The sequence below is a fragment of the Amycolatopsis viridis genome (assembly GCF_011758765.1).
In the GTDB taxonomy this organism is placed as follows: domain Bacteria; phylum Actinomycetota; class Actinomycetes; order Mycobacteriales; family Pseudonocardiaceae; genus Amycolatopsis_E; species Amycolatopsis_E viridis.
Map to the genome: position 1 here is coordinate 3,248,051 of NZ_JAANOU010000001.1, position 57,030 is coordinate 3,305,080.

Sequence of the window (57,030 nt, forward strand, 5' to 3'; positions counted from 1 at the left end):
TCGCCGCGTACCAGGGCCCGGGCCCACCCGTCGGCCCGCTCCTGGCTCGAACCGACCGTCAGCAGCAGGGAACCGTCCGGCAGCGCGGCGATGTCCGTGACACACGACGACACCGCGTCGTCCGTGCAGAGCTCCTCGACGGACCCGGACTCGTCCAGCGCGACCAGGCCGGTTCCCTCGACCGCGGCCACGACCCGGCCGCCCACCGCGGTGAGGCTGCCGACGGCACCGCCGAGCTCGGCCACCGTCCGCACCTGCCCGTCCCGCAGGGCGCAGACCCGGTTGCCGCTGGAGAACACGAGCGCTCCCCAGGCGGGCGCCACGTCGTCCGGCTCGTAGGCGCCGTCCGGCAGCAGCACCCTGCTCTCGTCCAGGCGGCTGTTGGGGCGCAGCCCCGCCTCCATCGGCGGCACCGTGCGGTGCCGCGCCCACGCCGGGTTGATCCATTCCTTGATCGCCGCGACCGTCCGGTTCACCGCTCCACCTCCGCCAACGGCCGGGCGGCACCGGCCGTGCCGGGCACCGCGGCCGGGTCGATCGGCCCGACGTCCTCGGGGTCGAGCGTGAGGCGGCCGACCCGGTTGTTGTTGACCCCGCACAGGTACAGCCGGCCGTCGCGTTCGTTGATCGAGGTGACCATCGGGTAGTTCGCCAGCGTCGAGTCCCACAGGACCTTCAGCACCTGTCCGCGCTCGTCGAACTTCAGCACGCACGACACGTTGAGCTGCGGGACCACCCAGCTGTCCAGCGGCACCTCCTGCGTCATCCGGCGCCGGAACGCCGGGTACTTCACCAGCAGGTCCGACATCGGGGTGCGCATCGACACGAAGGCCATCCAGTAGTTGCCGTCGGAGGCCCGGTTGATGTTGTCCGGGTGGCCGGGCAGGTTCTCCAGCACCGGCTCGAGCTGTCCCTGCTTCGGGCCGGCGATCCACAGCCGGTCCACCCGGCACAGCGTGGTGCTGGCGATCAGCACCGACTGTCCGTCGTGGGCGGTGCAGATTCCGTTCGGGAACACCAGGTTGGAGGCGACCACCTCGGTGCCGCCGTCCGGGTCGACGCGCACGACGCGCCCGTTGGGCCGGGACTCCACCAGCTCGACCATGTACTCGGCGGCGTTGTGCCGGGCCGAGAAGTCCGACACGTACAGGGATCCGTCCGGGGCCACGTCGAGGTCGTCGACCGCCCGCAGACCCGAATCGTCGAGCAGCGACAGGCGGCTCCGGCGGACCTTGTTGGCGACCAGTTCCGGCTCGCCGTCCGGGTGGATCCGGTAGACGCCCATCCCGCCGACCGCCACCACGAGGCGGCCTTCGCGGTCCCACGTGTGGCCGAGCGGAAGCCCGCCGGTGCGGGCGAAGATCTCGCCCTCGGCGTGGTCCGGGCCGGAGAACCGCCAGATCCAGCCGCGGCGGTCACCGCAGTACAGGTTGCCGCCGGGGTCCACCGCGCAGTCCTCGGCGCCCTCGATCTTCCCGAGGCCGATGGTCGGCGCGTCCGTGAGGCGGTTGTTGATCGTCCACACCGTGCCCGGCTCGGTGACGTCCACCAGTGGTCCCAGCGTGATCCGTCCCGGGTCGATCTTGAGTTTCTCCGCGGTGCGCTCGCGGTACTTGCCCCACTTCAGGTCGAGGATCGCGAACAGCAGCAGCACCGCCGCGAGGATCGCGGTGTAGTAGGAGCCTTCGAGCCCCAGCGCCACGGTGGCCTGCAGGATGACGCCGACGACGAGGATGCCGACGGTCGCCCGCAGCACCGAGCCGCGGCCGCCCTTGAGGCTGACCCCGCCGAGCACGACCGCGGTCAGCGCCACCAGTTCCCAGCCCTGCCCGACGTCGGCGTCGGTCCGGCCCAGGCGGGCGGCGGTGAGCAGCCCGGCCGTGCCGGCGAGCGCCCCGGACAGGAGGTAGACGCAGAACGTGACCCGGTCCACCGGGATGCCGTTGCGGCGGGCGGAGCGCCGGTCGGAGCCGACCGCCATGACCCACCAGCCCCAGCGCGACCGGGTCAGTCCCACGTGGACGACGACCAGCACGACGAGGAAGATGAACCACCCGGTCGGGATGCCGGCCACCGTGCCCTCGCCCAGGAAGTTCCACACGAGGTCCTCCTTGGGCAGGCCGAGCTCGAAGCTGTAGGAGCTCTGCAGCGCCGCCGCCGCACCCCCGAAGGCCACCAGTGTCACCAGGGTGGTGATGAACGGCCGCATCTTGAGCCGGGCGATCAGGAACCCGTTCACCGCGCCCAGCCCGGCCCCGGCCACGATCGTCGCCGGCACCACCAGCGCCATCGGCCAGTTCCAGGCCCGCGACGCGACCATCGCGCCCAGGGAGGCGAGGCCGACGATCGAGCCGACCGACAGGTCGATCCCGCCGCCCACGAGCACGACGGTGAGCCCGATGGCGAGCAGCCCCTTCTCCGTCGCCTCGTCGAGGATGAGCGGGACGTCCACCCCGCCCACGGGCGTGGTCCCCCACACGATGACGCTGAGCACCACGGCCAGGGTCAGCGGGACCGCACCCTCCATCCAGCGCTTTGCGAACAGGTCGGACAGGGTGCGCAGCGGCGCGAACCGGGCGCCGCGGCCCTGTCCGGTGAGCGCGAACGCGTCCACGCCCGAGCGGGATTTGATCTTCATCCGCCTGGTCCTCGTCCCCGGATCACTGGCCCTTGTAGCAGGCGATGGTCGTGTTGTCGACGTTCGAGCGGTCCACCACCGCGTGCGAGACGTAGGCCACGCTGTGCGTGCTGCCCGGCGCCACACCGGTCTGGATCAGCTGCTGCGCCGTCACGACCGCCGCCGCGCCGACGCCCTGGACGTCGTAGGCGACCGAAGCGGTCACCTTGCCCGCCCGCAGCGCGTCGCACCACAGCGTGTCGGCGGCCATCGTGTAGACGCCGATGGAGTTCGGCCGGATCACGCCGCGGGCCGCCGCCTCGGACACGGCGTCACCGACGGCCACCGAGTTGAGGTCGTAGGTCACCAGGTAGGCGCAGAGGTTGTCCTTCTGCTGCTGCGTGATCGACGCCGCCGCCTGCTGCGCGGCCGCGTTCTGCCACTGGGTGTGGGCGGTGGCGACCACCTCGTAGCCGGCCGGGTCGGCCACGTCGTGCACCCCCTTGGACCACTGCAGCGACGCCGCGTCGTTGCCCGGGCCGTCGATGATCGCCAGGCGCTTGGCACCGCCGTGCTGGCCGCAGTCGGCGATGGCCCGCCTGGTGATGTCCTGCGCCGCGTGCACCACGTCGACGCCGATGAACGCGTCACCGAGCTGGCTGGACATCATGTTGACGACGATGGTGTAGATGCCCGCCTTGCGCGCGTCCTCGATCTGCTTGGTGAGCACGCCGACGTCGGTGTTGTGCAGGATCAGGACGTCGGCTTCCTTCCGCGAGATCAGGTCGTTGACGATCTTGACCATCTTGTCGGGGTCGAAGTTGGCGTCGTAGACCTGGAACTGCGCGCCGAGGTTGTCGAACGCGCGCTGCATCGACGCGCCCCAGTTCTGCGTCAGGTTGTAGCCCTTGTACAGGATCGGCACGAACGCGACCCGCTTGCCCTTCATGACGTCGTGCGCCTTCTGGTTCGCGTCGAAGAGCTGGGCGGTGTCGCCGAAGGCCTGGTTACCGCCGCCCGGCGCGCTCCCGGACGAACCACTGCTGCCGGTGGTGCACGCCGTCATCGCGACGGCCGCGGCGACCGCGGTCAGCAGGGCGGTGATCTTCCTCTTCATCGTTGAAGCTCCTTGATCATCGGTGGTGGTTCACAGTTCGTCGGTCTTCGCGGTCTCCTCGTCCCGCGGGTGCAGCCAGGCGTCGAGCGCGATCGCGGCGATCAGCACGCCGCCGCGGACCAGGTCCTGCATGGCGGTGCTCAGGCCGTGCAGGATCAGCAGGTTGTTGAGCACGCCCACGAACAACGCGCCGGCCAGGACGCCGAGGATCGTGCCCCGCCCGCCGGACAGCGAGACTCCACCGATCACGGTCACGGTGAGCGCGGTGAACAACAGCGGGTCGAACGAGGTGACCGTGGTCTGGACACTGCCCTGGATGGACACCGTCACGTACCCGGCCAGCAGGGCCAGCAGCGCGGAGAGCACGTAGGTGAGCATCTGGAGCGGCCGGACGGGCGCGCCCGTCGAGCGCGCGGTGGCGAAGTTGTCCCCCATCGCGCGGATCAGCCGGCCCGGCGCGGTGAAGGTCACGAACAACCACGCGAGCAGGAAGACGGCCCCGGCGATGAGCACCGGCCGGGGCACGCCCAGGACCGAACCGTTGCTGAGCGCGGAGATCGCCGATCCCGGCGGCAGCGCGTAGAAGTTCTGGTCGAGCAGGAAGATGTCGACGCCGCCGATCGTCAGCAGGCCGGTGGCCAGCGTCGCGAACAGCGCGGGCACCTCGAGGTAGGCGACCAGGAGACCGTTGACGACGCCGATCACCAGCGCGAGCCCGGCGATCAGCAGGATCGCCTGCCATTCGGACATGCCGCCGGACATGAACGCGAGCGTGGCCTGCGCGCACCCGAGTGCGACGCCGGCGACCGACAGGTCGATGCCCTTGCCGAGGATCACGATGGCCAGGCCGATCGCGAGGATCCCGAACGCGGCCGACAACCGCAGCAGGCTCGCGAAGTTGCCGCCGGTGAGGAAACCCTCCGTGGTCACCGCGCCGGCCACGCACAGCACCACCGTGATGACGAGGACGAAGAACCCCTGTTCGGCGCGGGCGAGCCGGTCACGGAGGGACAGGCCGGGCCTCGCGTCCGCCGCAGCCACTGCCATTGTGGACCTGCCAATCGTGTCGCGTGGATTTCCGGGGTGAGGGGACTCGCGGCGCGGTCACCGCTGCCGGATTGCCGGGAAACGTATATGGAAAATATTTTATGGTCAAGAGCGTCGCCGCGACCCCGGCGCAGTGCACCCGAACGTGGGACGCGGCCGCATGGTGTTCCAAAGTGGACACTTCGGAATCCCCTCGATCACGGGATTCCGACGGTGACTGCGCGTCACCGCTCCAGGTGCTCCCGGAGGAAGCCGGCGATGGCGCGCAGCCCGCGACGGTGCCCGGGGTGGGTCGGCAGCTGCAGGAACCCGTGGGGCGCGCCCGGCACCGGGACGAACCGGTGCGGGACGGCGGCCGCGGCCAGCCGGTCCGCGAGCGCGACCGACTCGCCGAAGAGCGGATCGTCTTCCCCGGCCAGCACCAGCGACGGCGGGAAATGCGCGCAGTACCGCTCGGGGTGCAGGCGCGGGTCGTCGGTCAGCCGCCGCGCGTCGGCCGGTTCCAGGTACTGCTGCGTGTCCACCTCGGCACCGCCGAGGAGGTCGGCCAGGACGGGCAGCGCGCGGTGGACGTCGTAGATGCCGTAGCACAGCAGGGCCGCCGCGACCCCTGCCCCGTGCCCGGACGCCAATGCGGCGGCGGCCAGGTTCGCCCCCGCGGAATCGCCCCCGACGAGCACCCGTGCCGGATCGCCGCCGAGACCGGCGGCGTGCTCCCGCACCCAGCCCAGAGCGTGCACGGTGTCCTCGACCGCCGCCGGGAACCGGTGCCGTGGCGCACGCCGGTAGTCGAGGACGACGGTGAGCAGGCCCAGCGCGGCGAGATCCGCCGCGAGCCTGCGGTGGCTGGCCGGCGCACCGAGCACCCACGCGCCGCCGTGCAGGAACAGCAGCGTGGGAAACGGCGGGTCGCCGGCCGGCCGGTACACGTCGGCGGTCACCCGCCAGCCGGCGATCTCCCGCACTGGGACGCCATGCGTGACAGCCGCGACCCGGGGCCCCTCGGCGTTGGTGTAGCCGTCGAAGGACGCCAGCAGGTCACGGACCGTTTCCCCATCGCGCACCTTGAGCGTGCGCTGGAACTCCAGCAGGCGCGCCGGCACGCCGTCCACCGTGGTCACGCGCCCGGCGCGATCATCACGTGCACGGCGTCCTCCCCGGGCACGCGGCCGGCGAGGGTCTCGACGGCCAGCGGCACCTGCTCCAGACCGAACGTGTGCGTGTGCAGCAACTCCAGCGGGTACCGCCGCGACTCGATCAGCCGCAGCGCGGGCTCGAACGCGCGGATGTCCTGTGACCACAGGCCCTTCACGGTCAGCTCCTTCGTCACGATCCGATCCGGGGCCAGCCCGCTCACCGTCGCGCCCGATCCCTTCACCCCGGCCAGCACGACCGTCGCCCCCGGCTTGGCGATCTCGACGGCGTCCACGATCGGCTGGGTCGCCACCGCGGTCACGTCCACGACGACGTCCGCCCCCTCGCCGCCGGTCGCCTCGGCGACCGCGGCGACGGTGTCCTCGGTGTCGGCGACGACGGTGACGTCCGCACCGAGCCTGCGGGCGAGCTCGAGCTTGTGCGCGTCCCGGGCGAGCCCGGTCACGATGATGCGGCCCGCCCCGGCCTCCCGTGCGGCGACCACGCCGGCCAGGCCGCGCTGCCCGCAGCCCAGGACCACGACCGTGTCCCCGGCCCGCAGGCCGGAGTCGAACGCGAACCACCGCAGGCCGGCGGCCATCGGCTGGTAGAGCGCGGCCAGCTCGAGCGGGAGGTCCGGGTCCAGTTTGTGCAGCACGGTCCGCGGGTCGAGGTACAGGTACTCCGCGTAGCCGCCCCACAGGCCCGGTCCGGCGCTCGTCGGCAGGTAGCCGTAGGCGTTGATCGCCGCGCCGTGGCGCGAACTGACGCAGCGGCGGTAGTTCCCGGTCAGGCAGGCGCGGCAGGAACCGCAGCCCAGGACCGGTTCGACCGCGACCCGGTCGCCGACCCGCACCCGCCAGCGCCGCGCCGCCTCGGCCCCGATCTCGGCGATCGTCCCGACCGGTTCGTGGCCGGGGATCAGCGGGTAGGCGACACCGAGCGCGGCGAACCCGCCGTCGTACTGCTCGACGTCGCTGCCGCACATGCCGCAGGCGTCGACCCGCAGCAGCGCCTCGTCCGGGCCGATCCGGGGCAGGGGGAACTCCTGGATCTCGTAGCGGCGATCGGCCACCTGGACCGCGGCCCGCGCCGTGGCCATCAGTAGGCCCGCGGCAGGCCGAGGACCTGCGTCGAGATGTAGTTCAGCACCATCTCCTGCGAGAACGGCGCGTTGCGCAGCAGCCGCACCTCCCGCCACAGCCGTTCGATGTGGTACTCCTTCGCATACCCGAAGCCGCCGTGCGTGGACAGCGCCCGGTCGCACGCCTGCCAGCCCGCCTCCGCGCCGAGGAACTTCGCGGCCGCCGACTCTGGGCCGCAGGGCTGGTGCGCGTCGAACAGCCCGGCCGCCTTCATGCACATCAGCTCGGCCGCCTCCAGCCGAATCCAGGCGTCGGCCAGCGGGTGCGCCACCGCCTGGTTCTTGCCGATCGGCCGGTCGAACACCACGCGGTCGTTGGCGTACTTGGTGGCCAGCTCCAGCGCCGCCCGGCCGAGCCCGATGCCCTCGAGCCCGACCACCGTGCGCTCCGGGTTCAGGCCGTCGAGCAGGTAGTAGAAGCCCTTGTCGACCTCACCGACCACCTCGTCGTCGCCGACCTCGAGGTTGTCGATGAACAGCTCGTTGGAGTCGATCGCGGCGCGGCCCAGCTTCTCGATCTCCCGCACCGTGATCCGCTCGCGGTTCAGGTCGGTGAAGAACAGGGTCATCCCGTGCAGCGGCTTGTCCTCGCGGCGCGGCGAGGTGCGGGCCAGCAGCAGGATCTTGTGCGCGTTCTGCGCGTTGGTGATCCACACCTTCTGGCCGTTGACCACCCAGCCGCCGTCGATCCTGGTGGCCTTGGTCTTGATGCGCGAGGTGTCCACGCCGGCCGTCGGCTCGGTGACACCGAAGGCCATCAGGATCTCGCCCCTGGCGAGCTTCGGCAGCCACTCCCGCTTCATCTCCTCCGAGCCGTGCCGCACGATGGGCGCCGGCGGGAACACGTAGAAGTGGATCGCCGAGCCGCCGCTCATGCCGGCGCCGGACGCGGCGATCTCGGACATCATCACGCCGGCCTCGGTCAGCCCGAGCCCGATCCCGCCGTACTCCTCGGGGATCATCGCGCCCAGCCAGCCGCCCTCGGCGAAGGTCTTGACGAACTCCCACGGGTATTCGTGCTTGCGGTCCTTCTCCAGCCAGTAGTCGTTGTCGAACTTCCGCGCCAGCTCACGCGTGGCCTTCCGGACGATGTCGACGCTGCTCTCTTCCGCGGTCATCGGTGGTCCTCCTGCTCGGCGGAAACGGGGATGTCGGTCAGCGGCGTGGCCGGGTCGAGCGAGGACAGGTCGCCCACCGGCTCGCCCAGGTGCCGGGCCCGGATGGCGCGGCGCATGATCTTGCCGTTCTTGGTCTTCGGCAGCGTCGGCACGACGTGCAGCACGGGCGCGAAGGAGCGGCCCGCGTTGCGCAGCGCGGTCGCCTCCAGATCGGCCTGGTCGACGGCGCGCTCGCGCAGCACCACGAACGCGACGGCGCGCTGGCCGCGCCGCTGGTCCGGCACGCCGATGACCGCCGCCTCCGCGATGCGGCTGTCCTTCAGCAACGCCGTCTCGATCTCCGCCGGGCCGACCCGCCGTCCGGAGAGCTTGATCGTGTCGTCGGAGCGGCCGTGGATGCGCCAGGTGCCGTCACCGTCCACACTGGCCAGATCGCCGTGCAGCCAGACGCCGTCCCAGCGGCTCCAGTACGTCTCCAGGTACCGGTCCCGGTCGCGCCAGAAGGCGTGCGTCATGCCGGGGAACGTGTTGCGCACGGTCAGCTCCCCGACCTCACCCACCACCGGGGCGCCGTCGGCGTCCAGGACGGCCGCGTCGACGCCGGGCAGCGGCCCGTTGAACGAGGCCGGTTTCATCGGCAGGAACGGGTAGCCGACGAGCAGCCCGCCCCCGACCTCGGTACCGCCGCTGTAGTTGATGATCGGGCGGGTGGACAGCCCGACCTCCTTGAACAACCACCACCAGGTCGGCTCGTCCCACGCCTCCCCGGTGGACACGAAGGCGCGCAACGTGCCCAGGTCGGCGAAGGACCCGTCGCTGCTCGCCATGATCGCCCGTGCGGCGGTGGGCGCGATGCCCTGCACGGTGACGCCGTTGCGCTCGACGATGTCCCACATCCGGCCGGGGTGCGGGTGGACCGGCACGCCCTCGATCATCACGATCGTGGCCCCGAGCTGGAGCGGCCCCATGATGAGCAGCGGGCCCACGAGCCACCCCATGTCGGTGATCCAGGAGACCACGTCGTCGTCGTGCACGTCGAAGCCGTAGGCGAAGTCGACCGCGGCCTTCACCGCCAGGCCGGCGTGGGAGTGCACGATCCCCTTCGGCTTGCCGGTGGTGCCGGAGGTGTAGACGATCGCGAGCGGGTCGTCGGACTCGGTGGCGGCCGTGCCGACCGGCTCCGGATCGGCCGCGAGCTCGTCCCAGTAGACGTCGCGCCCGGCACGCATCTCCACGCCGTGCGCGAGGTGGCGGACCACCACCACGTGCCGGACCGAGGGCGCCGATTCCAGCGCCTCGTCGGCGACCTCCTTCAGCGGCACGCGCTTGCCGCGCCGGGTGGTGCCGTCGGCCGTGACCAGGAGAACCGCCTCGGAGTCCTGCAGGCGCGTGGCCAGCGCCTCGGCGCCGTAACCGGTGAAGGCCGGAACGGCCACCGCCCCGATCATCGCGATGCCCAGGAACGCCACCACCGACTCCGGCACGACCGGCACGTACAGCACCACCCGGTCGCCCGCCCGGACGCCGAGACGCGCCAGGTTGGCGGCGAACCGGCGCACCTGCTGGGACAGCTGGGCGTAGGTCAGCGAGCGTCGCTGCCCGCTGTCGCCCTCGTAGACCACGGCGGTCTTGCCGGCCCGCTCACCCACCGCGTGGCGGTGCGCGCAGAGCACCGCGGCGTTGACCCGGCCGCCGGGGAACCAGCGCGGGAAGGGCTTGCCCTCGCTGTCGTCGCGGACCCGCTCGAACGGCTCGTCGAAGGCGACGCCGAGATCCTCGACCACCGCGCGCCAGAACCACTCGGGGTCCTCGACCGACGCCCGGTGCAACTCCTCGACGCTGTCGTGTCCCCAGCGCCGCATCGCCGCCAGGAGGCGGCTGCGCTCGCGTTCCGCCGCGCCGGGCACCCAGGCGTACGCGGTGCCCGTGTCTTCGGTCACTGGCATGGTTCTCCTCGTCGGGCGCCGGTCACGACGCGGCGGTGGCGGCCTGATCCGCGGCCGACCGCTTGAGCATCAGGCCGACGCGGGTGGCGTCGCAGACGATCTCGTCACGCTGGTTGATGCCCAGGTGCCGGAAGACGACGATGCCCGAGTCACCGCGACTCTTGGACTCGCGCTTGCTCACGATCTCGGTGCGCGCGCGGATGGTGTCGCCGTGGAACACCGGGTTCGGGAACTTGACCTCCTGGAAGCCGAGGTTGCCCAGCGTCGTGCCCTGCGTGGTGTCCGGAACCGTGACGCCGGAGACCAGGCCCAGGATGAACAGGCTGTTGACCAGCCGCTGGCCGAAGATGGTGTTCTTGCTGTACTCCGCGTCGAGGTGCAGCGGGGCGAGGTTCAGCGTCAGCGTGCTGAACAGCACGTTGTCCGCCTCGGTGACCGTCCGCCGGGTCGCGTGCTCGATCACCGCGCCGGGCTCGAACTCCTCGAAATACAGGCCGGGCATGGCACCCTCCACTCCTACCGAAAATATATTTTATGTTTACATGGCGGCGCGGCCGGGGTCAACCCCGCCGGCCCGGGAGCCCGCCAGCCGTCCGGCAACCTTGCTCTAACGAAGTATTAAATATAGTATCTCGCCAATCCGGCACGGCTCCCCCCGCGGACGGCCCACTGCACCCGGAAAACCCGTTCACCCACAGGAGGTGCCCGGATGGACTCCGGCCCCACCGTCGCCTCGGTGCTGCGCCGCGGCTACACCGAATTCGCCGACCTGCCCGCCGTCGTGGACGTGTCCGGGACGACGACCACCTACGCGGAGCTGGGCCGCGACGCGCGGCTTCTGGTGACCGGCCTGCGAAACCAGGGTGCCCGCCACGGGGACCGCATCGTCGTCCTGACCAAGAACCGGCCGGAGTGCTTCACCCTGGACCACGCGCTGGCGATCGGCGGGTTCGTCCGCGTCGCGCTCAGCTACCGCCTGCACCCGAAGGAGATCGCCGACATCGTCGCCGACTCCGGGGCGCACATCGTCGTCGTGGACGGCGAGCGCGTCGCCGAAATCGCCGGTGCGGTCGGCGCGGACGTCACGCTGGTGAACTTCGACGGCGACGGGCCGGGCGTCCCCTACGGCTCGCTGTTCGGCGGTGCGGAAGCCGAACCCGCCGAGGTCTCCCCCGCCGACATCGCGTGGATGCCCTACACGTCCGGCACCAGCGGGCGCCCCAAAGGCGTCATCCACACCCACCACAGCCTGCTGTCGATCATCCGGAACGTGCTGGTCGAGCTGCCGGGGCTGGGCGATCGCGACGTCCTCGTGCACACCGCCCCGCTCACGCACCTCAGCGGGTACGCGATGCTGGCCGGCTTCACGCGCGGCGCCCGCCAGATCGCCCTCGGCCGGTTCGAGCCGGCGGAGTACCTCCGCGTCGTCCAGCAGCACCGCGCGACGGTCCTGCCCCTGGTCCCGACGATGATCAACATGCTGCTGCCGGTCCTGGAGGCGGGCGAGGCCGACGTCTCCAGCGTGCACACCGTGCTCTACGGCGGCTCCCCCATCGCACCGGACCGGCTGGCGCGGGCGATCAAGCTGTTCGGCCCGGTCTTCGTCCAGTCCTACGGGCTCACCGAGATGCCGTGGTCGTCCTGGCTGTCCAAACCGGACCACGTGTTCGACCCGGACGGCGAGCTGCCCGCCCGCCTCGGCTCGGCGGGCCGGGTGAGCCCGTTCATCGAGATGCGCCTGGTCACCCCCGGTGGCCGTCTCGCCGAGGACGGCGAGGAGGGCGAGATCCAGCTGCGCGGCGACGCCCGCATGGCCGGGTACTGGAACCTCCCGGACGAGACAGCGGCCGCCATCCGCGACGGCGGGTGGGTGGCCACCGGCGACGTCGGGCGCATGTCCGAGGGCTACCTGCACGTCGTCGACCGCAAGAAGGACATGATCGTTTCCGGCGGCTTCAACGTCTATCCCGCCGAGGTGGAGAACGCCATCTACACGGTGCCCGGCGTGGCGGAGGTCGCCGTGGTCGGCATCCCCGACGAGCGGTGGGGCGAAACCGTGCACGCGGTGGTCGTCCCGCGCGGCGGGGCCACGGTGACCCGGGACGAGATCGACCGGGCCTGCCTCGGCACGATCGCCGCCTACAAGCGCCCGCGCAGCGTCGAGTTCGTCAGCGAACTGCCGAAGACGGGCACCGGCAAGATCATGCGCCGCGCGGTGAAGGAACGGTACTGGCAGGGCCGGGCCCGGCTGGTCAACGGATGAAGGAGCACCGCATGCCCCAGGATGACTTCGCGGACCTGGTCCGGCGAGCCGTCCGCGACGCGAACGTGCCGACGCTGCTGATGGTCCTGGTCCAGCTGACCGGGGACACGCGGTGGCTGGAAAAGCCCTACCGGCCCACGAGGGGCCGCGGGCTGAGCGAGAACGACTCCGGCGGCCTCCCCGGGGACGTGCAGGAGGAGATCCGGCACGCCGCCGCGGACGCGATCATCGCCTGGCACGACGGACGCCCCATGGCGATCCCGGAGCCGGACGAGTCCCTGCTGACCCGGATGCTGTCCGTGGCGATGGGCGAGGAAATCCCCGGCGAATACGGTCCGATGATCGCCGACGACCTGCGCACCGCCCTGAACGCCGCGCCCGCCCCGCCGGACGTGCCGCGGCCCCCGGACGGGTCCTCCGCGATCGTCATCGGCGCGGGCATCTCGGGCATGCTCGCCGCACACCACCTGCGGCAGGCCGGCATCGCCTGCACGATCATCGAGAGCGGCGAACGCGTCGGCGGAACCTGGTGGCACAACCGGTATCCGGGCTGCGGCGTGGACGTGCCGAGCCACCTCTACTCCTTCTCCGGCGTCGTCGCCGACTGGCCGTACTACTACGCCACCCGCGACGAGATCCACGCCTACCTGGAATCGGTCGCCGCCGAATGGGACATCCCCAGCTGTACCCGCTTCTCCACCCGGGCCACCGCGGCCCGGTGGGACGAGGCCGGCCGGCAGTGGTCGGTCGAGATCACCGGCCCGGACGGCACCCGTGAGGTGCTGCGGGCCGACATCCTGATCAGCGGGGTCGGCGCGTTCGGCAAGCGGAAACTGCCGGACGTGCCAGGGCTCGACCGGTTCGCCGGCACGTGGTGCCACACCGCGACCTGGCCCGAGGATCTGGACCTGGCCGGCAAGCGCGTCGGCGTGATCGGCAACGGCGCGAGCGCGATGCAGGTCGTCCCCGCGATCGCCGGTACCGCGGAGTTCCTCACCGTGTTCCAGCGGTCGGCCCACTGGGTGGCGCCGTTCGAGAAGTTCCGGGTGCCGGTCCCGGATCCGGTCCGGTTCCTGCTCCGCGAGGTCCCGCTGTACCGGTCGTGGTACCGGCAGCGGCTGGCCTGGGTGCTCAACGACACCCTCTACCAGGCGTTGCAGAAGGACCCGGACTGGCCGCACCAGGACCGGTCCATCAACGCGATCAACGAGGGCCACCGCCGGTTCTTCACCCGGTACATCTCCGCCGAACTGGCGGGCCGTCCCGACCTGGTCGAGAAGGTCACCCCGTCCTACCCGCCGTTCGGCAAGCGCATCCTGCTGGACAACGGCTGGTACCGCACGCTGAAGCGGGACGACGTCGAGCTGGTGACCGACTCGATCGCCGAGATCACCGAGCACGGCATCCGGCTGGTGTCCGGACGCGAGGTGGAACTGGACGTCATCGTGTTCGCCACCGGGTTCGACGTGGTGCGCTTCCTGTCGTCGGTGGAGCTGACCGGGCGCGGCGGCCGCACCCTCGGCGACGTGTGGCACGGCGACGACGCGCGCGCCTACCTGGGCACGACGGTGCCGGGCTTTCCCAACCTGTTCTGCCTCTACGGCCCCAACACCCAGGCCGGTCACGGCGGCAGCCTGATCTTCTACCTCGAGTGCCAGATGCGGTACGTGCTGAGCCTGCTCGGGCAGATGTTCGACGCGGGCGCCACGGTCGCCGAGGTCCGCGCCGAGGTCAGCGACAAGTACAACGAGGACGTGGACGCCGCGCACGAGCGGATGATCTGGACCCAGCCCGGGTTCACCACCTACTACCGCAACTCCCGCGGCCGCGTGGTGGTGGCCAACCCGTGGCGGGTCATCGACTGGTGGCAGATGACGAAGGAGGCCGTGCTGTCGGACTACCACCTCGACGGCCCCGGAGCGGGAGGTCCGCGATGACGAACCGGTTCACCGGCACGGTCGCGCTGGTCAACGCCGCCGCGGGGGCGGGGATCGGCGCGGCCGTCACCCGGCGCCTGCTGGCCGAGGACGCCACCGTGGTGATCACCGACGTGAGCGAGCGGCGGCTGGCCAAGTTCCAGGCGGAGCTGGCCCAGTCCGGCCACGGCGACCGGGTGCTCGCCCGCGTCGCCGACGCGGCCGACGAGCACGCGGTCGACGCGCTGCTCGCCGAGGTCGCGGCCGTGCACGGGCGGCTGGACGTCCTGGTCAACAGCGTCGGGCTCAACCTGCTGGCGGAGTTCCCCGGCACCGGCCTGGACACCTGGCGCCGGGTCCTGGACACGTCGCTGACCTCGCACTTCCTGCACGCCCGCGCGGCCTGGCCGCTGCTGCGGAAATCGGCCGCCCCGGCCATCGTCAACATTTCCTCGCTCGCGGCCGAAGCCCCGGTGCCCTTCGGTGAGGTCGCCTACGCCGCGGCGAAGGCCGGTGTGCTCGGGCTGACCCGCGCACTGGCGGTGGAGGGCGCCCAGTGGGGGATCCGCTGCAACGCGGTCATCCCGGGCCTGATCTGGAACGAGCGCCTCACCGCCGGGGTCGCCGCCGAGTACGTCGACGCCTACCGTGCGCGGCGGCCGCTGGGCCGGGACGGCGAGCCGGACGAGGTCGCCGACGTGATCCTCTTCCTCGCCTCGGGCGACAGCCGGCACGTCACCGGCCAGGCGCTGCGGGTGGCGTCATGACACTGGAGGGAAAGGTCGCGCTCGTCACCGGGGCCGCCGGCGGTGTCGGCGTGGCGATCTGCCGCGCGCTGCGGGAGGCCGGGGCGCGGGTCGCGCTCACCGACGTCGACGGGTCCGCGCTGGACGAGGTTGCGAGCGGCCTCGGCGACGGCGCGGCCACCTTCGTCACCGATCTCGCCGACGACGACGCCGCGGCGGCGCTGCCGGCGCGCGTGCGGGACGAGTTCGGGTCGCTGGACATCCTGGTCAACAACGCCGGGGTCCGCCAGGTCGCCCCGATGCTCGACCTCACGCCGGCGCAGTGGCGGCGCACGCTGGACGTCGACCTGGTCGCCCCGTTCGTGCTGTGCCGGGCCGCGATCCCGCTGATGGCCGAGCAGGGCCGGGGCAAGATCGTCAACATCGCCTCGATGGCCGGGCTCGCCGCGTTCCGCGACCGCGCGGCCTACAGCGCCGCCAAGGCCGGCCTGATCATGCTCACCAAGAACATCACGGTGGAGTTCGGTGACCGGGGCATCTGGTGCAACGCCGTCGCCCCCGGCGTCGTGGAGACCCCGATGACGAGCTTCTTCTTCGCCAGCCCCGGCATGACCTCCTCGATCCGCGCGAACACGCCGATGCGGCGCTGGTCGCGGCCCGAGGAGATCGCGCGGCCGGTGGTGTTCCTGAGCGGTCCGGAGTCGGACTTCGTCAACGGGACGGTCGTCCCGGTCGACGGCGGCTGGACCGCCGGTTACTACGGGGCGGAGCTGTCCCCCCGGCCCGAGGAGGCATGACGTGATCTCCAACGCGCGACTGGAGGAGCTGTCGGCCAAGCAGGCGATCGCCGACCTGCTGCTGACCTACTGCCGCGGCATCGACCGGTGCGACGCCGCGCTCGTCAAGGAGGCGTTCTGGCCGGACGCCTACGACAACCACGGCGCGGACGCCGGCCCGGCGTGGGAGTTCGCCGACCGGATCGTCGCGGCGAAGCTCGCCACGACCGAGTGGACCACGCACGCGGTCACCAACCACCTCGTCGAGGTCGACGGCGACCGCGCGTTCTCCGAGGCGATCGTGCTGACCTTCCAGAAGCAGACCGGCAGCGACCAGGTCAACGTGTTCTGCGGCCGGTACGTCGACCGCGTCGAGCGGCGCGACGGGACCTGGCGCATCGCCTACCGCCAGATGATCCACGACTGGAGCGGCTCGACCGTGCTCGAACCGTGGGCGCTGTCCGGTGTGGCCAGTGGCGCCTTCGTCCAGGGCGGCCGGCGTGACGGCGACTTCGTCACCGGCGCCGGCCGCGACGCTCTGATGCACGACTGACCCATCGGCGCGGGGAAGGGGCGGAACGGCCGTGGCCGTTCCGCCCCTTCCCCGCGCTCAGGACGCCAGCGCCTCCGCCATCTCCGGCGACACGCCGTAGGACTTGATCTCGACGTAGGCGTCGAAGCCCTCCAGACCGGCCTCACGCCCGATCCCGCTGCACTTGAACCCGCCGATGGGCGCGTGGAACCCGACGACGTTGCCGTTCAGTTCGACCGTCCCGGTGCGGATCCGGCGGGCGAACGCCAGGGCGTGCTCGGGGTCGGCGGTGAACACCGAGCCGTTGAGCCCGTAGGTGGAGTTGTTCGCGATGGCGGCGGCCTCGTCCTCGCTGTCGAAGGACAGCACGGACAGCACCGGGCCGAAGATCTCCTCCTGCGCGATGCGCATGTCCGGGGCGACGTCGGTGAAGATGGTCGGTTCGACGAACCAGCCGCGCTCCAGTCCCGCCGGGCGGCCACCGCCGACCAGCACCTTGGCGCCCTCGCCGCGGCCGATCTCGAAGTATCTCTCCACAGTGGCCCGCTGCCGCGCGCTCACCAGGGGGCCGACCTGGGTGACCGGATCGGCGGGGTCCCCGATCGGCATCTCCGCGACCATCGCGGTCAGCCGCTCCAGCAGCTCCCGCTCCCGGGTGCGCGAGACCACGATCCGGGTCTTGTTGCTGCACGCCTGGCCGGTGTTGCGCAACGACAGCGCCCGGATCTGCTGCACGGCCAGGTCGAGGTCGGCGTCGTCGAGGATGACCGCGGCGGACTTGCCGCCCAGCTCCAGCGTCACCCGCCGCAGGTCCTGCCCGCACAGGGCCGCGATCCGCCGCCCCGCGGCCGTGGAGCCGGTGAAGGACACCTTGTCCACGCCGGGGTGGGTGACGAGGTACTCGCTCACGTCGCGGTGCGCGGGCACGATGTTGACCACCCCGTCCGGCAGCCCGGCCGACTGCAGCATCTCCGCGAACAGGTAGGAGTCCAGCGGCGCCTCCGGCGACGGCTTCAGCACGACCGTGCACCCGGACAGCAGCGCGGGCCCCAGCTTCAGCATCGTCACCAGCAGCGGCGCGTTCCACGGGATCACCGCTCCCACCACGCCGACCGGTTCGCGCGTCACCAGCGCGTTGCCGGTGGCCGAGCGCCGCACCGTGGTCCACTCGTACCGCGGCGCCAGCTCGAGGAAGCTGTCCAGCAGCAGCCGCGCGCCGGCGGACTGCATGGTCCGGGAGAGGCTGATAGGGCAGCCCATCTCGTCGCTGACCAGCGCGGCCACGGTGTCCTGGTGCTCGGCCAGCGCGGCGCTGACCCGCCGGAGCACGTCACTGCGCTCCGCCAGGCTCATGCCGGGCCACGGGCCGCGGTCGAACGCCTCCCGCGCCGCGGCCACCGCGCGGTCCACATCGGACCGCGACCCCGCGGGCACGCGCGCCACGACCTCTTCGGTGAACGGGGAGATCACCTCGATCTTCTCATCGGTCGCCGGATCCACCCACCGGCCGCCGATGAACAGCTTCGCGTAGTTTTCTTGCCAGACCATGTCGTTCTCCTTTGAACGGTGGGGAGTGGGTTCAGCCGTGCCGCGCCACGGCTTCGGCGAGCTCGATGACGCCTTCGGCCGTCTTCACGTGGGCGAGGTCGATGTGCTGGCCTTCGAAGTCCACCGCCGCGCTGCCTCCGGCCTCGGCCTTGCGGAACGCGTCGATCATGCGCCGGTAGAACTCCACCTTCTCCGGCGACGGCGTGAAGACCTCGTTGGCCACCGCGACGTGGGAGGGGTGGATGCAGACCATCCCGCGGTAGCCCAGCCCGCGGTTGTCCTCGCAGAAGCGGCGGAACCCGTCGAGGTCCCGGATGTCCTGCCACACGCCGGCGAGCGGGTGGTGCAGGCCGGCCGCGCGGGCGGCGAGGACGATGCGGCTGCGCAGGTACAGGGTCTCCAGCCCGGCGGGGGTGAACTCGAACCCGAGCTCGCGCCCGACGTCGGCGTTGGGACCGGTCGCGCCGAGCAGGCTGGCCACCCGCGGGCTGGCGGTGGCGATCTCCTCGCAGTGAGCCATCGACACCGCGGTCTCGTAGCTCACGATCAGCCCGACCGAGCCCGGCGCGAGCCCTTCCCGCTCCTCCAGGTGCGACACCACGGCGTCGATCCGCACGATCTCCTGCGCGTCGAACACCTTCGGCAGGAACAGCCCGGCCAGCCCCGGCCGCACCACGGCCTCCAGGTCGGCTCCGAGCAGGCCGCTGACGGAGCTGTTGGGCCGGACCCACAGGTCGGCCCGGGCGGCGTCGGCCAGCCGGTCCAGTGTCTCCACGACCGTCTTGCGGGCGTCCGCCTTGTCCCCGGCCGGCACCGAGTCCTCGAGGTCGAGGATCACCGCGTCGGTACCCGACGCGAGCGCCTTGTCGGCCCAGGTGGGCTTGTGCCCGGGGACGAACAGCAGGGAACGGTAGGGCTTCATCGGGTGTCCTCCTTGACGGGACGGGAGAAGTCGGGCTTGCGGCGCTCGCGGTGGGACGCGAGGCCTTCGCGCACCTCGGGTCCGCCGAAGCCGTAGAACTCCAGCGCGAGCGAGGAGTCGAAGATGGCCCCGGCGATCTGCCGGTACCACGCGTTGAGGGACTGCTTGGTCCAGCGGATCGCGGTGGGCGCCCCGGCGGCCAGCTCGCGGGCGATCTCCCGGGCCGTGGGCAGGAGCTCGGACTCCTCGTCGACGCAGAGCGAGACCAGGCCGATGCGCTCGGCTTCCTGGCCGGTGAGGGGCCGGCAGGTCATGAGGTAGTACTTGGCCTTGGCCATGCCGCACAGCAGCGGCCAGCACACGGCGGCGTGGTCACCGGCGGCGACGCCGAGGCGGGTGTGGCCGTCGACGATCTTCGCGCTCCGGGCGACCACCGACACGTCGGCCAGCACCCCGGCGACCAGCCCGGCTCCCACGGCGGGACCGTGGATGGCCGAGACCGTCGGCTTCGAGCAGTCGATGACGTTGTAGACCAGGTCCCGCGCCTCGCGCATGGTGCGCGTGCGGGTGTCGTAGTCGGTGGACAGCTTTTCGACCAGGTCGAACGAGCCGCCGGCCGAGAACGCCTTGCCCTCGCCGCGGAGCAGGACGGCGGCCACGTCGGGGTCGCGGTCGAACTCGCGCCAGATGTCGGCGAGGTCCGCGTGGGCGGCTTCGCTCACCGCGTTGAGGTTGGGCGCGTCGAGGACCAGCTCGATGACCCCGTGTTCGTCGGGGCCCTCCACCCGCAGGTGGGGGAAACGTGCGTAGCGGCTCATGTGCTTCCTTTCCTGTCGCGGCCGAGGAAGAGCCCCTCCCGGTCGTGGTCGCGCAGCTCGGCGACGTCCTCGGCGGTCACCGGCCGCAGCTCGCGGACGTCCTCGGCCACCTTCAGGTCCCAGCCGCAGCGAGCGCGCACGGCGGCGATCCGCTCGGCGAGCGGCTCCGGCCCGGGGGCGACGTGGGTGAGGACGAGGTCGCCGTCGCGCATGGTCAGCGTGCCGGCGTCGGTGACGACGGCGCGGACGCGGGCGCCGGGGCTGGTGACGTAGTCGCACTGCTCGATGAACCGGCGGGGACTCAGCGTGCCGACGACGAGGGTTTCGTCGGCGTTGGTGACGACGTCGTTCGCGCCGCCGGACCCGACGAGGTGGGGGCCGCCGGCGATCTTGGTGGTGTTGATGTTGCCGTGGCGGTCGATCTCAGCCGCGCCGACGCACGCGATCGAGCGGGTGCGCGGCCCGTTGACCAGGGTGCCCAGCACCTGCTCGGTGTCCAGCAGCATCGAGGCGGTCGGGAAGTTGGCGAAGCTGAAGATGAACGGGTCGCCGGGGGTGGGGGTGTAGTCCCACAGCCCGAGTTCGGCGGCCAGCGCGACCTCGTGACCGGCGGCTTTCGCCCGCGCCACACCGACCCACGCCGCGAGGTTGGCCAGCCCGGCCCCGGCCAGCACGGCGTCCGCGCCGGTGGCCGCGATGCGCTCGCCCAGCAGGTCGGCCAGCCAGACCGCCGCGCGCTCGGCGGGGGTCGGCGGTCCGCCGTGGCCGTCGCCGCGCGGTACCAGCGACGGCCCGCCGGCCGCGCGCACCAGTTCCGCCAGCCGGTCGCCGCCGAGTTTCGCCAGGTAGGACTCGTGATCGGCGGGTTCGAGGATCCACTCGCGGATCCAGTCGTCGAACCGCTCGGAGCGGGTGGCGGTGCGCACGTCGATCCAGAAGGGGACGTCCTCGGCGTAACCCCGCACCGGCAGCGCGGCCCCCGCCGGACCGGCGAACACGCCGCCCGGGTGGGCCCCGAACGGCGCCTCCACGACGGCGAGTACCCGGTGGGCGGGGATCCGCACCAGCGGCGACCAGGCACGCAGATCGTCGACCACCTTCTCCACGGTGGCGAGCACCCCGCGCCGGGCGGCGAACGCACCGATCGAGCCTTCGAACATCGGCGGGGCGATCGCCAGGTTGCCCCGCCGGTCGGCCACCGCGGCGTGCACCACCGCGATGTCGGGGGCCAGGGGCGCGACCAGGCCGAACCGGCCGAACCGGGTGTCCACTTCGTCGTAGGCGTCGTTGGCGGCCATGGACGAGCCGCGCACCGAACCGGTCACCACCGCGGGCACCCCGGTGGCGGCGGCCCGCAGCCGCTGGATGAAGCTCAGGAACGACCAGTTCTCCACCTGCACCGCGCCGCCGCCGTAGGCCTGCTGGAAGACCGGGTTGGGCGTGAACACGGGGAACGAGTCTCCCGAGTAGACGGTGACGACCCGCTCCAGGCAGCCCGCGCGGAAGAGCACGGCCCCGAGCGAAGACAGGCTCGCCATGATCAGGGTGAAGGCCGACGGCCTGCCCCAGTGCTGCCGCGCGATCTCCCGGACGAGGGCGCTCCACCGGGAGTGGCCCATCATCACGTGGATCGCGTCGCCCGGCCGGACGTGGCGGGCCACCGCCTCGTCCAGCCGGCAGAAGTCGGTCGCCAAGCCGGCACCCCCGTTCCTCGCCACGTTCGCCGCCTGACCATATAATATATTTTACCTTTCGACGAGTGCGCTGGGCCACACCACCGCTCACCCGGCCGCGTCGTCCCAGAACCCGCGCTCCTCGAGCAGCGCCACCGCGCGGTTCCCGCCACGCAGGAAGTGGTCCTCGGTGAGCTTGCGGGCCACGTCCCCCGCCCCCGCCCGCACCGCGTCGATGATCTCCCGGTGGTCGGCGTGCGCCGCGGCCGACCACTGGGCGTGCGATTCGTAGAACCCGTGCGGGATCGCGCTGCCCAGCACCTTCAGCTCCGAGACGAGCCGGCGCGAGCGCGAGGCCCGGTTGATCACCCGGTGGAACTCGAAGTTGAGCACGTCCAGCCGCTCGCTCGACACCTCCGTCTCCATCCGCGCGGCGATCTCGTCGAGCGCCTCCAGGCTGGCCGGTGACATCCGCGCCGCCGCCCGCTCGGCCGCCAGGCCGGAGATCACGCCGAGCATCCAGTACTGGTCGCGGACGTCCTCCCGGGACAGCCGGGCGACGAACGCACCGCGGCGTGGCACGACCTCGATGATCCCCTCGACCTCGAGCGCGATCAGCGCCTCCCGGACCGGGAGCTTGCTGATCCCGAGCCGCTCCGCCACCGCGTCCTGGTCGATCCGGACCCCTGGGCGCAGCACCCCGGCGAAGACCTGCCGCCGGATCTCCTGGGCGGCGGCTTCCTTGAGACTGGCCGGGAGAACCACCCGGCGCGACCCCGGGAAGACCGAGTTGTCCAGTGCCATGCCCGCCCTGCCTTCCGTCGACCACCGCGGATACCCATCTTAATATATTTTACTTCATTCTGTAGCTCTCGCGACGTGATAAAATATTTTCCATGACCACTCCCCCGGCCGTGAGCCCCGAGGACTTCCGCCCGATCCTGGAGCTGGTGCGCGACTTCGTCCGGACGAAGGTCGTGCCCCGTGAGCAGGAGATCGCCGACACCGATGCGATACCGGACGACCTGCGCAAACAAGTCGCGGAAATGGGCCTGTTCGGCTACGCCATCCCCCAGGAGTGGGGTGGCCTTGGCCTGGACCTCACCCAGGACGTCGAACTGGCCATGGAATTCGGCTACACGTCGCTGTCACTGCGGTCGATGTTCGGCACCAACAACGGCATCGCCGGGCAGGTGCTGGTGAACTTCGGCACCGCCGGGCAGAAGGCGGAGTGGCTGGAGCGCATCGCGTCCGGCGAGGTGGTGGCCTCCTTCGCCCTGACCGAGCCGGGCGCCGGGTCCAACCCGGCCGGCCTGCGCACCCGGGCCGTCCGCGACGGGGACGACTGGGTGATCGACGGGCAGAAACGCTTCATCACCAACGCGCCGATCGCCGACCTGTTCGTCGTGTTCGCCCGCACCCGGCCGGCCGGCGAGACCGGGCCCGGCATCGCCGTGTTCCTCGTGCCGGCCGGCACGCCGGGGGTCGAGGTCGGTGTCAAGGACCGCAAGATGGGCCAGGAGGGTGCCTGGACGGCGGACGTGGTGTTCTCCGGCGTCCGGGTGCCCGGCTCGGCCCTCGTGGGCGGGGACGAGGCGGCCGGCTACCGCGCGGCGATGACCTCGCTGGCGCGGGGACGCGTGCACATCGCCGCGCTGGCCGTCGGCACCGCCCAGCGCGCCCTCGACGAATCCGTCGCCTACGCCGCCTCGGCCACCCAGGGCGGCACCCCGATCGGCGAGTTCCAGCTGGTCCAGGCGATGCTCGCGGACCAGCAGACTGGCGTGATGGCCGGCCGCGCCCTGGTGCGGGACACCGCGCGGCGTTACGTCTCCGGCGAGGACCGCCGCATCGGCCCCTCCGCCGCGAAGCTGTACTGCACCGAGATGGCGGGCAAGGTGGCCGACCTGGCGGTGCAGATCCACGGCGGCACCGGGTACATGCGCGAGGTGCCGGTCGAGCGGATCTACCGCGACGTGCGCCTGCTCCGCCTCTACGAAGGCACCAGCGAGATCCAGCGCCTCATCATCGGCGGCGCCCTCATCCGGAACGAAAGGACGGGACGATGAAGCTCAACGAGGACGAGGAGCAGATGGTCGCGCTCGTCTCGGAGTTCGTCGACGAGCGGGTGCGCCCGCGGGTGCGCGAGTTCGAGGAGGACGACATCTACCCCGGCGAGTTCATCGACGAGATGAAGAAGCTGGGGTTCTTCGGGCTCCTGGCCCCCGCCGAGTACGGCGGCGTGGACGTCAGCACCGCGTGTTTCGCGCGCGTGACCGAGGAGCTGGCCCGCGGCTGGATGAGCCTGGCCGGCGCCATCGGCGGGCACTCCGTCATCACCTACCTGATCAAGACGTTCGGCACGCCCGAGCAGCGCGAGAAGTACCTGCCCAAGATGGCCGAGGGGACCATCCGCGCGACGATGGCGCTCACCGAACCCGGCGGGGGCAGCGACCTGCAGGCGATGCGCACCCACGCCGTTCCCGTCGACGGCGGGTGGTCGATCACCGGGTCCAAGACGTGGATCTCCAACGCCGCCCACTCCGGCCTGATCGGCCTGCTGTGCATCACCGATCGTGAGGCGGAGCCGGCCCACCGCGGGATGAGCGTGCTGCTGGTCGAGCCGGGCGACGGCCTGACCATCTCGAAGAAGCTGCCCAAGCTGGGCTACCGCGGCGTGGAGGCGTGCGAGCTGGTGTTCGACGGCCGAACGGTGCCGGCGGAGGCGGTCCTGGGCGGCACCCCGCACCAGGGCTGGGCGCAGATGATGCGCGGCCTGGAGGTCGGCCGCATCCAGGTCGCGGCGCGCGCCCTCGGCGTGGGACAGGCGGCGCTCGACGCCGCCGTGCGCTACGCCCAGGAGCGGGAGTCCTTCGGCAAGCCGATCTGGAAGCACCAGTCCGTGGGCAACCTGCTCGCCGACATGGCCACCCGTATGCGCGCGGCCCGGCTGCTGACCCTCGACGCCGCGGAGCGGCTCGACGCGGGCGAGCGGGCCGACATGGAGGCCGGCATGGCGAAGCTGTTCGCCTCGGAAACGGCCATGCAGGTCGCGCTCGACGCCATCCGCGTGCACGGCGGGTACGGCTATTCCAAGGAATACGACGTCGAACGCTACTTCCGCGACGCCCCGCTGATGATCGTCGGCGAAGGCACCAACGAGATCCAGCGCAACGTCATCGCCGCCCAGCTCATCGCCCGCAACCGGATCTGAGGGAGAGACATGTCCTTGCTGACCGACCGGACGGCCGTCGTCACCGGCGCCGCCCAGGGCATCGGGTTCGCCATCGCCGAGCTGTTCGCCACCCACGGGGCCCGCGTGGTGATCGGCGATCTCGACGGCGACGCGGCCGTCCTCGCCGCCAAGCGCCTCGGCGGCCCGGACGTCGCGCGTGGCATCCGTTGCGACGTGACCGTGGCCGACGACGTGGACGCGTTGCTGGCGGCCGCGGAGTCGGCGTTCGCGCCCGTCGACGTCATGGTCAACAACGCCGGCATCACCCGCGACGCGACGATGCGGACCATGACCGAGGAGCAGTTCGACCAGGTGATCAGCGTGCACCTCAAGGGCAGCTGGAACGGCACCCGCAAGGCCGCCGCGATCATGCGGGAACGCAAGCGCGGCGCGATCGTCAACATCTCGTCCCTGTCCGGCAAGGTGGGGATGGCCGGCCAGACCAACTACTCGGCGGCCAAGGCCGGGATCGTCGGCCTGACCAAGGCCGCGGCCAAGGAGCTCGCCCACCACGGGGTCCGCGTCAACGCGATCCAGCCGGGCCTGATCCGCACCGCGATGACCGAGGCCATGCCTCCGAAGGTGTGGGACCAGAAGATGGCCGAGATCCCGATGGGGCGTGCCGGCGAGGTGTCCGAAGTGGCCTCCGTCGCCCTGTTCCTCGCCAGTGACCTGTCGTCCTACATGACCGGCACCGTGCTGGAAGTGACCGGCGGACGGTTCATGTGATGCGCGTGTTCGCCGGGATCGGCGAGGTCAAGGCCGCGCTCGGCGAGGAGCTCGGCCCCAGCGAGCCGCTGGAGATCGGCCAGGACCGGATCGGCGCGTTCGCCGGCGCCACCGGCGACCACCAGTGGATCCACGTCGATCCCGAGCGTGCCGCGAACGGCCCCTTCGGCACCACCATCGCGCACGGGTTCCTCACGCTGTCGCTGCTCCCGTGGTTCGGGCAGCGGCTGTTCCGGCTGGACTTCGGCACCACGCGGATCAACTACGGCCTGAACAAGGTCCGGTTCCCCGCGCCGGTGCCCGTGGGATCGCGCCTGACCGCGACGGCGACGTTCACCGACGTCCGCGAGGGCCCGGCCGGTGCCACCCTCACGGTGCAGTACGCCGTCACCGCCGACGGCGCGGCCAAACCGGCGTGCGTGGCCGAAATGCTCCTGCTGGTCGCCTGAACACGGGAACGGGCCGGGACGCGCGAGGTGTCCCGGCCCGTTCTGCCGCGCCGTCAGTCGTGCCGGATGACACCCCGGATGTTCTTGCCCTCGTGCATGTCCCGGTAGCCCTGGGTCACCTCGTCGAGGGTGTAGGTCCGGGTCACCAGCTCGTCCAGCTTGAGCGCGCCGTCCCGGTACAGCTGCAGCTGGCGCCGGATGTCCCAGGTCGGGTTCGAGTGGCCGAACAGCGTGCCCTGCAGGCGTTTCTGCGACAGGGCGAGATCGCCGAGCGCCACCTGCGCGCCGACCTCGGCCAGCGGGGCCATCGCGGTCACCACGCAGGTGCCGTCCTTGCGGATCGCGGCGAGCCCCTGCCCCACGTGTTCGGCGGTGAGCACGCCCACGGTGAGGATGGCCGAGTCGGCGCCCTGCCCGTTGGTGAACTGGCGGGCCAGCTCGGCCGCCTCGTCCATCGTCTCCACCGCGTGGGTGGCGCCGAAGGTCGGTGCGTTCTCCCGCTTGAAGGGGACCGGGTCCACGGCGATGATCGTCGTCGCGCCCGCGTGCGCCGCGCCCTGCAGGGCGTTGACGCCGATGCCGCCGGCGCCCATCACGATCACCGTGTCGCCCGGCTGCACCGCGGCGGCGTTGACCGCCGACCCCCATCCCGTTCCGACGCCGCAGCCGACCAGGCAGGCCTTGTCGAGCGGGATGTCGTCGTCGATCTTGACCACCGAGTCCAGTGACACCGTGGTCGTGGAGACGAACGTGGAGATGCCGCACATCTGCCCCACCGGCGTGCCGTCCGCGGTCTTCAGCCGGTAGGTGCCGTCCGTCCAGCGCGGGCCGGCGAGGATTCCCGCCCCCAGGTCGCACAGGGCCTGCCGCCCCGAGGCGCAGAACCGGCAGTGCCCGCACACCGGCACCGCGAGGAAGACGACGTGGTCGCCCTCCTTGATCCCCTTGCGGTTCGGGTGCGCCTTGGTCACCACACCAGCGCCCTCGTGGCCGCCGGCGAACGGGTACGTGCCGACGGGGATGTCCCCCGTCGCGATGTGGTCGTCGGAGTGGCAAAGCCCGGACGCCACCACCTTCACCTGGACCTCGTCCGGCTGCGGATCGTCCAGCTCGAGGTCGACGACCTCGTACTCGCCCGGCGCCTCGCGCACGATCGCCCCACGGGTCAGCACAGTCTGGTCTCCTTCGCTCGTCGTTCAGGCGGCGACGAGCGTCGCCGCCAGGCCTTGCCCGCCGCCGATGCACATCGTCGCCAGGCCGCGGCGGCCGCCGCGGCGGCGCAGCTCGTGCAGCAGCGTGGTGACCATGCGCATGCCGGTCGCGCCGATCGGGTGGCCGAGCGAGATGCCCGAGCCGTTGACGTTGAGCCGGTCGTGGTCGTGCCAGCCCCAGCCCTCCAGGACGGCCAGCACCTGCACCGCGAACGCCTCGTTGAGCTCCACCAGGTCCACACCGTCGAGCAGGGCCGCGGTGCCGGTGCCGGTGCGCGCCGCCAGCTTGGCGACCGCGGGGACGGGCCCGATGCCCATCCGGGCGGGATCGCAGCCGGCCGCGGCCCACGCGTCCAGGTATCCCAGTGGTTCCAGGCCGAGCGCCTCCAGCCGGTCCTCGGCGACGACCAGGCACGCGGCGGCTGCGTCGTTCTGCTGGCTGGCGTTGCCCGCGGTGACGGTGCCGCCGGGCGTCACCGGCCGGAGCCGGGCCAGCGACTCCGGCGTGGCGTCGGGACGCACGCCCTCGTCGCTGGTGACCAGCAGCGGGTCGCCCTTGCGCCGCGGCACCTCGACCGGCACCACCTCCGCGTCGAACCGGCCGTCCTTCCACGCGGCCGCGGCACGCTGATGGCTGCGCGCGGCGTAGGCGTCGGCCCGGTCCCGGTCGATGCCGTAGTCCGCGGCCAGGTTCTCCGCCGTCTCGATCATCCCGGAGATCCGGCCGAACCTCGCCTCCGGCTGCGACCGCTCCCGGCCCCGGTCGAGGCGGTCGTAGAGCTGCACCGTGCCCGCCCGGGCACCCCACCGGGTCGCGGTCGAGTAGTACTCGATCCGGCTCATCGACTCGACACCGCCGGCGAGGACCACGTCCGCCGCGCCGGTCTGGACCATCATCGACGCCGTCACCAGCGCCTGCAGTCCCCCGCCGCAGCGGCGGTCGAGCTGCATGCCGGGCACGCCGATCGGCAGCCCGGCGTGCAGGGCCACCCAGCGGCCCACGCACGGCACCTCGGAGTTGGCGTAGGACTGGGCGAAGACCACGTCGTCGATCCGCTCCGGATCGACGCCCGAGGTGGCGACGACCTCGCGGACCACGGCGGCCGCGAGGTCTTCGACGGGCAGGTCGCGCAGCGCTCCGCCGAACGAGCCGACGGGGGTGCGCAGGGGGCTGACGATCGCGGCGCGTCGCACGGGTTCTCCTCGATGGTGTCCGATGGGGGTGGTGGCGGGTCAGATCTCGAAGACCGCCTTGCCGCCGGTCTGCTTGTCGAACTCCCGGTAGGCCCGCTCGGCGTCGGCGAGCTGCCACCGGTCGGTGAATAGCTTGTCCACCTCGACGCCGTGCCGGGCGACGAACCGCGCGCAGTCCGCCTGCCCGGCGATGGAGAAGGTGTAGGAGCCGAGAATGGTCAGCTGCTTGCGGATGACCTCGGGGCTGACGTTCAGCGTCACCTCACCGCCTTCCCCGACGAACGCGACCCGGCCCCACCGCGCGGCGGCGCGGACCGCGGCGGCGCGGGCCGCCGGGGCGCCGGAGCAGTCCAGTGCGCGGGTCACCCCCTTGCCGCCGGTGAGTTCGCGGATGGCCTCGACGGGGTCGCTCCCGCTGGAGTCGATGGCGTGGGCCGCGCCGAACTCCGTCGCCTTGGCCACCCGCTCCGCGGCGATGTCCACCGCGATCACCTCGGCCCCCATCGCGGCGGCCAGCTGGACCGCGGACTGCCCGACCGGGCCCTGGCCGAAGACCGCGATGGTGTCCCGCGCGGTGAGGTCCAGCCGGACCAGTGCGCCGAAGGCGGTGCCGGTCCCGCAGGAGATGGCGGCGCCGGCGGTGAAGCTCAGTTCGTCCGGGAGCGGGACGAGCGTGCGCGCCGGGACCTTCAGGTAGTCGGCGTGGCCACCGTGCGCGGTCGCGCCGAAGATCGCCGCACCCCGCTCGCACATCTGCGTCCAGCCGGTGCGGCACAGGTCGCAGAAACCGCACCCGTCGTAGTGGAAGACCATGACCCGGTCGCCTTCGCGGAAGCGCGTGACGTCCGGGCCGGCCGCCGCGACGACCCCGCACGGCTCGTGGCCGGCGATGATCCGGGCCCCGTCGCCGGAGAGCCCGAACGCCGCGAGCGCCTCGCCCGCGGGCGCGCGGTAGAACTTGAGGTCGCTGCCGCACATCCCGGAGGCCTTCATCTCCAGGACGACCTCCCCGGGCTCGGGGACCGGGTCGTCGAACGAGGCGATCTCCAGCTCGCGTTCACCGTTGAACACCACTCCGCGCATCTTCAGTCCTTCCGGGTCGCCACGCGTTCGACGAGGGCGACCTTGACGTGGTCCGGTCGTTTCAGTGAGCCCTCGGGCACCAGCTCGACGAGGCACTTGACGTTCAGCGCCGAGCGGAGGCGGGCTTCCAGGTCCGCGCGCAGCTCCTCCTGACGCGCCGGCGGCAGGTCCGCGGCGTGCTCGACCACCAGCGGCAGCGGCCGCTGCGTGGTGTGCCCGGGGAAGTCCGCGCGGATGCGCATCTCGCCCGTCGCCGCCGGGACGAACCGCTGCACCAGGTCCTTGACGGCCGAGGGGAACACGTTGATGCCGCGCACGATCAGCATGTCGTCGGTGCGCCCGACGCAGCGCACTTTGTAGCCGGTGCGGCCGCACGAGCAGCCGGTCCCGGTGACGACCACGTGGTCGCGGGTGCGGAAGCGCAGCAACGGCGAGGCCCGCCGCCGCAGCGCGGTGTAGACCAGCTCGCCGGTGGCCCCTTCGACGGGTTCGACGCGCTGTCCGGTGCCGGGGTCGATCAGCTCGGCGATCATCAGGTCCGGGGACAGGAAGTGCATCCCGTCGCCGGCCTCGCACTCGCCCCAGTAGGTGCAGGCGATGTCGGTGCCGCCGAGCATCTCGCGCACGGTGGCGCCCCAGAGGCGTTCCAGGTTGCCGCGCACGCTCGGCAGCCCGCCGCCGGGTTCACCGCCGACGCTGATCGTGCGGACGCCGAGTTCGGTGGCCGGGCGGCCGACGACGCCGGGTGCCTGCTCGGCGAGGTGGGCCAGGAAGTAGGGCGTGCCGATGATCCCGGACGGGCGCTGGTCGGCCTGCACGCGCAGCAGCCGCTCGGCGCCGGCCTCCGCCCCGATCGGGATGTCGACGACACCCATGTACTGCAGGATCTGCACGATCGGCAGGCCCCCGACGAACCCCTTGCTCATCCCGAAGGCGTGCAGGACCCGGTCGCCGGGCCGGAACCCGTTGGCGTACAGGGCGCGTGCCCCCAGTTCGCACCACGTGCCCACGTCGCTCGCGGTCAGCCCGACGTAGGACGGGCTGCCCGTGGTGCCCGAGGACGCCTGGATCTGCACGATCTCCGCGGGGGGCGCGGCCACGTGCCGGCCCAGCGGGGGTGCGGCCGCCAGGCTGTCGCGCAGCTCCTGCTTCTCGGTGAAGGGCAGGCTCTGGAGATCGTCGACGGTGGCGATGCCGCCCGGATCGACACCGTGTTCGGCGAACTTGGCCCGGTAGAACTCGCTGTGCGCAGCCAGGTAGGCGATCTGCTCGCGGAGCCGCTCGTCCTGCACGCGCCGCGCCTGCTCCGCGGGGAGCGTCTCGGCCGCGCTCCAGTGCTCGCCGGAGTGCGGCTGGCGGGGGAAGGTGTGCACTGCGCCGGTCCTGGTCAGCGCTTGGCCGGGAGCATGGTGGTCACGACGGTGGCCGGCTGGTCACCGCGGTTGCTCCAGGAGTGCTTGTTGCCCCGGTTGATGATCGTGTCACCGGGCCGCAACAGCGTCTCGCCGGTTTCGAACACCGCGTACAGCTCACCCGACACCACGGTGACCACGTCGACCGTCTCGGTGGCGTGCATACCCATGACCTCCGCGTCGCCGGCGTTCGCGTCCTCACCGTGCAACGCGTCGATGGAAGCGCTGTAGGTTTCCGGGTCGATCTCGCTGTCCGGCGGGAACGTGGCTAGCCGCACCAGACCGTTCGCCGGCGGGTCCAGCTCCACCTCCCCGGTCAGCGTGTCCCCGTCGTCCACATGGGACGGCAGGCGGTCCACCCGCCACACGTCGTTCACGGTGAACCCGGGCAGTGCCACGCGGGTGGCGGTGTCCTCGTCCACCAGGATGGCCGACCGGCCGTTCTCGTCGACCCCGGTCACGACCCGGCGCGCCCGCACGTTCGTGTGTTCACCAGCCATCGCCCACTCCTTTGTGTCGCTGTCTCAAATTAAATATATTATGTCCTGTGAGCGCATGTCAACGTCGCCCGCGGACCGGCATGCCCGCGCCCGTCGAAGTCGGTGAACTGCGGCGAGGGCCGCTCAGGCCGGGTCGAACTCGATCGTCGCCGGGTCGACCACCGCTCCCCCGCCATCGGCGACGAGCACGTGCCCGGTCACGATCGAGGCGTCCGGTGAAGCGAGGAACGCGCACACCGACGCGATCTCCGCCGGCTCGGCGACCCGGCGCAGCGGAACGTGCGCGGCGACGCGCTCGTAGGCCTGCTCCAGGGTGATCCCCTCGCGCTGGGCGAGGTAGGTCATCGCTCCCTCACCGAGCGGGGTGCGCACCCAGCCGGGGCACACCCCGTTCACGCGCACGCCCTTCGGCCCGTATTCGCGGGCCAGCCACCGCACCAGCCCGATCACCCCGGCCTTGGCCGCGCTGTAGCCGGCGGTGCCGGGCGGGCCGGACAACAGCCCCGCCGTGGAGGCGATCATCACCAGCGATCCGTGGCGCCGCACCAGGTGCGGCATGACCTCGCCGGCCAGGAAGAAGCCGCCGTGCAGGTTCACGTCGAACGCCGAGAACCACGCCGGGTCGCCCTTCGGGCTCGCCCCGCCGGAGATCGCGGCACCCTGCGCGGCCACGACCGCGTCGAGCCCGCCCAGTTCCGCGACGGCCTGCTGCACCACCTCCCGCACGGCGTCGCGCTGGGTGCCGTCGGCGGGCAGTGCGAGGCCGCCGATCTCGTCGGCCACCTCCTTGAGCCGGTCGGCGTTGATGTCGGTGAGGGCGACCTTGGCGCCGTCCGCGGCGAAGCGGCGGGCCGTCGCCGAACCCACGCCCCCGGCGGCTCCGCTCACCAGGACCAGTTCCGGTTTCCTGCTCATGAGGGCGTCTTTTCTCCGTCCAGTTCGGATTCGATGTGGGCGAACGCCTCGCGCAACCGGTACTTGAGGATCTTGCCGGAGGCGTTGCGGGGCAGCTCGTCGGAGATGAGGAAGTACTTGGGGACCTTGTAGCCGGCCAGCCGTTCCCGGCAGAAGGCGCGCAGCGCGTCCGGTTGCGGCAGCTGCCCGGCCTCGGGCACCACGATCGCGCACCCGACCTCGCCGTAGCGCGAGTCCGGGACCGCGACGACCGCCGTCTCCAGCACCTGCGGGTGGGCCGCCAGGACCTTCTCCACCTCGGCCGGGTAGATGTTCTCCCCGCCGCTGCGGATCATGTCCTTGGCACGGCCGGCCAGGTGCAGGAAACCGTCGGCGTTGACGTACCCGAGGTCGCCCGTGCGGCACCACCCGTCGTGGAAGGTGGCGCGGGTGGCGTCCGGGCGGTTCCAGTACCCCTGGCTCACCGCCGGGGACCGCACCTCGATCTCGCCGACCTCGCCCGCCGCGGCCTCCTGGCCCTCCGGCGTGACGACCCGCGCCTGCGCGAGCGGCAGCGGGCGGCCGATGCTCTTCGGCTGGGCGAGGAAGTCCCGGTCCTCCAGCGTGGTGGCGATGGCGCCGCCCTCGGTGAGCCCGTAGACCTGGGTGAGCTTGACCTGGGGCAGCCGGCGCTTGACCTCCTCGGCGACCGAGGGCATGACCATGTCGCCACCGAGGATGAACCGGCGCAGCGACGGCGGCAGCTCCCGCTCCAGGTCGTCCCGGTGCAGCAGCTCGTTGAGCATGAACGGGAACAGCAGGCAGTCGGTCACCCGCTCCGCCCGCAGCACCGCCAGCAGCCGGTCGACGGTGAAGTTCCCGGAGGGCAGGAAGACCGCCGTGCCGTGCATCAGCAGCGCCGGTGCGACGAACGCCTCGAACCCGCCGGCGTGGTAGAGCGGCCCCGGCACGAGCGAGACCGTCTCCTCGCTGAACTGCCACCGCAGCGCCTGGGCCGTCGCGATGGCCACGGTGTTGCCGTGTGTCCACACCGCACCCTTCGGGCTCCCGGTCGTGCCCGACGTGTAGAGCAGGCTCATCGGATCGTGCCCGGTCACCTCGGGCAGCTCGTCCGGGGTGAGTGGCTCCGCCTCGCGGAACACCTCGAACGGCCGCGCCCAGTCCGGCACCGGGTCGTCCGAGTCGGGCAGCACCACGTACGTGCCCACGCCCGCCTGGTCGCGCACCGGGGCGAGCCGGCCGGTCAGGCTGCTGTGGACGACGACCACGGAGGTCCCGGAATCCGCCAGGACGAACGCCAGTTCCGCCGGGGCGAGCCGGAAGTTCAGCCGGACGGTGATCACGCCCAGGCGCGCGGCGGCCAGGATCAACGGCGGGTACTCCGCGTCGTTGAACAGCAGCAGAGCGAGCCGGTCGCCCTGGCGCAGGCCCAGTTCCCGCAGCGCCCGCGCGTACCGCAGCGTCTTGGCGTGCAGTTCGCCGTAGGTGATCCGGTCCCGGCCGTCGAAGCTGAACGCGATCCGGTCCGCGCCCGCCGACGGTACCCGGGCGGCCACCGAGTCCAGGATCCAGCTGAAGTTCATCCCGCACTCCCCGTTCCACCGGAGGGGCCGAGCAGGATCTGCTTGAGCTCGGTGAACTCGCAGATCCCCTCCGGCCCGGCCTCGCGCCCCCAGCCCGACCCCTTCATCCCCCCGAACGGGGCGGTGAGCGCCGGGCCGAACGCGTTGACCGCGACCGAACCGGCCCGGATCCGGCGGGCGTAGGCGACGCCCTTGTCACGATCCGCCGTGTAGACGCTCGCGGCAAGGCCGTAGCTGGTGTCGTTCGCCAGGCGCAGGCCGTCCTCGTCGTCGCGGTAGGTGAGCACCGCCGTCACCGGCCCGAACACCTCGTTGCGGGCCAGGTCGGAGTCCCGCGCCACGTCGGTCACGAGCGTCGGCTCTAAGTACCACCCGGCGTCGAACCCGGCGGGCCGCCGGCCACCCGCCACCACCCGCGCGCCGTCGGCGACGGCCCGCGCCACGAACCCCTCGGCACGTTCGACCACCGAGGGCGCCGCCACCGGGCCGATCTGCGTGCGCGGGTCCAGCGGGTCCCCGATGCGCAGCCCCTCCCACGCCTGCCGCAGCAGCTCGACGACCTCGTCGTGGCGCCGCTCCGGCACGAGGATCCGGGACAGCGCGGCGCAGATCTGGCCGGCGCCGCTGGTCGCGCCGGGCACCAGCGTCTTCAGCACGACGGTGAGGTCGGCGTCGTCGAGGATCAGCGCCGGGGACTTCCCGCCCAGCTCCAGGTGCGTGCGGGCGAACCGGTGGCGCGTGGACTCGATGATCTGCTGGGCGGCGGCCCGGCCGCCGGTGAGCGACACCATGTCCACGTGCGGGTTCGCGCTCAGCTCACGGCCGATCTCCACGTCACCGCAGAGGATGCTCAGCGCGCCGGCCGGGAAGCCGGCGACGGCCGCGCACTCGGCGATGATCCGCATGATCAGCTGCGACTCGACCGCCGCCTTCACCACCACCGGGCAGCCCGCGAGCAGCGCGGGCAGCGCCTTGCTCGCCATCGTCACCAGCGGCCCGTTGTAGGCCATGATGGCGGCCACCACGCCCGCCGGCTCGCGCCGGACCACGACGTCGCCGAGCGCCGATCCGCGGACCGTGTCGCGCAGGACGTCCCCGGCGCTGTCCAGCAGGGTCCGCCACGCCCCCACCGCGGCGAAGCGGTGCAGGGTGCGGCTGTAGCGGACTGGCATCCCGGACTCGACCGCCCAGACCGTGCCCATGTCGTCGAGCCGCGCCTCCATGGCCGCGCAGAACCGGGCGCAGATCTCGGCCCGGCCGGCCACGGGCATCTCGGCCCACGACGCCAGCCCGTCGGTGCGCGCGGCCTCGACCGCGGCCTGCGCGTGCTTGACCGAGGGCAGGCCGACGGTCGCGACCGGCCGCCCGGTGCTCGGCGAGACGACCCGGTACTCGCCGTCGGCAGGCACCCACTCCCCCGCCACGAACACCTCGTCGGCGTGCGGGACGGTCACCCCGGCGACGTCCATCACGCACCCGCCGCCGGGAAGAACGGGCTCACCGGGCGCAGGAACATCGAGCCGAACGGCGGCCGCATGAACTCCGGGAGCACCATCTCACCGGAGATCAGCTGCCGCTTGACCGACTCCCGCATGGGGTCCAGCGGGCCGGTGGTCTCGTAGATCGCCAGGTGGCTGACCTCGGGCGTCACCACCCCGGGCAGCGGTTTGACGTCGGAGAGCACGAACCGCTGGGCGCGCACGAAACCGGGCGCGGACAGGACCTGCGGGATGTGCTCCTCGTCGTACCACTTGTCGTAGGTGGCGGCATCCTCCGGCCGGTGGCTGAACACCAGCCACAGGTGCCGGTCGTCGAGGCTGTCCAGTGCCGCGAAGCGCTCCGAGTGGTGCGGTTCGCTGACCGGGCGCAGGAACAGCGCCGTGAACGGCTGGACCATGAAGTCCGGCAGCACCATCTCCCCCGACATCAGCATCCGCTTCACCTCCTCGCGGAAGCGCGCCGGGCTGCCGTCGAGTTCGTACAGGGCGGCGTGCCCGAAGTCGACCGGATCGGTGCCGGGCAGCGGTTTGGTATCCGCGACCACGAACCGCTGGGCGCCGACCATCCCCGGCGAGTCCATCACCTGCGGGATGTGCTCCTCGTCGTACCACTTGTCGAAGGTGGCGCGCTCGCCGGTGAACGTGGAGAAGGCGAAGAACAGGTTCCGGTCGCCGAAAGCAGGGACAGTTGCAGTCATCGTCGATCCTCGTCGTCGTTGGGGTGCACCGGGTTTCAGCGCCGGGCGCGCAGTTCCGCGGTGGCCTGCTCGTCGATGCGCAGGCCCTCCGGGTCGTGGTGGGGGTCGCCGATCACCACGACGCCGTAGTCGCGTGCCGCGCCTTCCACGCTGACGTAGGCGTTGCGCACGTCGGCGAGCACGCGTTCCGGGTCGCGGGCGAGCGGGTCGCCCCACCCGCCACCGCCGTTGGTCAGGCAGCGCAGGACCGTGCCGGGTTCGGTCCGCCACACCGGCCGGCTGGCGAAGTAGTGGTAGACGCCCTCCGGGTCCGGCGCCTTGCTGTCCGGATCGAGCACCCCGGCGACCGGGATGCTCCCGGCGTACACCTCGGCGGAGGTGCCGAGCAGCTCCCGTGCGTCCTCCCGCGGCGGGAAGAACCACATGGCGCCGTTCGGTCCGGCCTTGCCGCCGTTCGCACCCACCCCGCTGGGCACCTTCGTCCGGAACGGCGACAGGTAGTGGCTCGCCGCGGACAGCCACAACGTGTCCTTCAGGTTGGCGGCGCCGCCGCGGAACTCACCGGCCCCGCCGGTGTCGATCGCGTGTTCCTTGCGGAGCATGACCAACGGCGCGTCGTGCTCGATGGTCTCGGTGGCCGGGTCGAGGTTGTTCAGGAAGAACAGGACGGTGTAGCTGTCGCCGTCGCCTTCCTTCGTCGCGCCCCACGGCCCGTGCTCGCCGCCGCACTGGGTGGCGCTCGTCCACGGGGTTCCACCGGCCGTCACCCCGGAGGCGTTGTGGGTGTTGGTCGAGCCGTAGTCGCCGGCCACGCCCTTCTCGCCGAGCACCGGGTTGAGCGCGTCGAAGATCGCCGACACCACGGCGCCGGATGCCTCCCAGAACATCATGATCCCGCCGTCCGGGGGCAGGGACGACACCAGCGTGCCGGGTGGCGTGGCGAGGTCGATGGTGCGCCAGGTGCCCGACGTGAACGGCACCTCGGGGTCCAGCAGCATGGTCAGCGCCACGCCGACGGCGGTCTTGGCGTCCAGGACCCCGCAGTTGATGCAGGTGCGCGCCTGCGGCGAGGTGCCGGACAGGTCCACCTCGATGTGCTGCCCGCGCTTGCGCAGGGTCACCCGCACCGTGTAGTCGACGGTGTCGTCCAGGCCGTCGGCGTCGATCAGCGCCGAGCCGGTGTAGTCGCCGTCGGGCACGAGCGCGATCGCGTCGCGCATCCGCTCGGCCGAGGTGTCACAGGCGTAGGTCAGGGTGCCCAGGTAGGCGTCCAGCCCGTACCGCTCGATGTTCTCCAGCACCAGCTGTTCGCCGAGCTTGAGCTGCTGGTGGATGCTCTTGAAGTCGGGCAGCAGCATGCCGCCCCAGCGGGTGTTGTCGAAGATCAGGCTGAACGTCGAGCGCACCGGCTGGTCCCGCGACCACAGCAGCACGGGCGGGATGACGAGCCCGTTTTCGTACACATTAGACTTGGTGGCGGAGAACCCGCCGGGCACGGTGCCGCCCATGTCGAGCTGGTGGGCGCGCATGTTCACGAACGAGACGATCTTCCCGCCGGCGAACACCGGACGGATGAAGCAGACGTCGTTGACGTGGGTGCCCCCGCGGTAGGGGTCATTGCAGATCAGCACGTCGCCCGGGGACAGGTTCTCCGGGCCGAACTCCTCGACGGCGTTGCGCACGGCGTCGCCCAGCGTGCCGAGGAACACCACCAGGCTGTTGCTCACCACGGCCATCGGGTAACCGCGCTCCGGCGGGCCGCTGATGGTGCAGGCGAAGTCGTACCAGTCGCGGATGATCGGCGAGAACGCCTCCCGCATGAAGCCGGTGGACATGTGCTCGACCGCGTACCGCAGGCGGTTGAGGATCACCGCCGAGGTGAAGCGGTCACTGCCGTAGGCGGCGGTGAACTCGTCGTCGGAGATTTCGCGCAGGCGCGCGGGCTCGGTCATGGGACTCACTTCTTCCGGATGATCAGTTCGCCGTACCGGCCCACGGTGGCCCGCTGCCCCGCGCCCACGTGCGTCGTGGACAGTCCCTCGTGGACGACCGCCGGACCGTCGAACACGTCGCCGGCGCGCAACGCCGCGCGGTCGTACACCGCGGCCTCCTGCGCGCCCTCGCCGTCGGCATCGAGGTCGCCGAGGTAGCGCAGCACGGTCGTGCGGGCCGGCGCGAGCGGTTCGGCGTCGCGCCCGGGGATCTCCGGGTAGGTCACCTTCGGGGTGTCCAGCACCGCCCGCACGCGGAAGGTCACTCCCTCGACCGGCAGCATCTCGAACCGGTTGCCCGACCGGGCCTCGTAGGTGTCGTGGAACGAGGAGATCATGGTGCCGATCGCGGCACCGTCGATGGTGCCCGCCGGCACCGGGACGAACGGCGTATCCCAGCTCTGGCCGACCAGGTGGGCGTCCATGCTGCGGTGGAAGGTCACCCGGGTCCCGGGGTCGAGGCGTTCGGCCAGCTGCGCCTCCATCTCGGTGAAGAGGGCATCGATCCGCGGCGCCGCCTCCGGGGTCAGCACCAGGTAGGCGCTCCGGTTGGCGGTGAAGACCTGGTCGGCGGAGAGCAGGCCGAGAGCCGAGAACAGGCCCGGGTTGGGCGGCACGATCACCTGCTTGCAATGCACCGTGTCGAGCACTGCGGGCAGCAGCATCGGGCCGGCCGCCCCGTAGGCGACGAGGCTGTAGTCGCGCGGGTCGACGCCGTTCTTGATGGCGATGTTGAACACGCCTTCGGCCATGTTGTTCACGGCCATCTCATAGGCGTAGCGCACCCGCTGCGCGAGCGTGAACTCCGAGTCCAGCGCCTCGAACGCCTGCCGGGACAGCGCGGGGTCCAGCGTCATCTCGCCGCCGGCGAACCCGTGCGGGTCGATGATGCCGATCATCAGGCAGGTGTCGGTGGTGGTCGGCAGGGTGCCGCCGCGGCCGTAGCACGCCGGGCCGGGCGCGGCTCCCGCGCTGTCCGGGCCCACCCGGATCTCACCGGCCGGTCCGATCGCGACGATGCTGCCGCCGCCGGCGCCGATGCTGGAGATGTCGTTGGCCAGCGCGTTGACGACGAGGTCGTGTTCGAGCTCGAAGGTGGTGTTGACGAACGGTTCCCCGCCCGTCACGACGCTGATGTCGCAGGAGGTGCCGCCGACGTCCGCGCAGAGCAGGTCCTTCTCCCCGATCAGCTCGCCGAAGTGCGCACACGCGACGGTGCCCGCAGCCGGCCCGGAGAAGACGATGCGGAAGGGGTGCTCCATCGCCCGTCCGGAGGGGACGAGGGTGGCCGCGCAGTCGGCGAAGTTGAGCTGCCCGGTGAAGCCGAGCTCGGCGAGCCCCTTCTCCAGCCGGGCCGTGTAGTCCGAGTAGATGATCTTCATGAAGGTGTCGATCACCGTCGTGGACGCCCGCGCGTACTCCTTGGCCAGCGGGGAGACGTCACTGGAGATCGAGCACGGGACATCACCCAGGACCTCGCGCACGAGCTCGCGCAGGCGCACCTCGTGCGCCGGGTTGACGTAGGCGTTGATCAGGCAGATCGCCACGCCCGTGACGCCGCAGCGCCGCAGCACGTCCAGCTCGGCGCGCGCCTGGGCTTCGTCCAGTTCGAACAGCACGCCGCCGTCGGCGGTGATGCGCTCGCGGATGCCCCGGCGCAGGTACCGCTGGACCAGCGGGCGCGCGGCGTCGCCGAAGCTGCGGCGCCAGCGCGGGTCCAGGATGGCCGCCGCCGGGCGCCACACCCGTCCCATGTCGAGGATGTCCCGGTGCCCCTCGGTGGTGAGGAACCCGATCTTGGGCAGGCGCCGGGTGATCACGGCGTTCAAGCCGTGCGTGCTGGCGTGATTGAACACCGTGGCGCCCTCGACGCCGAGCGTTGCGGCGCCGGCCAGGACGGGACCGGAGACGTCGGTGTAGTCGGTGGACACCTTCGCGGTCCGGATCCGCCCGTCCTGCAGGGCTACCACGTCGGTGAACGTGCCGCCCACATCCACTGCGATCATCGGTCGGCTCCTTCGTTACAGCGAATCGGACAGCAGCTGGATCGGGCCGAGGCGTGACCACGGCTCGCGTTCGACCGAATACAGACAGCTCTGGCACTTGACGACCTGGAACCAGCCGCCCTCGGACACCACGGGGTAGCGCCGCAGCTCCTCGGCGCCGCACCGGGGACAGGGGCCGTCGACCGGGATCCGCTCGAGAACCGGGTTCTGTTGAATTTTGTTCATATCCGCACAACTCCACTGGTGTGCTCGGTGGTGACCGCGCGTTCTCGCGCTCGTTGGAGAACGTAGGACCGGGGTGATGCGGACCACCATCCCCTGCGCGAAGGCGGGCATCCGCTTTCCGAAGGCGCCGACGGCTTCGAATAATATGATATATTTAAGGCAGCACGACGGAGTGCGAGGAGGCAAACCATGCCCGACAGCCAGGACGGCCAGGCTCCCCTCACCTTCCACACGGACGACCTCGACATCGCGCGCGAGCAGGTGAGCCGGACCTTCGCCAGTCACGACGTCCACGTGGCGAACAGCCGGGACCTGAACTTCCGGCTCGAGCTCGCGCCGTCACCGCGCCTGACCATCGGGCGGATGTCCTACGGCGCCGACACCACGATCCTCGGGCCCCCGATGCGGCTCTGCTACCACGTCAACCTACCGGTGACGGGCCGGAGCACGGTCGAGCAGAACGGTGTTCGCCGGAGCTTCGTCGCCGGCGAGGCCGGCGTGGCGTTCGTCCCGCAGGCGCCGGTGCTGGTGCAGTGGAGCGCCGATTCCTGGCAGTACCACGTCAAGCTGCCCAAGGACCTCCTGGAGGCGCACGCCGCCAAGCTCACCGGGCACACGGCGGGCGGCGAGATCCGCTTCGACCTCACCTTCGGGCTCGGTTCCGGTCCCGGCCAGGCCCTCGTCGCCACCGCGGGCTTCCTGTACGCCGAACTCACCCGCCCGGGTGGGATCGGGACGATCCCGGCGGCGTGCCACGAGCTGGAGTCCGCCCTCATGACCCAGCTGCTGATGACGCTGCCCAGCCAGATCAGCCCGGCCCTGCACAGCAAGCCCGCGCACACCCGGCTGTCGAAGATCCGCGAGGTCGTGGACTACATCGACAACCATCCCGGGGACGAGATCACCACGGCCGACCTCGCCGCGATGGCCGGGGTCAGCGCCCGCGCCCTGCAGGCCGGGTTCCAGGAGGTGGTCGGCATGTCGCCCACCGCGTATCTGCGCGGCGTCCGCCTGGACCGGGTGCACCTGGAGCTGCTCGGCGGCGCTCAAGGCACGGTCACCGAGATCGCGGCGCGGTGGGGCTTCTTCCACCCCGGCCGCTTCGCCCGCCAGTACCGGGAGCGCTTCGGGCAACTGCCCTCCGACACCGCCCGGCGATGACCCGCGGTCAGGCCGAGCGGTCCCCCAGCCCGCGCGCCGCGGTCGACCACTCGTGGACCAGCTTGCGCAGGTCCAGCTCGTCCGCCGACGGCGCCTGGGGCTCGCGGGCCGGTGTCCGGCTGAACCGGGGCGCCGGGCGCGGGTGCAGCACGTCGCCGACCCGGGCGAACACCCCGCGCCCGGCGTTGTGCGGGTGGTCCGCCGCCTCGTCGAAGGTCAGCACCGGGGTCACGCACGCGTCGGTGCCCGCGTAGATCTCCGCCCATTCGTCGCGGGACTTCCGCGCCAGGGCGGCGGCGATCAGCTCCCGCAACCGGGGCCAGGCGTCCCGGTCGTCCTGGGCGGGCCAGTCCGCCGTGCCGACGCCGAGCCGGGCCACGAACTCCCGGTAGAAGTCGGGTTCGAGAGCTCCGACCGCCAGGTAGCGCCCGTCCGCGCACCGGTAGGTGTCGTAGAACGGCGCGCCCGAGTCCAGGTAGTTGGTGCCCGGGTCGTCGCTGTAGCGTCCGGCCGCCCGCAGACCCTGGATCTTCGCGGTCAGCAGCGCCACCCCGTCGACCATCGCGGCGTCGACCACCTGGCCACGCCCCGAGGACCGCGCCTCCAGCACCGCGCACACGATGCCGAACGCCGCGACCAGCGCCCCGCCCGCGTAGTCGCCGAGCAGGTTGATCGGCGGCCGCGGAGCCTCGCCGGCCCGCGCCATCGCGTACAGCGCACCGGTCTGCGCCACGTAGTTGATGTCGTGACCCGCCTCGCGCGCGAGCGGTCCGGTCTGGCCGTAGCCGGTCAGACGCGCGTAGACGATCGCCGGATTGCGCCGCAGCAGCACCTCCGGTCCGAGCCCGAGGCGTTCGGCCACCCCGGGCCGGAAACCCTCGATGAACACGTCCGCGGCGCCGGCCAGGCGCAGCACGTCCTCGACACCCTCAGCACTCTTCAGATCCGCCGCGACCGCCCCGACACCCCGGTTGGCGAGGTCGTGCTCGGGGCGCAGCCCGTCGGTCTGGCCGAGGGCGCGGGCGCGCCGGTTCGGCGGACGCGTGACCCGCACGACCTCCGCGCCCATGTCCGCCAGGAGCATGCTCGCGAACGGCGTCGGCCCCATCCCGGCAAGCGCGACGACGCGCACCCCGGACAGGGGGCCGCCGACCGGGGCGTCCCCACCACCGGTGTGCAGCCCACCCACCAGGCTGCCCTCACCACCGGCGCGCGGCCCGCCCACCGGAGCGTCCTCACCACCGGTGCCGTCCTCGCGACGGGTGTGCGGTTGGGGCGTCATCGTCTGCTCCCTCGCGGTGTCGTCCTGCGTCAAAGCGCCATGCTCGTGCATGAAATATAATATTGTCAACCGCTTTACCAGGGCTTCCTGTCTTGACATATGAAATTTCATGCACGATCGTTCCTCCTGTCGGGCGGCTCCGCCCGCTCCCCCACCCCCAACACCGTGAGAGGTGTCCAATGACGGCCACCGAAGGTAGCGTGCCGGCCCGGACGATGCGGCGTATCGCGATCGCCAGCGGTACCGGCACGGTCATCGAGTACTACGACTTCTTCGTCTTCGCGACCGCGGCCGCCCTGGTCTTCCCCAAGGTGTTCTTCCCCGCCCTGGGCTCGGCGGCCGGCACCGTCGCCTCGTTCGCCACGCTCGGCGTCGCGTTCGTGGCCCGCCCGCTCGGGTCGATCCTCTTCGGACACTTCGGCGACCGGCTCGGCCGCAAGCGGACCCTGGTCACCACGTTGCTCATCATGGGAGTGGCGACCGCGCTGGTCGGGCTGATGCCGACCGCGAACCAGGTCGGGGTGGCGGCCCCGATCCTCGTCGTGGCGCTGCGGGTCCTGCAGGGACTCGCCCTCGGCGGCGAGTGGACGGGCGCGACGCTGATGGCGGCGGAGAGCGCTCCGCGGTCGCGGCGCGGCTTCTGGTCGATGTTCGGCTCACTGGGCGGCTCGATCGGTTTCGTGCTGGCGAGCGCGACGTTCCTGGTGACCGGGGCGACCATGAGCGAGCACGCGTTCGCCAGTTACGGCTGGCGCATCCCGTTCCTGGCGAGTTTCATCCTGGTGGCGGTCGGGCTGTTCGTCCGGCTCGCGGTGGACGAGACGCCGGTGTTCAAGGGCGAGGTCGCGCGGGGCGGCACCTCCGGCGCCCCGTTCGTGGAGGCCCTCAAGAGCCAGCCCCGCGAGATCGTCTTCGCGTCGGGCGTCCTGGTGATGGTGTTCGCGTTCTACTACCTGGCCGTCGGGTACCTCATCAACTACGGCACCGCCGTGCTGAAGCTGAGCCGCCCCACGGTCCTGTCGATCGGCATCGTTTCCGGCGCGGTGTTCGGGATCGCGATCGTGCTGGGCGCGGCGATCTCGGACCGGGTCGGCCGACGGCGCATCATCCTGGCCGGGAACGCCGTCGCGCTGGTGTGGGCCCTGGTGCTGTTCCCCATCCTGGACAACGCTTCGGCGGTCACGTTCGCCCTGGGTTCCTGCGTGACCACCTTCATCGCCGGGTTCGCCTACGGCCCGGTGGGCGCGTTCATGCCGGAGCTCTTCCGCACGCGGTACCGCTACAGCGCGACCGGCTTCACCTACAACGTGGCCGGCGTCCTCGGCGGCGCGGTGCCCCCGCTCGTCGCGGCCGCCATCACGGCGTCCTTCGGGGGATGGGCATTCGGCCTGTTCCTCGCCGTGCTCTGCCTGATCAGCCTGGGATGCACCCTCGCCCTGCGCGAGACCCGGCACGCCGAGATGGACCAGCCGGCCGAGAAGGTGGCCCTGAAGTAGTCCGGCGGCGGCACCCACCCGGCGACGGCCCGGTGGGTGCCGCAGCACTCCCGCGACAGCCGCCCAGCTGATCAGCTCGGCTACAACGACACACTTTCCGGTCGGGGCACTGGCGGCACAGCTGGGTCTCGAGGAGCGACTCGGGTTCGCTCCTGCTCCACCGGATGCTGACGGCGACGCTGCCTGATGAGGGTGCCGAACCGGTGCCCGACGATCGGAGACCGGCGTCAAGCGGCATCGCGCACGGACTCCAGCGCAGCGATGCCCGCCGAAGTCACGAGGGCGCGGACCCGCTGCCCGACACGTCCTGGGTGCGCCGGTGCCACCAGGCCGCGACGGGCCAGCAGGTGCGCGGTGTACTGATCGCAGCACGGCAGCCCGTCGAAGAACATGTCGGGTTCACTGCTCAGGACCATCTCGGCCCGGCCGGTGGCGGCCGCTCGCAGCATGGCGAGCGCCCGGCGGCTCAGGGCCTCGTCCTGGCGTGTTCCCGGGCTCATGCTCGCCTCCGCTTCGATCGCCGCACAGAAGCATTTTGTATATTTTATACAGATGACGATGGGGGTCAACCCTGGCCCGGCACCCGTGGCCGACATCGCACTGTCCCGGGGGCGCGGACGCTTGCCGGCCCGGCCCGGCGTGGTTCACGGCGACCGCGGCGCAGTCGCCCCGGTCGCCGTGATCACGGCAGCGGTTCGCGACCCGCGCTCAGCCCTTGCTCAAGTTCTTCGTGAAGAACTCGGCCAGCTTCTCGACGGCCTGGGTGACGTACGGTTCCTTGTCGTACAGATCGACGTGGCTGGCGCCCTCGATCTGGACGAGCTCCGCGTTGTCACCTGCCCGCGACACCGCGTCCTCACTGACCGGCAACGTCATCGCCCTGGTGCCGGCGATCATCAGCAGCGGGCGCGGCGCGATCTTGTCCACATCGCGGTACGCCGTGAACTGCGCCAGCTTGTCGGCGCTGCGGACCGCGATCGTGTTCGTGGCCCGTGGGTGCTGGGCACGAGGGGTCTTGTAGTAGTCGACGAACTCGGCGATCGCCTCCGGCGTCGACTCATCGGCAGCCTCGGGCAGCAGCGAGATCGTCGGCGCCTCGCCACCGGCGGCCTCCACGTTCCGGGCCTCCGCGGCCGCGTCCAGCAGCTGGTCGAAGGCCTTGTCGTCCCCGCCCGTGAGCCAGGCCGGCACGTCGGCGGCGCTGACCGTGGCCACCGCCTTCATGCGGCGGTCGGTCTGGGCGCTGTACACCACGTAACCACCCGACCCGCAGATGCCCAGAATGCCGATCCGCGCCGGGTCGACGTCGTCCCGGGTGGTCAGGTACGACACCGCGTTGCGGAAGTCGTCCGCGCGCTGGATGGGGTCTTCCAGGCCATGCGGCTCCCCCTCGCTCTCCCCCTGGTAAGCCGCGTCGAACGCCAGGGTCACGAAGCCGTGCTCGGCCAGCCGGCGGGCGTAGAGCCCGGCGGCCTGTTCCTTGACCCCCGTGGTCGGGTGACCGACCACGACGGCCGGCCGCCGCTCCGGCGTCGCGGTGTCAGGCGTGTAGACGTGCCCGGCCACCATCAGGCCGTTGCTGGGAAAACGCACATCGGTCTTCATGGCTGAAGTCACCTCCGGGTGACGGGTCTGGGATCTCGTGCGGGTGCCGCTTCGCAGCACCCGTGATTCCAACGGTCCCGGATCCGGCTGCACGGGAGAAGGACCAACGTCATCCCAGGAGAGAACCGTCCCCCCTCCACGGCAGGAGGCGCGGACAACATCGCGTATTGAGTATGATGTATTGCAGGTGCGTTACCATCGACGAGGTGCGGATGCCGGTCGCCGGACGGGAGTGACGATGACGGAGAACGTGATGCCGATGCGCGGACGAGGGGCGGCCAGGCAGCAACTGCCCGAGGAAGTGGCTTCGTACGTGCGGGAGCTGATCATCTCGGGCGAGGTGCGGCCGGGCGAGTTCCTCCGGCTCGAGCCCATCGCGGAAGCCGTCGGAGTGAGCAACACCCCGGTGCGGGAGGGTCTGCTGTCACTGCGCAGCGAGGGGTTCGTCGAACTGGTCCCGCGCCGCGGGTTCGTGGTCGCGCCGTTCAGCGAACAGGACGTGCGGGACCTGTTCTGGACGCAGGCGCAGCTCGCCGGCGAGCTGACCGCCCGCGCCGCTCGCACGATCACCGCGGACGGGCTGGCGCGTTTGGAGGCCAACGTCGACGAGTTCATGAAGGCGATCGCCGACGGACGCGAGGACCGGGTGGCCGAAATCGGTCACCAGTTCCACCGGGAGATCAACCTCGCGGCCGACTCGCACCGCCTGGCCAGGTTGCTGAACTCCGTGGTCAAGCACCTGCCGAACCGCTTCTACGCCGAGATCGAAGGCACCGTGACGGGTAGCCAGGAGGCCCATCCGCTCATCCTCGAGGCCATTCGCAAGCGCGCCGCGCGGAAAGCGCAGTCGCTGATGGCCGAGCACATCCTCGACAGCGGCGAACACCTGGTCGAGATGCTGCGCAAGCGCGGGGTGTGGGCCGAGACCTCCAGCGCCTGATCCGGCCACGGGTACAGCACCCGGCCGGGCGCCCCCGGCCGTGCCGATGGGTCACTCCGGCAGCCCGGCCGTGAGGTGCCGCGCGTCCGCGGCCCAGGACGCCAGGATCCGCAAGCCGTCGTGTGACGGGGTGCCGGGTTCGGCCGTCCAGACGACGAGTTGCTGGTCGGGGTCGGTCGTGCAGGTCAGCGTGTCCCAATCCAGGGTGAGTTCACCGGCCACCGGGTGCCGCATGAGCTTCGTGCCCACGGTCCGCGTGGCCACGTGGTGCCCGGCCCACCACCGGCGGAACTGTTCGTCCCGCACCGCGAGTTCACCGACGAGCTCGGCGAGCTGCGGGTCGTTCGGATGCCGCGCGGCCTCCATCCGCACCTGCGCGACGCACATGGACGCGACGTCCTCCCACCGCGGGTACAGCGCGCGCAGGGACGGTTCGGTGAACACCAGACGCAGGTAGTTGCGCCGTTTCGCGGGGATGCTCGAGAAGTCCATGACCAGGGCGGCCGCCATCGGGTTCCAGGCCAGGATGTCCATGCGGCGCCCGAGGACCACCGCCGGCGTGGTGGGCAGGTCCTCGAGCAGGCGCCGCAGCTGGGGCTCCACCTTCTGCGCACTGCGGCGGCGCGGCCGGGCCGCATCCTTTCCCGCGAGTTCGAACATGTAGGCGCGCTCGTCGTCGCCCAGCTGCAGTACGCGCCCGAGGGCGTCCAGCACCGGCACCGACGCCTGGATCCGGCCCTGCTCGAGCCGGCTGTAGTAGTCGACGCTGATCGACGCCAGGTGTGCAACCTCCTCACGGCGCAGTCCCCGCACCCGGCGGTTGCCGCCGGCGGGCAGCCCCACCGCCCGCGGCGTCAGGTCCGCACGGCGCGCTTTGAGGAACTCGCCCAGCTGGCTCGCCCGAGGATTCCGTGGCATGTCGTCCAGTGTGGCGGATGCGAAGGCGCCACGGGAGGGAAGAACCTCTCCCCCGTTCGACTGTCCCACTCAACAGACCCGGGAATACTTAATATTTTTGGTATCATCCGAGTGAAGTCGACAGCGGGAGGCAGCGGTGACACCAGGGGAAACCGTTCGACGCGAGCACGTGCGGTTCGCCGGGCACCAGGGCGTCACGCTGGCCGCCGATCGCTGGGCCCCGTCGGGAGCCGAGCGGCGGACGGTGCTCCTGCTGCCCGGCGGCGGACAGACCCGGCGGTCCTGGAGCCGGACGGCGGAGCGACTCGCCGCCGAGGGCTGGCCGGCCCTCGGCATGGACGCGCGCGGCCACGGCGACAGCGAATGGTCCCCCGCCGGCGCGTACCGGCTGGACGATTTCGTCGCCGATCTGCACGCCGTGGTGGACCAGCTGGGCGCGCCTCCGGTGGTCGTCGGCGCCTCGCTGGGCGGCCGGACCGCGCTGGCGGCCGAGGGCGAAAGCCCCGGGTTGCTCGCCGGCCTGGTGCTGGTGGACATCACCCACCGGGTCGACCGGACCGGCCAGGCACGAGTGCGCAGGTTCCTGGAGAGCGCGCCGAACGGTTTCGGCTCGCTCGACGAGGCCGCGGCCGCGGTCGACGCGTACCGGCCGCGACCGGGCACCCGCCGCAATCTCGACGGCCTCCGGAAGAACCTCCGCCGGCGGGCGGACGGTCGCTGGTACTGGCACTGGGATCCCGGGTTCCTCGCCTTCGCCGCGGACGCCCGCAACTCCGACGAAACGCGCCTGACGCGGGCCGCCCGGCACGTCACCATCCCCACCCTCCTCGTCCGGGGCCGGCACTCGGACATGGTGCCCCGGGCCGCGGCGGCCGAACTGCTCGAGCTGATCCCCTCGGCCGAACTCGTCGAGGTCGCCGCGGGACACATGATCGCGGGCGACGACAACGACGTCTTCACCGAGCGCCTGTGCGAATTCCTCGCCGGGCGTGTGCCGTAGACCGCTCAGACTTTCCGCGTTTAGTATACATAATATACAATCTGACAGGACGGCATCATCAGTCCTGCACCCGAACACGAGGTCACCGCAGTGAGCGCAGCGAACCCGAGCAGCACCCCGAACCCCGCCCCGCTCGCCGGACTGCGGATAGTGGAACTGTCGAGCTACGTGGCGACGCCCCTGTGCGGAATGACGCTCGCCCAGCTGGGCGCCGACGTGATCCGGGTGGAGCCGCTCGGCGGCGCGGCCGACCGGACCCGGCTGCCGTTGGCGCCGACCGGCACGAGCCTCTACTGGACCGGCCTGAACAAGGGCAAGCGGGCGATCGCGGTGAACCTGTCCGCACCGGCCGGCAAGGATCTCGTCGCCCGCCTGGCGGCCGAACGCGGAATCGTGCTCACGAACTCCGAACGGGTCGTGCCACCGGCGGACCTGCGCGCGCGACGTCCCGACCTCATCCACGTCCTGCTCACCGGACGCCAGGACGGTGGTCCGGCCGTCGACTACACCGTCAACGCCGAGTGCGGGTTCCCGCTGGCCACCGGCCCCGCGGGCGGCGACTCGCCGGTGAACCACCTGCTGCCCGCCTGGGACGTCGCGGCCGGGCTGTACCTGGCGGTCGGCCTGCTCAGCGCGGTCCGCGAACACGCGCGGACCGGCCGGCCGCAGAACGTGCGCGTCGCGCTGGAGGACGTGGCCCTCGGCGTCACGGGCAACCTGGGCTACCTCGCCCAGGCCCAGATCACCGGCGAAGCACGCGAGCCGGACGGCAACTTCGTGTACGGCACCTTCGGCAAGGACTTCGTCACCGCGGACGGCATCCGGGTCATGGTCGTCGCGCTCACCCCACGGCACTGGCGCGACCTGGTCGCCATGACCGAATCGGCCGAGGTGATCAAGGCGATCGAGACCGCCCGGTCGGCCGATTTCGACGACGAGGGCGACCGGTACCGCCATCGGCACCTCCTGGCGGCGGTGCTGGGCGACTGGTTCGCGACGCGCCCCTACGCGGAGGTGGCAGCCGCCTTGAGCGAGACCCGCGTCGTGTGGTCGCGGTTCCGAAGGTTCACCGAACTCGCCGAGTCCGGCCTCCTGCGCGACAACCCCCTGTTCAACGAGCTGGACCAGCCGGGCGTGGGGCGCCATCTCGCTCCGGGATCGCCGCTGGTCGTCGGGGGCGGCCGGGCGCCGGCGGTGCCCGCGCCCGCGGTCGGCGAGCACACCCACGAGCTGCTGCGCGAGGAGATCGGGCTGGGCGAGCGCGACCTCGACCGGCTCGTCCGCGAAGGCGTCATCGAACCGCGCGGCGCCTGAGCCGGCCCGGCGCGAGCACGGGCCGGGCCGGGCGGGTCAGGCGATCAACAGTGCGGCCAGCGTCGCCGCGGGCATCGCCGGATCGTCCTCGACGATGGCCCGCAGCAGCGCCTCGCTGCGCTCAGCGCCCAGGGCCGACAGCGTGAGATCCCGGAACTTGGCGTCGAGGTCGTGCTGCGACATCGGGTTCTCGGCCGTGCCGAGCGGGCTGTCGACGAACAGGTTCTCCCGGGTGCGGTCGGTGTAGGTGACGGTGATGTCGGCGACCCACTTACCGCGGTGGGCCGCATCGAGGTCCGGCCGCGGGGTGATGTGGACGCGCCGGGCGAGCTTGTCCACCTCGCTGCCGTCGGACAGGCCGAGCCGTCCCGCCAGGAAGTCGTGGTGGGTGGTGAAGCCGTTGCCCCGGCCGAGCACCGCGAGGGCGAACTGGAACGGCAGGCTGTACTGCAGGTTTTCGATGGTCTGCGGGGCGTACGCGTGCGCGTTCCGGTCGCCGACGATGATGTTCCCGCCGGTCTGGATCCCCAGTTCGACGGTGTCGATCTCCGCGGCGCGGTCCGCCAGCCGGCGCGCGCCGTCGATGTAGGCGTGGTTGATGCCGCAGCAGCAGTACGGCTTGATCCAGATGCGGGTGATCTCGAACGGCCGGTCCGGGGAAAACGCGGCGGCGGCATCCTCTCCCGCCGAACGCCCGGCAAAAGTGCGGTAGAAGCCCTTGCCACCGCTGAGGAACTCCGCGGGACCGGTGATGCCCGCCTCGGCCATCTCCGCCGAGCGGATGCCGTTGCGGGTACCGATGCCGGCGTGCACCCGCTTCACGGACCCCCCGGACGAGGTGTACTCGGTGGTTCCGGCGCAGTGGCTCATCGCGATCGACAACGCGTGGAGGATCCGATCGCGGTCGAAGCCGCGCATCTTCGCGACCACGGCGGCGGCACCGAACGCGGAGAGCACCGCGTGCGGGTGGAACCCGCGCTCCAGCAGGTCCGGCGCGGCGAGCACACCGAGCCGGGTGTAGACCTCGTACCCGGCGACGATGCCCAGCAGCACCTCGCGCATCGTCGCGCCGATCTCCTCCCCCACGGCCAGCGCGGTGGGCACCACGCAGCTGCCGGGGTGGCTCGAGCTCGCGCGGTGGGCGTCGTCGTACTCGAAGCCGTGACCGAACGAGGCGTTGACGAACGCCGCGTCGGCGGCGCTCATCCGGTCACCGGCGACGGTCACCCGGGCCGACCCGGGCGCGTGCGACGCACGCGTGAGCCGCAGGACCGTCTGGCTCCAGGGCAGCGCGGCGCAACCCACCTGAACGGCCAGCTGGTCCTGCAGGAGCCGCCGCGCGCCGCGGACCGCTTCGGCCGGGAGCGTTTCGTAGCGCAGCTCGTCGACCAGGTGCACCACGGCTGCTTCGAGCGGCGGGGTTTCCGGCATGAGCTTCTCACTTTCCTTCGCAGCGCACCATGCGCTGGTGCCGTGACGTACCGATGTGTGAATGAGCTACCGGGGCGGGCGCACGCAGTCCATGAGCGTGCTGACGTCCGCCACCGCCTCCAGTCCGAGGACCGCGTCGACCACGGCCGCCACGTTCGATTCGGGCAGGACACCGCCGGCGTTGTGCCGGAACTTGGCGACCAGGTCCTCGGTCGTCATCCGCGTGGCGGGGTCGGGTGACGGCACGCCCTTGGGGTAGCTGCGCTCTCCGACGAACGTCTGCCCGCGCGCGGTGACCTCGACCCGGGACGGGCGCGCCGCGGGGTGGCCGCTGATCGCCGAGACGTAGTCCGCGTGCGGCTCGTAGGACACCTTCTCCATCAGTTCGAGGACCGACCGGCTGTGCACCAGTTCCGGGTCCAGCCAGTCCCTGCCCGGCGGTACCCGGTGCGCCCCCACCGCGAGCCCGTGCGCGATGCTGAACTCGGCGTCCCGGGGTTCGGCGATCGTGCGGTTGAGCCACACCGGCTGCTGCACGAACGGCTCCCCCCACGTCTTGATGGAGTCGATCTCCTCCGGCGCGAGGTCGTGGGTCTCGACGATCTCGCGCAGCGCGTCGAGCGGGGCGTGCAGGATCCGGCAGTGGGGGTACGGTTTGTAGGCCTGTTCGGTGACGAACTTCCAGTCGCTGCCCAGACCTGCCGTGATCCGCTCGGGTTCCCAGCGGGTGGTGCCGATGAAGCGCGGCCAGCCGAACTCCGCGTCATCGAGGATCCGCAGGTCACCTCGGTGCCCGAACTCGGCCAGGTGCGCGGCGGTCAACGCCGTCTGCGGAAGGGTCCCCGCGAGCATGTACTTGATCGTCGTGCTCGGCGTGTGCATCATCCACGCCCGCATGGCGTTGACCGGGGCGATACTGGCCGCGATGCCCAGTGCGTGCCCCAGCGTCTCCTCGGACAGTCCCTGCACCATCGCGACCGCGGCGGTCGCGCCGAACACGGTGCTGCTGTACCCGTAGACCGGCGGGATCGTCACCTCGCCGTCCTTGATGTCGCGCAGGTAGTCGGTCGCCTTGCCAATCCGGTACGACATCTCGTGCGCCACGGCCAGTGCCGCGATCAGGTCCTTCCCCGGCTTGTGGCCCGCTTCGGCCACGGCCAGGGCACCGGGCACCACGTACGGGGTGACGTGGCCCGGCGGGACGACGGCGTCCATGTCGAGGGCGTTGACGAGGTCGGCGTTGGCGAACGCGGCACCGAAGATCGAGACCTTGCCGGAGGCACCGATCAACGTTGCGTCGCCGCTCGCGCCGCCGAGCAGCGACGCGAACTCCACAGCCTTGCGCGCACCGGGTTCGGCCACCGCGGCCAGCGCGCATCCGAGCGAGTCCAGCAGGATCCGCTTGCACTCCTCGACCACGTCGTCCGGCAAGGCCGCGAACCCACTTCGGCTGCTGAACTCGGCCAGGCGCTCGACGAGGGACTGGGACATCGCTTCTCCGTTCTCATATTAATATATTTTATGTAAACCCAACCCGCGGTAACTGTCAAGGGATGGTGGCCGTCGGCGGATCCGCGAGCCGGAACCACTCCGCCACCGGTGACTCACGGCGACGACAACGCCCCCAGCGGGACTCGCCGGGGATCCGCGACGCACACCGTGGCGTCGGCCGCTCTTGTCGTTGAAATATATTTTACTTAGTATTGCTGATGAGCGTCGAACTTCTCAGCGGAGCGAGGTCCACCATGCAGCACAAGCCGCTCACGGGCATCAGGATCCTGGAGATCGGCGGGTACATCTCCCTTCCCTACGGCACCTCACTCCTGTGCGCGCTCGGAGCCGAGGTCGTCAAGGTCGAGAAACCGGGAGACGGCGAGGACTTCCGGCGCCGGGACAACAACCGCAGCGTGTACTTCATCCAGGTGAACGCGGGCAAGCGCAGCCTGGCCGTCGACCTGAAGCGCCCAGAAGGTGTGGCGCTGGTGAAGAAGCTGATCCCGCGGTTCGACGTGGTCCTGGAAAACATGCGGCCCGGCAAGCTGGCCGCGCTCGGGCTCGGGCCGGATGACTGCCGTGCCCTGCGGCCGGACCTGGTCTACGGATCGGTGACCGGGTTCGGCAGCGGCGGGCCGCTCGCCTCGCGCCCGGCCTACGACACGATCGGCCACGCCTTCGGGGGCCTCTACTCCCTGTTCAGCGATGCCGGGAACTACCAGCTCGCGGGTGGGCTCTGCGCCGACCTCGTCACCGGTCTCGCCACCGCGACGGGCGTGCTCGCCGCCCTGGTCGGTCGCGCTTCGTCGGGCGCCGGACAACACGTCGAGACCTCGATCATGGAGGCGGTCAGCACGCTGACCACCGACGCCATCACGCAGTACTTCGAGACCGGGACCGACCCGGACCGGCAGAGCAGGCATCCGCAGGCCCAGAACTTCTGCGTCCAGACCGCCTCGGGCGAGTTCCTCGCGCTCCACCTGTCGTCGTCGCAGAAGTTCTGGCGGTCGCTGTGCGCCGCGATGAGCCGGCCGGACCTCCCCGAGGACCCGCGGTTCGCCGAGTTCCGCCACCGCGAGCGGAACTACTTCGAGCTGGTGAAGATCGTGGAGGCCGAGTTCGCCACGAAACCGAAGGACGAGTGGGAGAAGCGGCTCGCCGAGTTCGACGTCCCGTTCGCGCCGGTGCTGACCATGTCCGGCTACATCGAGCACCCGCAGGTGAAATGGCTCGATCTGATCGAGCCGGAGCGGAACGGGGTATCGCTGGTCCGGCCACCCTGGCGGTTCGAGGGGTCCCGCCCCGAGCGCGGTGGCGACGCCCCCCGCGTCGGGCAGCACAGCCGCGAGGTCGCGTCCGAGATCTGTGACGACGCCGAGCTCGACGAGCTCGTCGCGGCCGGCGTGCTGTACGTGGAATCCTGAGGCGGGGCGGAGAGCTTCCTCGATACTCGCCCGCCCTGCGCGGCACCCGCCTCCAGCTCGGGCCGCGGCTACGCCCGGGCCAGGATCGCCTGGGCGCGCAAGATCACCGGACGGTCCACCATCTGACACATCCGGCGGCGACCCGGCCCGGGGGGGGTGCCGGGACGCAGTTGCGCGAGGGGTTGCCGCCGCTGTGGCACTGGCTGTACCTCCTGGATCGGCCTGCGCAGGCCGGGAACGCAGCCCCACGGTTCGTGTTCACCGGAGCCAACGACGCCGCCGCCGGTCCAACTTCCACCGACGCGTCTGGTTACCCGCCCTGGCTGGCAACGAGAGCGCTGGCCGCGCTGCACCGACGCTGGGAGCAGCACGGAAGCTGGAGTTGGGACGAAACCCCAGGGCAGGAGGAGGATGCGGCGGACCTCTTCGGATTCGCGAAGGTGCTCAGGACGCCGTGCACTCCCATCTGCTCCTCGCAACTGCCGACGGCCCGCCGACGATGGTCGTCGACAGGCCGTCTGAACAGCTGAAATGGGCGGTGGGCAGCACTGGCATCGAACCAGTGACCTCACCAAGACCGGGTTCTTGGTCGAGAAGTCGTATGAGGAACAGGGCGTCGAACACGGGTTTGGTGATCAGGTGCTGGGCGAGCATGTCGATGGCGTCCGCTTTGCTGACGCCGGGGTTGATGTTGGGGCGCAACTCGTCGAGGAACTTCGCGAACGCTGCCCGCTTTCCCGAGGCCGGGTCGTCCACGAGCGCGGTGATGCGGGCGACGTGCCGCTCTGCGATGACCGCGACGTCCTTCGCCCAGTTCTCCCAGTAGGCGCGTTCACCGACCTTGGTGACGATCTTGGCGTAGATCGCGTCGCGCCAGATCTCGACGGGGAGGTCCAGCGTGGCCTGAACACCAGCGGCGGCGCCGACGGCGTCGTTGGTTGAGCCGCCGTCGCCGTCGCCGTCAAAGCCGACCGTGCCGATCGCCAAGCCGGCACGGTCACGGGTACGGCGCGATTCGCGATGGCGAGCACGCTGGTGAACAAGGCGCGACGCCGTTCGTCCAGCTCACGCTGCTCCCGCCGTTGTGCGCGGACAGCTCGCGGGTGAGCGGATAGTCGCCCGGAAGCCCCGGCCGGCAAGGGTCAGCGCGAGCGGCGGGAACCAGCGCGTACACCGGCCGAGAAGGCGGCGACACCGCCGGTTCGGGCAGGAGCGCCACCGGAGGAGTCGCGACCGGATCCGGACGTGGCGCCCCCGGAACGGCGTCGATGGGACTCGGCGGCACCACGACGAGCCTGGCCGAACTTCCCGGCGCCCTCGCGAGGTCCGGCGGGGTCGGCCGAGCGGCGGCCCTGACCAGCGGACGGGCCACCATCGTGGTCTTCACCGGCCCGGGACCGCGCCGAGCGTCCGGCTGCGGCACCACGCCGCGCGTCACGGGCACTCCCGGACCCGCCACGGCCCAGCCCGGACGAGCGGTCCCCGGCACCCGACCGCGCCGCGCCAATCTTCGCGGACACCTTCTTCGGCCGCGTGTCCGCGGCCGGCCGCGACGGCGGTGTGGTGAACGACCGCTCACCCGGCGCCAGCTCGGACAGCAGCGGATGGCCGGGACCAAGCCGCGTCGTGGTGGGCTTGATCCCTGCCTTGCGGGTCAGGTCACGGACGTCGGCGACCTGCTCGTCGGTCATCAGCGTGACCACCGTGCCAGCCGCCCCGGCCCGCGCCGTGCGGCCGGACCGGTGCAGGTACGCCTTGTGCTCGACCGGCGGATCCGCGTGGATGACCAGCGTGACGTCGTCGACGTGAATTCCGCGGGCCGCGATGTCGGTCGCCACCAGCGTTCTCGCCGCTCCGGACGAGAAAGCCTCCAGATTGCGCGTCCGCGCCCCCTGCCCGAGGTTGCCGTGCAGTTCGACCGCCGGGACGCCGGAGGCGAGCAGTTTGCGCGTCAACTGCTTCGCACGGTGCTTCGTCCGGGTGAACACCAGCGTCCGGCCTGCCGCTGCAGTGAGATCGACCAGCACCGGCAGCCGGTGGCTCTCCTCCAGGTGCAGCACGTGGTGCGTCATGGTCGACACCGGCGACCGCGCCGAGTCCACGCTGTGCGTAACTGGATTGTTCATGAACCGCTTGACCAGCACATCGACCCCAGTGTCGAGGGTCGCGGAGAACAGCAGCCGCTGCCCGCGCGCGGGAGTGGCCGCCATGATGCGACGGACTTCGGGCAGAAAACCGAGGTCAGCCATGTGGTCGGCCTCGTCGAGCACGGTGATCTCGACGGCGTCGAGCCCGATGGCGCCCGAACGCATGTGGTCGGCCAGCCGGCCCGGGCACGCGACGACGATGTCAACGCCCTCACGCAGGCGGGAGATCTGCGGGTTGGCGCTGACGCCGCCGAAGATCGTGGTGACCTTGAGGCCGAGCGGCCCGGCCAGCGGCAGGATCGAGCCTGCGATCTGGGTGGCCAGCTCGCGGGTCGGCGCGAGGATCAGGGCCCGCGGGCGGCCGGGTCGGCGCCGCACCGGGGCGGCGGCGAGCCGGGCCAGCACAGGCAGCACGAAACCGTAGGTCTTGCCGGAACCCGTGCGGCCGCGACCCAGGACGTCCCGGCCCGCGAGCGAATGCGGCAGGGTGGCGGCCTGAATGGGGAAGGGGCTGGTGACGCCTTGCCCGGCCAGCGCGTCGACGAGGGTCGTGGACAGACCGAGTTCGGTGAAGGTAGGTGTGCTCATAAGCAGTTGTGGACGCGGGCGCCCTGGATCTCCATCAGTAGCGGGTTGTCCTGCCCGGCGCGGACCTGGTGACCGCGGCGCGTGGGAGTCGACAACGGAACGCGGCCCGAGGCAGAACTGAGCGGGCCGCGTGATCAGTGTACCCGACGCACGCGCGGGTCCCGTGGCTTCCGGTCTGAGCGC

49 protein-coding genes (1 of these 49 running past the window's edge) are annotated in these 57,030 nt (G+C 71.4%); 15 read left to right on the forward strand and 34 right to left on the reverse strand.

The features are described from left to right. From FHX46_RS16190 to FHX46_RS16230, 9 genes are all read right to left on the reverse strand, one after another. Positions 1-476, reverse strand: partial view of an SMP-30/gluconolactonase/LRE family protein gene (locus tag FHX46_RS16190; RefSeq protein ID WP_167115374.1) — the 5' portion only. It extends 604 nt beyond the left edge of the window; the window shows 476 of its 1,080 coding nt (coding positions 1-476); its start codon is at positions 474-476; its stop codon lies beyond the left edge, outside the window. Next, positions 473-2,638: an ABC transporter permease gene (locus FHX46_RS16195; protein ID WP_167115377.1), complete on the reverse strand. Its 2,166-nt coding sequence runs from the start codon at positions 2,636-2,638 to the stop codon at positions 473-475. The genes FHX46_RS16190 and FHX46_RS16195 overlap by 4 nt, the downstream gene beginning before the upstream one ends. A gap of 22 nt (positions 2,639-2,660) precedes the next feature. After that, complete coding sequence (locus tag FHX46_RS16200) at positions 2,661-3,734, reverse strand: sugar ABC transporter substrate-binding protein (RefSeq protein WP_167115380.1); 1,074 nt, start codon at positions 3,732-3,734, stop codon at positions 2,661-2,663. A 30-nt stretch (positions 3,735-3,764) separates the two neighbouring features. Continuing rightward, positions 3,765-4,781, reverse strand: a complete 1,017-nt coding sequence (locus FHX46_RS16205) for an ABC transporter permease (protein ID WP_167115382.1) — start codon at positions 4,779-4,781, stop codon at positions 3,765-3,767. Between the two features lie 224 nt (positions 4,782-5,005). After that, on the reverse strand, positions 5,006-5,902 hold the full coding sequence (locus FHX46_RS16210) for an alpha/beta hydrolase (RefSeq protein WP_167115385.1): 897 nt from the start codon (positions 5,900-5,902) through the stop codon (positions 5,006-5,008). Then, positions 5,899-7,017: a zinc-dependent alcohol dehydrogenase gene (locus FHX46_RS16215; RefSeq protein ID WP_243871286.1), complete on the reverse strand. Its 1,119-nt coding sequence runs from the start codon at positions 7,015-7,017 to the stop codon at positions 5,899-5,901. Before FHX46_RS16215 ends, FHX46_RS16210 begins: the two co-directional genes overlap by 4 nt. After that, the gene (locus tag FHX46_RS16220) at positions 7,017-8,177 is read right to left on the reverse strand and encodes an acyl-CoA dehydrogenase family protein (RefSeq protein ID WP_167115389.1); all 1,161 of its coding nucleotides are present in this window, start codon (positions 8,175-8,177) and stop codon (positions 7,017-7,019) included. The genes FHX46_RS16215 and FHX46_RS16220 overlap by 1 nt, the downstream gene beginning before the upstream one ends. Continuing rightward, positions 8,174-10,117 carry an AMP-binding protein gene (locus tag FHX46_RS16225; protein WP_208400165.1) on the reverse strand — a complete coding sequence of 648 codons (1,944 nt, stop codon included), beginning with the start codon at positions 10,115-10,117 and terminating at the stop codon, positions 8,174-8,176. The genes FHX46_RS16220 and FHX46_RS16225 overlap by 4 nt, the downstream gene beginning before the upstream one ends. A 28-nt stretch (positions 10,118-10,145) precedes the next feature. Beyond that, positions 10,146-10,625, reverse strand: coding sequence for a MaoC family dehydratase (locus FHX46_RS16230; protein WP_167115395.1), 480 nt, complete (start codon positions 10,623-10,625; stop codon positions 10,146-10,148). Positions 10,626-10,832: 207 nt separating this feature from the next. Here FHX46_RS16230 and FHX46_RS16235 point away from each other — a divergent pair, with 207 nt between their 5' ends. From FHX46_RS16235 to FHX46_RS16255, 5 genes are read left to right on the forward strand one after another with little or no spacing between them, the layout of a single operon-like run. Continuing rightward, positions 10,833-12,386 (forward strand): class I adenylate-forming enzyme family protein, encoded by a 1,554-nt coding sequence (locus FHX46_RS16235; protein WP_167115398.1) that lies wholly within the window; start codon positions 10,833-10,835, stop codon positions 12,384-12,386. An 11-nt stretch (positions 12,387-12,397) separates the two neighbouring features. Continuing rightward, a complete protein-coding gene (locus tag FHX46_RS16240) occupies positions 12,398-14,323 on the forward strand; it encodes a flavin-containing monooxygenase (protein WP_243871287.1) in 1,926 nt (641 codons plus the stop codon). Next, positions 14,320-15,069, forward strand: a complete 750-nt coding sequence (locus FHX46_RS16245; RefSeq protein WP_167115404.1) for an SDR family NAD(P)-dependent oxidoreductase — start codon at positions 14,320-14,322, stop codon at positions 15,067-15,069. Before FHX46_RS16240 ends, FHX46_RS16245 begins: the two co-directional genes overlap by 4 nt. Next, positions 15,066-15,845: an SDR family NAD(P)-dependent oxidoreductase gene (locus tag FHX46_RS16250; RefSeq protein WP_167115406.1), complete on the forward strand. Its 780-nt coding sequence runs from the start codon at positions 15,066-15,068 to the stop codon at positions 15,843-15,845. Before FHX46_RS16245 ends, FHX46_RS16250 begins: the two co-directional genes overlap by 4 nt. Before the next feature lies 1 nt (position 15,846). Next, positions 15,847-16,377, forward strand: a complete 531-nt coding sequence (locus FHX46_RS16255; protein WP_167115410.1) for a nuclear transport factor 2 family protein — start codon at positions 15,847-15,849, stop codon at positions 16,375-16,377. Between the two features lie 57 nt (positions 16,378-16,434). Here the strand turns inward: FHX46_RS16255 and FHX46_RS16260 are convergent, their stop codons facing one another. The 5 genes from FHX46_RS16260 to FHX46_RS16280 form a co-directional block, all read right to left on the reverse strand. Further along, positions 16,435-17,904: an aldehyde dehydrogenase gene (locus FHX46_RS16260; protein WP_167115414.1), complete on the reverse strand. Its 1,470-nt coding sequence runs from the start codon at positions 17,902-17,904 to the stop codon at positions 16,435-16,437. A gap of 31 nt (positions 17,905-17,935) precedes the next feature. Next, positions 17,936-18,826 (reverse strand): HpcH/HpaI aldolase/citrate lyase family protein, encoded by an 891-nt coding sequence (locus tag FHX46_RS16265; RefSeq protein WP_167115417.1) that lies wholly within the window; start codon positions 18,824-18,826, stop codon positions 17,936-17,938. Further along, a complete protein-coding gene (locus FHX46_RS16270) occupies positions 18,823-19,644 on the reverse strand; it encodes an enoyl-CoA hydratase/isomerase family protein (RefSeq protein ID WP_167115420.1) in 822 nt (273 codons plus the stop codon). The genes FHX46_RS16265 and FHX46_RS16270 overlap by 4 nt, the downstream gene beginning before the upstream one ends. Next, positions 19,641-21,338, reverse strand: coding sequence for a CoA-transferase (locus tag FHX46_RS16275; RefSeq protein WP_167115423.1), 1,698 nt, complete (start codon positions 21,336-21,338; stop codon positions 19,641-19,643). Before FHX46_RS16275 ends, FHX46_RS16270 begins: the two co-directional genes overlap by 4 nt. Positions 21,339-21,425: 87 nt before the next feature. Next, entirely contained in the window at positions 21,426-22,121 is a 696-nt protein-coding gene (locus FHX46_RS16280) for a GntR family transcriptional regulator (protein ID WP_167115425.1), read from the reverse strand. Between the two features lie 92 nt (positions 22,122-22,213). Between FHX46_RS16280 and FHX46_RS16285 the strand changes: the two genes are divergently transcribed. Genes FHX46_RS16285 through FHX46_RS16300 form a run of 4 tightly spaced genes read left to right on the forward strand, consistent with a single transcriptional unit; the run spans position 22,214 to position 25,730 of the window. Further along, a complete protein-coding gene (locus FHX46_RS16285; protein ID WP_167115428.1) occupies positions 22,214-23,386 on the forward strand; it encodes an acyl-CoA dehydrogenase family protein in 1,173 nt (390 codons plus the stop codon). Continuing rightward, complete coding sequence (locus FHX46_RS16290; RefSeq protein ID WP_167115431.1) at positions 23,383-24,531, forward strand: acyl-CoA dehydrogenase family protein; 1,149 nt, start codon at positions 23,383-23,385, stop codon at positions 24,529-24,531. The genes FHX46_RS16285 and FHX46_RS16290 overlap by 4 nt, the downstream gene beginning before the upstream one ends. 9 nt (positions 24,532-24,540) lie before the next feature. Continuing rightward, positions 24,541-25,281: a 3-oxoacyl-ACP reductase FabG gene (fabG, locus tag FHX46_RS16295; protein WP_167115434.1), complete on the forward strand. Its 741-nt coding sequence runs from the start codon at positions 24,541-24,543 to the stop codon at positions 25,279-25,281. Continuing rightward, the gene (locus tag FHX46_RS16300) at positions 25,281-25,730 is read left to right on the forward strand and encodes a MaoC family dehydratase (RefSeq protein ID WP_167115437.1); all 450 of its coding nucleotides are present in this window, start codon (positions 25,281-25,283) and stop codon (positions 25,728-25,730) included. Before fabG ends, FHX46_RS16300 begins: the two co-directional genes overlap by 1 nt. Before the next feature lie 53 nt (positions 25,731-25,783). Here the strand turns inward: FHX46_RS16300 and FHX46_RS16305 are convergent, their stop codons facing one another. The 12 genes from FHX46_RS16305 to FHX46_RS16360 form a co-directional block, all read right to left on the reverse strand. Then, positions 25,784-26,902 (reverse strand): NDMA-dependent alcohol dehydrogenase, encoded by a 1,119-nt coding sequence (locus tag FHX46_RS16305; RefSeq protein ID WP_167115439.1) that lies wholly within the window; start codon positions 26,900-26,902, stop codon positions 25,784-25,786. Positions 26,903-26,926: 24 nt separating this feature from the next. Then, positions 26,927-28,135, reverse strand: coding sequence for an acetyl-CoA C-acetyltransferase (locus FHX46_RS16310; RefSeq protein WP_167115442.1), 1,209 nt, complete (start codon positions 28,133-28,135; stop codon positions 26,927-26,929). 39 nt (positions 28,136-28,174) lie between these two features. Continuing rightward, complete coding sequence (locus FHX46_RS16315) at positions 28,175-29,218, reverse strand: zinc-dependent alcohol dehydrogenase family protein (RefSeq protein WP_167115444.1); 1,044 nt, start codon at positions 29,216-29,218, stop codon at positions 28,175-28,177. Positions 29,219-29,220: 2 nt separating this feature from the next. After that, the gene (locus FHX46_RS29035; RefSeq protein WP_167115447.1) at positions 29,221-30,591 is read right to left on the reverse strand and encodes a phenylacetate--CoA ligase family protein; all 1,371 of its coding nucleotides are present in this window, start codon (positions 30,589-30,591) and stop codon (positions 29,221-29,223) included. Between the two features lie 14 nt (positions 30,592-30,605). Next, the gene (locus tag FHX46_RS16325; protein WP_167115450.1) at positions 30,606-31,130 is read right to left on the reverse strand and encodes a cupin domain-containing protein; all 525 of its coding nucleotides are present in this window, start codon (positions 31,128-31,130) and stop codon (positions 30,606-30,608) included. A gap of 123 nt (positions 31,131-31,253) precedes the next feature. Beyond that, positions 31,254-32,045, reverse strand: coding sequence for an SDR family NAD(P)-dependent oxidoreductase (locus FHX46_RS16330; protein WP_167115453.1), 792 nt, complete (start codon positions 32,043-32,045; stop codon positions 31,254-31,256). Beyond that, a complete protein-coding gene (locus FHX46_RS16335) occupies positions 32,042-33,628 on the reverse strand; it encodes a class I adenylate-forming enzyme family protein (RefSeq protein WP_167115456.1) in 1,587 nt (528 codons plus the stop codon). The genes FHX46_RS16330 and FHX46_RS16335 overlap by 4 nt, the downstream gene beginning before the upstream one ends. Beyond that, positions 33,625-35,097, reverse strand: coding sequence for an aldehyde dehydrogenase family protein (locus FHX46_RS16340; RefSeq protein ID WP_167115459.1), 1,473 nt, complete (start codon positions 35,095-35,097; stop codon positions 33,625-33,627). Before FHX46_RS16340 ends, FHX46_RS16335 begins: the two co-directional genes overlap by 4 nt. Then, positions 35,097-35,825 (reverse strand): hypothetical protein, encoded by a 729-nt coding sequence (locus FHX46_RS16345; protein ID WP_167115461.1) that lies wholly within the window; start codon positions 35,823-35,825, stop codon positions 35,097-35,099. Before FHX46_RS16345 ends, FHX46_RS16340 begins: the two co-directional genes overlap by 1 nt. Before the next feature lie 35 nt (positions 35,826-35,860). After that, complete coding sequence (locus FHX46_RS16350; RefSeq protein WP_167115465.1) at positions 35,861-37,777, reverse strand: hydantoinase B/oxoprolinase family protein; 1,917 nt, start codon at positions 37,775-37,777, stop codon at positions 35,861-35,863. Positions 37,778-37,782: 5 nt separating this feature from the next. Further along, a complete protein-coding gene (locus tag FHX46_RS16355) occupies positions 37,783-39,822 on the reverse strand; it encodes a hydantoinase/oxoprolinase family protein (protein WP_167115467.1) in 2,040 nt (679 codons plus the stop codon). Between the two features lie 15 nt (positions 39,823-39,837). After that, a complete protein-coding gene (locus FHX46_RS16360) occupies positions 39,838-40,047 on the reverse strand; it encodes a hypothetical protein (RefSeq protein WP_167115470.1) in 210 nt (69 codons plus the stop codon). Positions 40,048-40,236: 189 nt separating this feature from the next. On the opposite strand from FHX46_RS16360, the gene FHX46_RS16365 reads away from it, so the two are divergent. Next, positions 40,237-41,208: an AraC family transcriptional regulator gene (locus tag FHX46_RS16365; RefSeq protein ID WP_167115473.1), complete on the forward strand. Its 972-nt coding sequence runs from the start codon at positions 40,237-40,239 to the stop codon at positions 41,206-41,208. 7 nt (positions 41,209-41,215) lie between these two features. On the opposite strand, the gene FHX46_RS16370 is transcribed toward FHX46_RS16365, so the two are convergent. Next, the gene (locus FHX46_RS16370) at positions 41,216-42,490 is read right to left on the reverse strand and encodes a CaiB/BaiF CoA transferase family protein (protein WP_167115476.1); all 1,275 of its coding nucleotides are present in this window, start codon (positions 42,488-42,490) and stop codon (positions 41,216-41,218) included. 179 nt (positions 42,491-42,669) lie between these two features. Between FHX46_RS16370 and FHX46_RS16375 the strand changes: the two genes are divergently transcribed. Next, positions 42,670-43,986 carry an MFS transporter gene (locus tag FHX46_RS16375; protein ID WP_167115479.1) on the forward strand — a complete coding sequence of 439 codons (1,317 nt, stop codon included), beginning with the start codon at positions 42,670-42,672 and terminating at the stop codon, positions 43,984-43,986. A 227-nt stretch (positions 43,987-44,213) separates the two neighbouring features. Here FHX46_RS16375 and FHX46_RS16380 read toward each other — a convergent pair whose 3' ends face one another. Together FHX46_RS16380 and FHX46_RS16385 are read right to left on the reverse strand one after the other, a co-directional pair. Continuing rightward, positions 44,214-44,486 carry a hypothetical protein gene (locus tag FHX46_RS16380; protein WP_167115482.1) on the reverse strand — a complete coding sequence of 91 codons (273 nt, stop codon included), beginning with the start codon at positions 44,484-44,486 and terminating at the stop codon, positions 44,214-44,216. A 208-nt stretch (positions 44,487-44,694) separates the two neighbouring features. Further along, positions 44,695-45,591 carry an alpha/beta hydrolase gene (locus FHX46_RS16385; protein WP_167115485.1) on the reverse strand — a complete coding sequence of 299 codons (897 nt, stop codon included), beginning with the start codon at positions 45,589-45,591 and terminating at the stop codon, positions 44,695-44,697. Between the two features lie 238 nt (positions 45,592-45,829). On the opposite strand from FHX46_RS16385, the gene FHX46_RS16390 reads away from it, so the two are divergent. Continuing rightward, positions 45,830-46,531, forward strand: coding sequence for a GntR family transcriptional regulator (locus FHX46_RS16390; protein ID WP_208400166.1), 702 nt, complete (start codon positions 45,830-45,832; stop codon positions 46,529-46,531). Positions 46,532-46,582: 51 nt separating this feature from the next. Here the strand turns inward: FHX46_RS16390 and FHX46_RS16395 are convergent, their stop codons facing one another. Further along, entirely contained in the window at positions 46,583-47,449 is an 867-nt protein-coding gene (locus FHX46_RS16395) for a helix-turn-helix domain-containing protein (protein ID WP_167115488.1), read from the reverse strand. Positions 47,450-47,585: 136 nt separating this feature from the next. Between FHX46_RS16395 and FHX46_RS16400 the strand changes: the two genes are divergently transcribed. Then, positions 47,586-48,449, forward strand: a complete 864-nt coding sequence (locus FHX46_RS16400) for an alpha/beta fold hydrolase (RefSeq protein ID WP_313886158.1) — start codon at positions 47,586-47,588, stop codon at positions 48,447-48,449. Positions 48,450-48,539: 90 nt separating this feature from the next. Further along, positions 48,540-49,763, forward strand: coding sequence for a CoA transferase (locus FHX46_RS16405; RefSeq protein ID WP_313886159.1), 1,224 nt, complete (start codon positions 48,540-48,542; stop codon positions 49,761-49,763). Positions 49,764-49,799: 36 nt separating this feature from the next. Here the strand turns inward: FHX46_RS16405 and FHX46_RS16410 are convergent, their stop codons facing one another. Beyond that, entirely contained in the window at positions 49,800-51,194 is a 1,395-nt protein-coding gene (locus FHX46_RS16410; RefSeq protein ID WP_167115491.1) for an MmgE/PrpD family protein, read from the reverse strand. A gap of 66 nt (positions 51,195-51,260) precedes the next feature. Continuing rightward, a complete protein-coding gene (locus tag FHX46_RS16415) occupies positions 51,261-52,685 on the reverse strand; it encodes an MmgE/PrpD family protein (protein ID WP_167115494.1) in 1,425 nt (474 codons plus the stop codon). A 218-nt stretch (positions 52,686-52,903) separates the two neighbouring features. Here FHX46_RS16415 and FHX46_RS16420 point away from each other — a divergent pair, with 218 nt between their 5' ends. Further along, a complete protein-coding gene (locus tag FHX46_RS16420) occupies positions 52,904-54,112 on the forward strand; it encodes a CaiB/BaiF CoA transferase family protein (protein WP_208400167.1) in 1,209 nt (402 codons plus the stop codon). Positions 54,113-54,556: 444 nt separating this feature from the next. Here the strand turns inward: FHX46_RS16420 and FHX46_RS16425 are convergent, their stop codons facing one another. Both FHX46_RS16425 and FHX46_RS16430 read right to left on the reverse strand, forming a co-directional pair. Beyond that, positions 54,557-55,099 (reverse strand): hypothetical protein, encoded by a 543-nt coding sequence (locus FHX46_RS16425; protein WP_208400168.1) that lies wholly within the window; start codon positions 55,097-55,099, stop codon positions 54,557-54,559. 155 nt (positions 55,100-55,254) lie between these two features. After that, positions 55,255-56,847, reverse strand: coding sequence for a DEAD/DEAH box helicase (locus FHX46_RS16430; protein WP_167115497.1), 1,593 nt, complete (start codon positions 56,845-56,847; stop codon positions 55,255-55,257). Positions 56,848-57,030: the final 183 nt, after the last annotated feature.

Excerpts from the sequence above, each read along its gene's own strand:
- fabG (WP_167115434.1), top strand. The coding sequence starts at position 24,541 with ATGTCCTTGCTGACCGACCGGACGGCCGTCGTCACCGGCGCCGCCCAG.
- FHX46_RS16220 (WP_167115389.1), bottom strand. The coding sequence starts at position 8,177 with ATGACCGCGGAAGAGAGCAGCGTCGACATCGTCCGGAAGGCCACGCGT.
- FHX46_RS16415 (WP_167115494.1), bottom strand. The coding sequence starts at position 52,685 with ATGTCCCAGTCCCTCGTCGAGCGCCTGGCCGAGTTCAGCAGCCGAAGT.
- FHX46_RS16235 (WP_167115398.1), top strand. The coding sequence starts at position 10,833 with ATGGACTCCGGCCCCACCGTCGCCTCGGTGCTGCGCCGCGGCTACACC.
- FHX46_RS16380 (WP_167115482.1), bottom strand. The coding sequence starts at position 44,486 with ATGAGCCCGGGAACACGCCAGGACGAGGCCCTGAGCCGCCGGGCGCTC.
- FHX46_RS16345 (WP_167115461.1), bottom strand. The coding sequence starts at position 35,825 with ATGACTGCAACTGTCCCTGCTTTCGGCGACCGGAACCTGTTCTTCGCC.
- FHX46_RS16325 (WP_167115450.1), bottom strand. The coding sequence starts at position 31,130 with ATGGCTGGTGAACACACGAACGTGCGGGCGCGCCGGGTCGTGACCGGG.
- FHX46_RS16240 (WP_243871287.1), top strand. The coding sequence starts at position 12,398 with ATGCCCCAGGATGACTTCGCGGACCTGGTCCGGCGAGCCGTCCGCGAC.
- FHX46_RS16260 (WP_167115414.1), bottom strand. The coding sequence starts at position 17,904 with ATGGTCTGGCAAGAAAACTACGCGAAGCTGTTCATCGGCGGCCGGTGG.
- FHX46_RS16355 (WP_167115467.1), bottom strand. The coding sequence starts at position 39,822 with ATGATCGCAGTGGATGTGGGCGGCACGTTCACCGACGTGGTAGCCCTG.
- FHX46_RS16360 (WP_167115470.1), bottom strand. The coding sequence starts at position 40,047 with ATGAACAAAATTCAACAGAACCCGGTTCTCGAGCGGATCCCGGTCGAC.
- FHX46_RS16365 (WP_167115473.1), top strand. The coding sequence starts at position 40,237 with ATGCCCGACAGCCAGGACGGCCAGGCTCCCCTCACCTTCCACACGGAC.
- FHX46_RS16205 (WP_167115382.1), bottom strand. The coding sequence starts at position 4,781 with ATGGCAGTGGCTGCGGCGGACGCGAGGCCCGGCCTGTCCCTCCGTGAC.
- FHX46_RS16250 (WP_167115406.1), top strand. The coding sequence starts at position 15,066 with ATGACACTGGAGGGAAAGGTCGCGCTCGTCACCGGGGCCGCCGGCGGT.
- FHX46_RS16335 (WP_167115456.1), bottom strand. The coding sequence starts at position 33,628 with ATGAACTTCAGCTGGATCCTGGACTCGGTGGCCGCCCGGGTACCGTCG.
- FHX46_RS16315 (WP_167115444.1), bottom strand. The coding sequence starts at position 29,218 with ATGCGCGGAGTGGTGTTCAACGGTGAACGCGAGCTGGAGATCGCCTCG.
- FHX46_RS16390 (WP_208400166.1), top strand. The coding sequence starts at position 45,830 with ATGACGGAGAACGTGATGCCGATGCGCGGACGAGGGGCGGCCAGGCAG.
- FHX46_RS16280 (WP_167115425.1), bottom strand. The coding sequence starts at position 22,121 with ATGGCACTGGACAACTCGGTCTTCCCGGGGTCGCGCCGGGTGGTTCTC.
- FHX46_RS16215 (WP_243871286.1), bottom strand. The coding sequence starts at position 7,017 with ATGGCCACGGCGCGGGCCGCGGTCCAGGTGGCCGATCGCCGCTACGAG.
- FHX46_RS16200 (WP_167115380.1), bottom strand. The coding sequence starts at position 3,734 with ATGAAGAGGAAGATCACCGCCCTGCTGACCGCGGTCGCCGCGGCCGTC.
- FHX46_RS16340 (WP_167115459.1), bottom strand. The coding sequence starts at position 35,097 with ATGGACGTCGCCGGGGTGACCGTCCCGCACGCCGACGAGGTGTTCGTG.
- FHX46_RS16245 (WP_167115404.1), top strand. The coding sequence starts at position 14,320 with ATGACGAACCGGTTCACCGGCACGGTCGCGCTGGTCAACGCCGCCGCG.
- FHX46_RS16195 (WP_167115377.1), bottom strand. The coding sequence starts at position 2,638 with ATGAAGATCAAATCCCGCTCGGGCGTGGACGCGTTCGCGCTCACCGGA.
- FHX46_RS16290 (WP_167115431.1), top strand. The coding sequence starts at position 23,383 with ATGAAGCTCAACGAGGACGAGGAGCAGATGGTCGCGCTCGTCTCGGAG.
- FHX46_RS16285 (WP_167115428.1), top strand. The coding sequence starts at position 22,214 with ATGACCACTCCCCCGGCCGTGAGCCCCGAGGACTTCCGCCCGATCCTG.
- FHX46_RS16330 (WP_167115453.1), bottom strand. The coding sequence starts at position 32,045 with ATGAGCAGGAAACCGGAACTGGTCCTGGTGAGCGGAGCCGCCGGGGGC.
- FHX46_RS16265 (WP_167115417.1), bottom strand. The coding sequence starts at position 18,826 with ATGAAGCCCTACCGTTCCCTGCTGTTCGTCCCCGGGCACAAGCCCACC.
- FHX46_RS16375 (WP_167115479.1), top strand. The coding sequence starts at position 42,670 with ATGACGGCCACCGAAGGTAGCGTGCCGGCCCGGACGATGCGGCGTATC.
- FHX46_RS16230 (WP_167115395.1), bottom strand. The coding sequence starts at position 10,625 with ATGCCCGGCCTGTATTTCGAGGAGTTCGAGCCCGGCGCGGTGATCGAG.
- FHX46_RS16420 (WP_208400167.1), top strand. The coding sequence starts at position 52,904 with ATGAGCGTCGAACTTCTCAGCGGAGCGAGGTCCACCATGCAGCACAAG.
- FHX46_RS16430 (WP_167115497.1), bottom strand. The coding sequence starts at position 56,847 with ATGAGCACACCTACCTTCACCGAACTCGGTCTGTCCACGACCCTCGTC.
- FHX46_RS16385 (WP_167115485.1), bottom strand. The coding sequence starts at position 45,591 with ATGAAGACCGATGTGCGTTTTCCCAGCAACGGCCTGATGGTGGCCGGG.
- FHX46_RS16300 (WP_167115437.1), top strand. The coding sequence starts at position 25,281 with ATGCGCGTGTTCGCCGGGATCGGCGAGGTCAAGGCCGCGCTCGGCGAG.
- FHX46_RS16410 (WP_167115491.1), bottom strand. The coding sequence starts at position 51,194 with ATGCCGGAAACCCCGCCGCTCGAAGCAGCCGTGGTGCACCTGGTCGAC.
- FHX46_RS16270 (WP_167115420.1), bottom strand. The coding sequence starts at position 19,644 with ATGAGCCGCTACGCACGTTTCCCCCACCTGCGGGTGGAGGGCCCCGAC.
- FHX46_RS16370 (WP_167115476.1), bottom strand. The coding sequence starts at position 42,490 with ATGACGCCCCAACCGCACACCCGTCGCGAGGACGGCACCGGTGGTGAG.
- FHX46_RS16395 (WP_167115488.1), bottom strand. The coding sequence starts at position 47,449 with ATGCCACGGAATCCTCGGGCGAGCCAGCTGGGCGAGTTCCTCAAAGCG.
- FHX46_RS16350 (WP_167115465.1), bottom strand. The coding sequence starts at position 37,777 with ATGACCGAGCCCGCGCGCCTGCGCGAAATCTCCGACGACGAGTTCACC.